Origin of the sequence: Nonomuraea sp. NPDC050310, assembly GCF_040655795.1 — a bacterium.
Taxonomy (GTDB): Bacteria; Actinomycetota; Actinomycetes; order Streptosporangiales; family Streptosporangiaceae; genus Nonomuraea.
Map to the genome: position 1 here is coordinate 169,409 of NZ_JBFAKP010000006.1, position 57,671 is coordinate 227,079.

The 57,671-nt window shown below is 72.5% G+C and carries 47 protein-coding genes (2 of these 47 running past the window's edge); 32 read left to right on the forward strand and 15 right to left on the reverse strand.

Annotated elements, in window-relative coordinates:
• The 13 genes from murF to AB0I67_RS18010 form a co-directional block, all read left to right on the forward strand.
• A protein-coding gene (gene murF, locus AB0I67_RS17950; protein ID WP_357924377.1) for a UDP-N-acetylmuramoyl-tripeptide--D-alanyl-D-alanine ligase crosses the window boundary here: on the forward strand, positions 1-1,221 show its 3' portion. The gene continues 324 nt to the left of window position 1, outside the view; 1,221 of the gene's 1,545 nt are visible here — the last part of the coding sequence; the start codon falls outside the window, past its left edge; it ends in the stop codon at positions 1,219-1,221.
• Positions 1,218-2,273, forward strand: a complete 1,056-nt coding sequence (gene mraY, locus AB0I67_RS17955; RefSeq protein WP_357924379.1) for a phospho-N-acetylmuramoyl-pentapeptide-transferase — start codon at positions 1,218-1,220, stop codon at positions 2,271-2,273. Before murF ends, mraY begins: the two co-directional genes overlap by 4 nt.
• On the forward strand, positions 2,270-3,715 hold the full coding sequence (gene murD, locus AB0I67_RS17960) for a UDP-N-acetylmuramoyl-L-alanine--D-glutamate ligase (RefSeq protein ID WP_357924381.1): 1,446 nt from the start codon (positions 2,270-2,272) through the stop codon (positions 3,713-3,715). Before mraY ends, murD begins: the two co-directional genes overlap by 4 nt.
• A 107-nt stretch (positions 3,716-3,822) precedes the next feature.
• Positions 3,823-5,016: a putative lipid II flippase FtsW gene (gene ftsW / locus AB0I67_RS17965; protein WP_357924859.1), complete on the forward strand. Its 1,194-nt coding sequence runs from the start codon at positions 3,823-3,825 to the stop codon at positions 5,014-5,016.
• Between the two features lie 2 nt (positions 5,017-5,018).
• Positions 5,019-6,089 carry an undecaprenyldiphospho-muramoylpentapeptide beta-N-acetylglucosaminyltransferase gene (murG, locus tag AB0I67_RS17970; protein ID WP_357924383.1) on the forward strand — a complete coding sequence of 357 codons (1,071 nt, stop codon included), beginning with the start codon at positions 5,019-5,021 and terminating at the stop codon, positions 6,087-6,089.
• Positions 6,086-7,498 carry a UDP-N-acetylmuramate--L-alanine ligase gene (murC, locus tag AB0I67_RS17975; RefSeq protein ID WP_357924385.1) on the forward strand — a complete coding sequence of 471 codons (1,413 nt, stop codon included), beginning with the start codon at positions 6,086-6,088 and terminating at the stop codon, positions 7,496-7,498. Before murG ends, murC begins: the two co-directional genes overlap by 4 nt.
• A 46-nt stretch (positions 7,499-7,544) precedes the next feature.
• Entirely contained in the window at positions 7,545-8,225 is a 681-nt protein-coding gene (locus AB0I67_RS17980) for an FtsQ-type POTRA domain-containing protein (RefSeq protein WP_357924387.1), read from the forward strand.
• Between the two features lie 185 nt (positions 8,226-8,410).
• Complete coding sequence (gene ftsZ, locus AB0I67_RS17985) at positions 8,411-9,916, forward strand: cell division protein FtsZ (protein WP_357924389.1); 1,506 nt, start codon at positions 8,411-8,413, stop codon at positions 9,914-9,916.
• A complete protein-coding gene (locus AB0I67_RS17990) occupies positions 9,891-10,652 on the forward strand; it encodes a YggS family pyridoxal phosphate-dependent enzyme (RefSeq protein WP_357924391.1) in 762 nt (253 codons plus the stop codon). The genes ftsZ and AB0I67_RS17990 overlap by 26 nt, the downstream gene beginning before the upstream one ends.
• Positions 10,653-10,766: 114 nt before the next feature.
• Positions 10,767-11,261: a cell division protein SepF gene (gene sepF, locus AB0I67_RS17995; protein WP_357924393.1), complete on the forward strand. Its 495-nt coding sequence runs from the start codon at positions 10,767-10,769 to the stop codon at positions 11,259-11,261.
• 50 nt (positions 11,262-11,311) lie between these two features.
• A complete protein-coding gene (locus AB0I67_RS18000) occupies positions 11,312-11,608 on the forward strand; it encodes a YggT family protein (protein WP_357924395.1) in 297 nt (98 codons plus the stop codon).
• A gap of 97 nt (positions 11,609-11,705) precedes the next feature.
• Positions 11,706-12,611: a DivIVA domain-containing protein gene (locus tag AB0I67_RS18005; protein ID WP_357924397.1), complete on the forward strand. Its 906-nt coding sequence runs from the start codon at positions 11,706-11,708 to the stop codon at positions 12,609-12,611.
• 21 nt (positions 12,612-12,632) lie between these two features.
• Entirely contained in the window at positions 12,633-14,360 is a 1,728-nt protein-coding gene (locus AB0I67_RS18010; RefSeq protein ID WP_357924399.1) for a hypothetical protein, read from the forward strand.
• 211 nt (positions 14,361-14,571) lie between these two features.
• Here the strand turns inward: AB0I67_RS18010 and ileS are convergent, their stop codons facing one another.
• Positions 14,572-17,718, reverse strand: coding sequence for an isoleucine--tRNA ligase (gene ileS, locus AB0I67_RS18015; RefSeq protein WP_357924401.1), 3,147 nt, complete (start codon positions 17,716-17,718; stop codon positions 14,572-14,574).
• A 432-nt stretch (positions 17,719-18,150) separates the two neighbouring features.
• Between ileS and AB0I67_RS18020 the strand changes: the two genes are divergently transcribed.
• Genes AB0I67_RS18020 through AB0I67_RS18030 form a run of 3 tightly spaced genes read left to right on the forward strand, consistent with a single transcriptional unit; the run spans position 18,151 to position 20,113 of the window.
• On the forward strand, positions 18,151-18,555 hold the full coding sequence (locus AB0I67_RS18020; protein WP_357924862.1) for a TraR/DksA C4-type zinc finger protein: 405 nt from the start codon (positions 18,151-18,153) through the stop codon (positions 18,553-18,555).
• Entirely contained in the window at positions 18,519-19,187 is a 669-nt protein-coding gene (gene lspA, locus AB0I67_RS18025; protein WP_357924403.1) for a signal peptidase II, read from the forward strand. Before AB0I67_RS18020 ends, lspA begins: the two co-directional genes overlap by 37 nt.
• Positions 19,184-20,113, forward strand: a complete 930-nt coding sequence (locus tag AB0I67_RS18030; protein ID WP_357924405.1) for an RluA family pseudouridine synthase — start codon at positions 19,184-19,186, stop codon at positions 20,111-20,113. Before lspA ends, AB0I67_RS18030 begins: the two co-directional genes overlap by 4 nt.
• 1 nt (position 20,114) lies before the next feature.
• On the opposite strand, the gene AB0I67_RS18035 is transcribed toward AB0I67_RS18030, so the two are convergent.
• The 5 genes from AB0I67_RS18035 to AB0I67_RS18055 all read right to left on the reverse strand — a co-directional run bounded on the left by AB0I67_RS18035 (position 20,115) and on the right by AB0I67_RS18055 (position 27,192).
• Positions 20,115-21,398, reverse strand: coding sequence for a protein kinase (locus AB0I67_RS18035; protein ID WP_357924407.1), 1,284 nt, complete (start codon positions 21,396-21,398; stop codon positions 20,115-20,117).
• A gap of 43 nt (positions 21,399-21,441) precedes the next feature.
• Positions 21,442-22,935 (reverse strand): serine/threonine-protein kinase, encoded by a 1,494-nt coding sequence (locus AB0I67_RS18040; protein ID WP_357924409.1) that lies wholly within the window; start codon positions 22,933-22,935, stop codon positions 21,442-21,444.
• Between the two features lie 14 nt (positions 22,936-22,949).
• Complete coding sequence (locus AB0I67_RS18045) at positions 22,950-24,698, reverse strand: serine/threonine-protein kinase (RefSeq protein WP_357924410.1); 1,749 nt, start codon at positions 24,696-24,698, stop codon at positions 22,950-22,952.
• Positions 24,699-24,760: 62 nt separating this feature from the next.
• Positions 24,761-25,789, reverse strand: a complete 1,029-nt coding sequence (locus tag AB0I67_RS18050; RefSeq protein WP_357924413.1) for an SGNH/GDSL hydrolase family protein — start codon at positions 25,787-25,789, stop codon at positions 24,761-24,763.
• Positions 25,790-25,842: 53 nt separating this feature from the next.
• Positions 25,843-27,192, reverse strand: a complete 1,350-nt coding sequence (locus tag AB0I67_RS18055; RefSeq protein WP_357924416.1) for an amino acid permease — start codon at positions 27,190-27,192, stop codon at positions 25,843-25,845.
• Positions 27,193-27,422: 230 nt separating this feature from the next.
• Here AB0I67_RS18055 and dnaE point away from each other — a divergent pair, with 230 nt between their 5' ends.
• Positions 27,423-30,950, forward strand: a complete 3,528-nt coding sequence (dnaE, locus tag AB0I67_RS18060) for a DNA polymerase III subunit alpha (RefSeq protein ID WP_357924419.1) — start codon at positions 27,423-27,425, stop codon at positions 30,948-30,950.
• Positions 30,951-30,992: 42 nt separating this feature from the next.
• On the opposite strand, the gene AB0I67_RS18065 is transcribed toward dnaE, so the two are convergent.
• A complete protein-coding gene (locus tag AB0I67_RS18065; protein WP_357924421.1) occupies positions 30,993-31,736 on the reverse strand; it encodes a DUF4097 family beta strand repeat-containing protein in 744 nt (247 codons plus the stop codon).
• A gap of 102 nt (positions 31,737-31,838) precedes the next feature.
• Here AB0I67_RS18065 and AB0I67_RS18070 point away from each other — a divergent pair, with 102 nt between their 5' ends.
• Entirely contained in the window at positions 31,839-32,504 is a 666-nt protein-coding gene (locus AB0I67_RS18070; RefSeq protein WP_357924424.1) for a nucleotidyltransferase domain-containing protein, read from the forward strand.
• 22 nt (positions 32,505-32,526) lie between these two features.
• Here AB0I67_RS18070 and AB0I67_RS18075 read toward each other — a convergent pair whose 3' ends face one another.
• On the reverse strand, positions 32,527-33,111 hold the full coding sequence (locus AB0I67_RS18075; RefSeq protein WP_357924426.1) for a TetR/AcrR family transcriptional regulator: 585 nt from the start codon (positions 33,109-33,111) through the stop codon (positions 32,527-32,529).
• Positions 33,112-33,229: 118 nt separating this feature from the next.
• On the opposite strand from AB0I67_RS18075, the gene AB0I67_RS18080 reads away from it, so the two are divergent.
• Together AB0I67_RS18080 and AB0I67_RS18085 are read left to right on the forward strand one after the other, a co-directional pair.
• Positions 33,230-34,099, forward strand: coding sequence for an alpha/beta hydrolase (locus tag AB0I67_RS18080; RefSeq protein WP_357924429.1), 870 nt, complete (start codon positions 33,230-33,232; stop codon positions 34,097-34,099).
• A 247-nt stretch (positions 34,100-34,346) separates the two neighbouring features.
• Positions 34,347-37,742, forward strand: a complete 3,396-nt coding sequence (locus AB0I67_RS18085; protein ID WP_357924431.1) for a M28 family peptidase — start codon at positions 34,347-34,349, stop codon at positions 37,740-37,742.
• A gap of 5 nt (positions 37,743-37,747) precedes the next feature.
• Here AB0I67_RS18085 and AB0I67_RS18090 read toward each other — a convergent pair whose 3' ends face one another.
• The 4 genes from AB0I67_RS18090 to AB0I67_RS18105 form a co-directional block, all read right to left on the reverse strand.
• Positions 37,748-40,504: an AAA family ATPase gene (locus tag AB0I67_RS18090; protein ID WP_357924435.1), complete on the reverse strand. Its 2,757-nt coding sequence runs from the start codon at positions 40,502-40,504 to the stop codon at positions 37,748-37,750.
• Between the two features lie 104 nt (positions 40,505-40,608).
• Positions 40,609-42,819: a transglycosylase domain-containing protein gene (locus tag AB0I67_RS18095; RefSeq protein WP_357924438.1), complete on the reverse strand. Its 2,211-nt coding sequence runs from the start codon at positions 42,817-42,819 to the stop codon at positions 40,609-40,611.
• A 30-nt stretch (positions 42,820-42,849) separates the two neighbouring features.
• Positions 42,850-44,184 carry a UDP-N-acetylglucosamine 1-carboxyvinyltransferase gene (gene murA, locus AB0I67_RS18100; protein ID WP_357924441.1) on the reverse strand — a complete coding sequence of 445 codons (1,335 nt, stop codon included), beginning with the start codon at positions 44,182-44,184 and terminating at the stop codon, positions 42,850-42,852.
• Entirely contained in the window at positions 44,177-45,301 is a 1,125-nt protein-coding gene (locus AB0I67_RS18105; RefSeq protein WP_357924443.1) for an FAD-dependent monooxygenase, read from the reverse strand. The genes murA and AB0I67_RS18105 overlap by 8 nt, the downstream gene beginning before the upstream one ends.
• A 101-nt stretch (positions 45,302-45,402) precedes the next feature.
• On the opposite strand from AB0I67_RS18105, the gene AB0I67_RS18110 reads away from it, so the two are divergent.
• Both AB0I67_RS18110 and AB0I67_RS18115 read left to right on the forward strand, forming a co-directional pair.
• The gene (locus AB0I67_RS18110; RefSeq protein WP_357924446.1) at positions 45,403-46,332 is read left to right on the forward strand and encodes a TetR/AcrR family transcriptional regulator C-terminal domain-containing protein; all 930 of its coding nucleotides are present in this window, start codon (positions 45,403-45,405) and stop codon (positions 46,330-46,332) included.
• A 10-nt stretch (positions 46,333-46,342) separates the two neighbouring features.
• Positions 46,343-46,885 (forward strand): hypothetical protein, encoded by a 543-nt coding sequence (locus tag AB0I67_RS18115; RefSeq protein WP_357924449.1) that lies wholly within the window; start codon positions 46,343-46,345, stop codon positions 46,883-46,885.
• Here AB0I67_RS18115 and AB0I67_RS18120 read toward each other — a convergent pair.
• The gene (locus AB0I67_RS18120) at positions 46,851-48,221 is read right to left on the reverse strand and encodes an amidase family protein (RefSeq protein WP_357924451.1); all 1,371 of its coding nucleotides are present in this window, start codon (positions 48,219-48,221) and stop codon (positions 46,851-46,853) included. The genes AB0I67_RS18115 and AB0I67_RS18120 overlap by 35 nt on opposite strands.
• Positions 48,222-48,372: 151 nt before the next feature.
• Here AB0I67_RS18120 and AB0I67_RS18125 point away from each other — a divergent pair, with 151 nt between their 5' ends.
• The 5 genes from AB0I67_RS18125 to AB0I67_RS18145 all read left to right on the forward strand — a co-directional run bounded on the left by AB0I67_RS18125 (position 48,373) and on the right by AB0I67_RS18145 (position 52,018).
• Entirely contained in the window at positions 48,373-48,618 is a 246-nt protein-coding gene (locus tag AB0I67_RS18125; RefSeq protein ID WP_357924454.1) for a hypothetical protein, read from the forward strand.
• A gap of 18 nt (positions 48,619-48,636) precedes the next feature.
• Entirely contained in the window at positions 48,637-49,986 is a 1,350-nt protein-coding gene (locus tag AB0I67_RS18130) for a HAMP domain-containing sensor histidine kinase (protein ID WP_357924457.1), read from the forward strand.
• On the forward strand, positions 49,983-50,645 hold the full coding sequence (locus AB0I67_RS18135; RefSeq protein ID WP_357924460.1) for a response regulator transcription factor: 663 nt from the start codon (positions 49,983-49,985) through the stop codon (positions 50,643-50,645). Before AB0I67_RS18130 ends, AB0I67_RS18135 begins: the two co-directional genes overlap by 4 nt.
• Before the next feature lie 95 nt (positions 50,646-50,740).
• The gene (locus AB0I67_RS18140; RefSeq protein WP_357924463.1) at positions 50,741-51,421 is read left to right on the forward strand and encodes a hypothetical protein; all 681 of its coding nucleotides are present in this window, start codon (positions 50,741-50,743) and stop codon (positions 51,419-51,421) included.
• 3 nt (positions 51,422-51,424) lie between these two features.
• The gene (locus tag AB0I67_RS18145; protein ID WP_357924466.1) at positions 51,425-52,018 is read left to right on the forward strand and encodes a class F sortase; all 594 of its coding nucleotides are present in this window, start codon (positions 51,425-51,427) and stop codon (positions 52,016-52,018) included.
• Between the two features lie 47 nt (positions 52,019-52,065).
• Here AB0I67_RS18145 and AB0I67_RS18150 read toward each other — a convergent pair whose 3' ends face one another.
• On the reverse strand, positions 52,066-52,827 hold the full coding sequence (locus AB0I67_RS18150; protein WP_357924468.1) for a helix-turn-helix transcriptional regulator: 762 nt from the start codon (positions 52,825-52,827) through the stop codon (positions 52,066-52,068).
• Positions 52,828-52,881: 54 nt separating this feature from the next.
• On the opposite strand from AB0I67_RS18150, the gene AB0I67_RS18155 reads away from it, so the two are divergent.
• Positions 52,882-53,994 carry an MFS transporter gene (locus AB0I67_RS18155; protein WP_357924471.1) on the forward strand — a complete coding sequence of 371 codons (1,113 nt, stop codon included), beginning with the start codon at positions 52,882-52,884 and terminating at the stop codon, positions 53,992-53,994.
• Positions 53,995-54,011: 17 nt separating this feature from the next.
• Here the strand turns inward: AB0I67_RS18155 and ybaK are convergent, their stop codons facing one another.
• The gene (gene ybaK / locus AB0I67_RS18160; protein WP_357924474.1) at positions 54,012-54,509 is read right to left on the reverse strand and encodes a Cys-tRNA(Pro) deacylase; all 498 of its coding nucleotides are present in this window, start codon (positions 54,507-54,509) and stop codon (positions 54,012-54,014) included.
• Between the two features lie 100 nt (positions 54,510-54,609).
• Here ybaK and hisD point away from each other — a divergent pair, with 100 nt between their 5' ends.
• The 4 genes in view from hisD to AB0I67_RS18180 are tightly spaced (at most 11 nt apart) and all read left to right on the forward strand, a layout consistent with a single transcriptional unit that may run on beyond the window.
• The gene (gene hisD, locus AB0I67_RS18165) at positions 54,610-55,992 is read left to right on the forward strand and encodes a histidinol dehydrogenase (RefSeq protein WP_357924477.1); all 1,383 of its coding nucleotides are present in this window, start codon (positions 54,610-54,612) and stop codon (positions 55,990-55,992) included.
• An 11-nt stretch (positions 55,993-56,003) separates the two neighbouring features.
• Entirely contained in the window at positions 56,004-57,074 is a 1,071-nt protein-coding gene (locus AB0I67_RS18170; RefSeq protein ID WP_357924480.1) for a histidinol-phosphate transaminase, read from the forward strand.
• Positions 57,071-57,664, forward strand: a complete 594-nt coding sequence (gene hisB, locus AB0I67_RS18175; protein ID WP_357924483.1) for an imidazoleglycerol-phosphate dehydratase HisB — start codon at positions 57,071-57,073, stop codon at positions 57,662-57,664. Before AB0I67_RS18170 ends, hisB begins: the two co-directional genes overlap by 4 nt.
• On the forward strand, positions 57,661-57,671 hold the 5' portion of the coding sequence (locus AB0I67_RS18180) for a hypothetical protein (protein WP_357924485.1). It continues 151 nt past the right edge of the window; 11 of the gene's 162 nt are visible here — the first part of the coding sequence; the start codon lies at positions 57,661-57,663; its stop codon lies beyond the right edge, outside the window. The genes hisB and AB0I67_RS18180 overlap by 4 nt, the downstream gene beginning before the upstream one ends.

The following is a 57,671-nucleotide window of genomic DNA, read 5'->3' on the forward strand; positions in this document are numbered from 1 at the left end:
ACCGGCTCGGCCGGCAAGACCACCACCAAGGACCTGATCGCGCGGCTGACCGAGCTGATCGGGCCGACCGTCGCGCCCGTCGGCAGCTACAACAACGAGATCGGCCACCCGCTGACCGTGCTGCGCGCCGACGTCGACACCCGCTACCTGGTGCTGGAGCTGAGCGCCCGCAACACCGGCCACATCGCCTACCTGGCCCGCATCGCGCCGCCCTCGATCGGCGTCGTGCTCAACGTCGGCACCGCCCACCTGGGCGTCTTCGGCGGCAAGGAGGCCATCGCCAAGGCCAAGGGCGAGCTGGTCGAGGCGCTGCCCGGCTCCGGCGTCGCGGTGCTCAACGCCGACGACCCGCTGGTGCGCGAGATGGCCGAGCGGACCGCCGCCCGGGTCACCTTCTTCGGCCGGTCGGAGGACGCCGTCGTGCGCGCCGCCGACGTGGTGCTCGACGCGCGGGGCCGCGCCTCCTTCACGCTGGAGACGCCTTCCGGCTCGGCGCCGGTCTCCCTCAGCCTGTACGGCGAGCACGCCGTGTCCAACGTGCTGGCCGCCGCCGCGGTCGCCTGGGAGCTGGGCCTGCCGGTCTCCACGATCGCCCGGGAGCTGTCGGCCGCCGAGCCGCGCAGCCGCTGGCGCATGGAGGTCTCCGAGCGGCCCGACGGCGTCACCGTGATCAACGACGCCTACAACGCCAACCCCGACTCGATGCGCGCGGCCTTCGAGGCCTTCGCCGCGCTGGGCCGTGGCCGGCGGCGTTTCGCGGTCATCGCCGCCCTGCGCGAGCTGGGCGAGGACGGCCCTGAGCTCAACGAGGAGCTGGGCCGGCTGGCCGGCGGCGCCGGGCTGGCCGGGCTGGTCGTGGCCGGTCCCGACGCCGAGCCGGTGCTGCGCGGCGCGATGGAGGCCGCCCAGCAGGCGGCGGCGCCCAGCGCGCTGCCCGACTACGCCGGCGCGGGCCGGCAGCCGAGCGCGCTGCCCGACTACACCCGACCTGCCCCGGGCCACCCGGCCGGGCCGGAGTACCCCGGCGGCGGGCCGATCGCGGGCGGTCACGCCGGCGTGGCGCCGCTCACCCAGATCGTGCACGTGCCCGACGCCGCGGCCGCCGCGGCGCAGCTCCACGCCTGGCTGCGGCCGGGCGACGCCGTGCTGGTCAAGGGTCCGCGGGCGATGAGCCTGGAGCGCACGGCGGAGCTGGTGCTCGCCGGGGGTGCCGTCCAGTGACCAACATCATCATCGCGGGCGCGGTGGGGCTGATCCTGTCCATGCTGGGCACCCCGCTGGCCATCCGGCTGTTCAGCCGGCGCGGTATCGGCCAGGAGGTCCGCGAGGACGGCGTGCAGGCGCACCTGGGCAAGAAGGGCACGCCCACCATGGGCGGCATCGTCTTCGTCCTGGCCTCGCTGCTCGCCTACTGCGCCTCCCACCTGGCCATGCTGGAGGAGCCCACCGCCTCGGGCATGCAGGTGCTCTTCCTGATGACCGGTCTGGGCGCGGTCGGCTTCCTCGACGACTTCATCAAGATCTACAAGCAGCGCAGCCTCGGCCTGCGCAGCGGCGCGAAGGCGCTGGGCCAGCTCGTCGTGGGCGCGGTCTTCGCGGTCATGGTCACCAACTTCCCCAACGCCTACGACATCACCCCGGCCGAGCCGCGGCTGTCGTTCCTGCGCGACTTCGGGCCCTCCATCGGCATCATCGGCTTCACCATCTGGGTGCTGGTGATGATCGTCGGCTTCTCCAACGCGGTGAACCTGACCGACGGCCTCGACGGCCTGGCCTCCGGCGCCACCGGCGTGGTGCTGGCCGCCTACGTGCTGATCGGCAACTGGCAGCTCCGCAACAACTGCATCGACCAGCTCGGCCCCAACTGCTACCTGGTGCGAGATCCACTCGACCTGGCGGTGGTCGCCGCCGCCGTGCTCGGCTCGCTCATCGGCTTCCTGTGGTGGAACGCCCCGCCGGCCCGGATCTTCATGGGCGACACCGGCTCGCTGGCCCTGGGCGGCGTGCTGGCCGGCCTGGCCATCTGCACCCGCACCCAGCTCCTGCTGATCATCCTGGCCGGGCTGTGCGTGGTCATCACGATGTCGGTGATCCTCCAGGTCGGCTCGTTCAAGCTGACCGGGAAACGGATCTTCCGTATGGCGCCGCTGCAGCACCACTTCGAGCTCAAGGGCTGGGCGGAGACCACCATCGTGGTGCGGTTCTGGCTGATCGCCATGCTCTGCGCGGCGCTGGGCCTCGGACTGTTCTACGTGGAGTGGATGCCCAAGTGAGTTATGTCTGCGTCGCCGGGCTGGGCGTCTCCGGCGCCGCCGCCGCCCGGGTGCTGGCCGAGCGCGGCGAGCGCGTCGTGGTGGTCGAGGCGGTCGAGGGGGAGGCCCAGCGCGTGGCCGCCGACTCGCTGCGCCGCCTCGGGGTCGAGGTGCGCTTCGGCCCGGTCGAGCTGCCCGAGGGCGTGCAGCGGCTGGTCACCACCGGCTGGGCGCCGCACCACCCGCTGATGGTGGCCGCCGCCGAGGCGGGCGTCGAGGTGATCGGCGAGGTCGAGGTGGCCTGGCGGCTGCGCGAGGAGCAGGGCGCGGCGCCCTGGCTGGCGCTGACCGGCACCAACGGCAAGACCACGGTGGTGCGGATGCTCACCGCCATGCTGCTGGCCGCCGGGCACAAGGCGGTGGCGGTGGGCAACGTCGGCGTGCCGGTCGTGGAGGCGGTCGGCGGGCCGTACGACGTGCTGGCGGTGGAGCTGTCCAGCTTCCAGCTGCACTGGTCGCCGAGCGTGGCCCCGCACGCCGGGGCGATACTCAACCTGGCGCCCGACCACCTCGACTGGCACGGCTCGATGGCGGAGTACGCCGCGGCCAAGGCCCGCATCTTCGAGGGCGCGCGGCACGTGGTCTTCAACGCGGACGACCCCGAGGTCGCCCGGCTGGCGGAGCCGTACGGCGAGCGGGCGGTGGGCTTCACCCTGGGCGTGCCCCGGCCCGGCGAGCTGGGCCTGGTCGAGGACCTGCTGGTGGACCGAGCGTTCGTCGACGACCCGGTCGGCCAGGCCGAGGAGCTGGCGACGCTGGCCGACGTCAAGCCGTTCGCGCCGCACAACGTGGCCAACGCGCTGGCCGCTGCGGCGCTGGCCCGCACCCTGGGCGTGCCGGCGGCAGCCGTACGGCAGGGCCTGCTCGACTTCAAGCCCGACCCGCACCGGATGGCCTTCGTGGAGCGGGTCGCCGAGGTGGACTACGTCGACGACTCCAAGGCCACCAACCCGCACGCGGCCGCGGCGGCGCTGGCCGCCTACGAGTCGATCGTGTGGGTGGCCGGCGGCCTGCTCAAGGGCGCCGACGTGGAGGACCTGGTCCGGCGGGCGGCGCCGCGGCTGCGCGGGGCCGTGCTGCTCGGCACCGACCGCGCGGTGATCGCCGAGGCGCTGGCGCGACACGCGCCGGATGTCCCGGTCGTGGACATCGACGGGCGCGACACTGGCGTGATGGACCGTGTCGTCGCCGAAGCCGCCAGGCTCGCCTCCCCGGGGGACACCGTGCTGCTGGCCCCCGCGGCCGCCTCCCTGGACATGTTCGCCAACTACCCGGCCCGCGGGCAGGCCTTCGCCCGCGCCGTCCACGCGCTGGCCGTACCGGCCACCGAAAGCCCGGCAGGCCACGACCCGACGGGCGGCTCGGCAAGCGACTCGGCGGACGGCACGGCGGGCGCCCGGTGACGGCCGGCGCCGCGGGCGGGCGCCCGGCGAAGGCGGTCGACCCGGCCGCCCGGGCCCGCCGGTCCGAGGAAGGGCCGACCGCCTGGTTCCGCGAGCAGTTCGGCGCGCTGCGCGAGCTGCTGGCCCGGCCGCTGGCCAGCTACTACCTGATCATCGGCTGCAGCGTGCTGCTGCTGTCGCTCGGGCTGATGATGGTGCTCAGCGCCTCCAGCATCGAGGCGCTGCAGAAGACCGGCAGCCCGTTCTCCTGGTTCGGCAAGCAGTCCTTCTCCGCGGCGCTGGGCCTGATGCTGATGTGGCTGTGCTCGCGGCTGCCGCACCGCTTCTTCAAGTGGGCCGGCTACCCGCTGATGGCGATCGCCATCCTGTCGCTGGTGCTGGTGCTGTTCATCGGCTCGGCCGAGCTGGGCGCGCAGCGGTGGATCTACATCGGTGGCCTCACCATCCAGCCGTCGGAGCCGGCCAAGCTGGCGCTGGCGCTGTGGGGCGCCGACCTGCTGTCGCGGCGGGCGCGGATGGGCCGCATCGAGTGGCGGCAGATGCTGCTGCCGCTGATGCCCGGCGTGGCCATCCTGGCCGTGCTGGTCATGCTCGGCCGCGACCTGGGCACCACGCTGGTGCTGTTCATGATCTTCCTGGCGCTGCTGTGGGTGGTCGGCGCGCCGATCAAGCTCTTCGGCGGCATCCTGGCGCTGGCGGTCTTCGCCGCGCTGGTGATGATCTGGGTCGAGCCCTACCGCATGGCCCGCATCGCCTCCTTCCTCGATCCGTGGGCCGACCCGCAGGACGGCGGCTACCAGGCGGTGCAGGGCCAGATCGCGATGGGCTCGGGCGGCTGGTTCGGCCTGGGCCTGGGCGCCAGCCGGCAGAAGTGGAACTGGCTGCCGCACGGCGAGAGCGACTTCATCTTCTCCATCGTCGGCGAGGAGCTCGGCCTGGTCGGCACCCTGTCGGTGGTCACCATCGTCGGGCTGCTGGGCTACGCCGGGCTGCGGGTGGCCTGGCGGGCCGCCGACCCCTTCATCCGGCTGGCCTCGGCCGCCGTCGTCGCCTGGATCGCCGGGCAGGCCATCGTCAACATCGGGGCCGTGATCGGCGTCCTGCCGATCACCGGAATCCCGTTGCCGCTGGTCTCCTACGGCGGCTCGGCCCTGCTGCCCACCCTGGCCGCGCTCGGCATGCTGCTGTCGTTCGCCAAACAGGAACCGGGTGCGCGTGAAGCTCTCGCCGCACGTGGCCCCGGACCGGCCGCACGGGCTCTAAGCTGGCTTGGCCTGGGAGGCAGACGAGGAGGGTCGTGATCATGAGGGTGGTGCTCGCCGGGGGTGGTACGGCCGGCCACATCGAGCCCGCGCTCGCCCTTGCCGAGGCCCTGCGCCGGCTCGATCGCTCGAGCTCGGTCACCTGCCTGGGCACCGAGCGCGGCCTGGAGACCAGGCTGGTGCCGGCCAGGGGTTACGACCTGCAGCTCATTCCCGCGGTGCCGCTGCCGCGCACGCTCTCCCCGGCGCTGCTGACCATGCCGGGCCGGCTGTCCGGCGCGGTCGGCGAAGCCTCGACGATCATGGAGAAGGTGGGCGCGGAGGCGCTGGTCGGCTTCGGCGGCTACGTCGCCGCCCCGGCCTACCTGGCGGCCAAGCGCCGCGGCATCCCGATCGTCGTGCACGAGGCCAACCCCAAGCCGGGGCTGGCCAACCGGCTCGGCGCGCGCTACGCCACCCACGTCTTCACCGGGCACCCCGAGTGCACGCTGGCCAAGTCGGTCTACATCGGCACGCCGCTGCGCCGGCAGATCGCCACCCTCGACCGCTTCTCGCTGGGCGACAAGGCCCGCTCGTGGTTCGGGCTGCAGACCGACCGGCCCACGCTGCTGGTCTTCGGCGGCTCCCAGGGGGCCCGCTCGCTCAACCACGCCGCGCTGGCCGCCGCGCCCGCGCTGCGTGCGGCCGGGGTGCAGGTGCTGCACATGCTCGGCCCCAAGAACACCCTCGACCGCGAGCCGCCGCCCGGCGACCCGCAGTACGTGGTGCTGCCCTACGTCGACCGCATGGAGCTGGCCTACGCCGCCGCCGACCTGGCGCTCTGCCGGGCCGGGGCGCTGACCTGCGCCGAGCTGACCGCGGTCGGCCTGCCCGCCGCCTACGTCCCGCTGCCCATCGGCAACGGCGAACAGCGGATCAACGCCGCGACCATCGCGGCGGGCGGCGGCGGCCTCATGATCGACGATTCCGAACTGTCACCCGATTGGATCATCCAGAACGTGCTGCCCATCCTCCGCGACCCGAACCGGGTCGCCGCCATGTCGGAGGCCGCCGCGGCCCTGGGGCGCAAGGACGCCGACGTCGTGCTCGCCAAGCAGGTGCTGTCGCTATGAGCCTGGTGAAACTGGTCGACCCCGTGGCCGCCGAGGACCTCGGGCGGGTGCACTTCATCGGCATCGGCGGATCGGGCATGTCGGGCATCGCGCGCATCCTGCTCAAGCGCGGCGTGCGCGTCACCGGCAGTGACGCGCGCAGCTCCGACATGGTCAACGAGCTGCGCGAGCTGGGCGCGACGGTCTTCATCGGCCACGCCGCCTCGCACGTCAAGGACGCCGACACCGTCGTGGTCTCCACCGCCATCCGCGACTCCAACCCCGAGCTGGGCGAGGCGCTGAAGAAGGGGCTGCGGGTCATCCCGCGCGCCGCCGCGCTCGCCTCGGTCATGGCCGGGCGCACCGGCGTGGCCATCGCGGGCACCCACGGCAAGACCACCACGACCTCGATGCTCACCGTGGCGCTGCAGAAGTGCGGGGCCGACCCGTCCTACTGCGTCGGCGGGCAGCTCGTCACCACCGGCCTGGGCGCCGACGAGGGCGCCGGCGGCGCCTTCGTGGCCGAGGCCGACGAGAGCGACGGCTCCTTCCTGATGCTGGCCCCCGACATCGCGGTGGTCACCAACGTGGAGGCCGACCACCTCGACAACTACGGCGACCCGCATGCCGTCCACGCCAGCTTCGCGCGTTTCGCCGAGCGGGTGGGCTCGCTGCTGATCCTGTGCGCCGACGACCCGGGCGCCACGGCGCTGGCCGAGCGGGCCCGCTGCCGCGTGCTGACCTACGGCACGGCCGAGGGCGCCGACTACCGGGTGCTGGACGTGCGTCCCGACGGGTTCGGCACGGTCTTCGAGATCGAGGGCCGTGGCCAGGTACGGCTGGCCGTACCCGGAGCCCACAACGCGCTCAACGCCACCGCGGTGGTGGCGGTGGTGGAGGCGCTGGGCCGCTCCTTCGACGACGCCAGGGCCGGCCTGGCGGCCTTCGGCGGCGCCAAGCGGCGCTTCGAGGCCAAGGGCGAGGCGGGCGGCGTGGCCGTCTTCGACAGCTACGCCCACCACCCGACCGAGCTCGCCGCCGACCTGCGCGCCGCGCGGGACGTGGTGGCCTCCTACTCCGGCGAGGGCCGGGTGATCGCGGTCTTCCAGCCGCACCTCTACTCCCGCACCCGCTTCTTCGCCGAGGAGTTCGGCGCGGCGCTGGGGCTGGCCGACGAGGCGATCGTGCTCGACGTGTACGGCGCGCGGGAGGATCCCGAGCCGGGCGTCTCCGGGGCGCTGGTGGCCTCGCGGGTGCCGCACGAGCGGGTGGTGTACGTGCCGGACAAGGCCGAGGTGCCCGACGCGGTGGCCGGCCGGGCGCGGCCCGGCGACATCGTGCTGACCATGGGCGCGGGCGACGTGACCGAGCTGGGCCCGCTGATCGTGCGGCGCCTGGGCGACGGCGACGCGGCCGGGGCCGCCCCGTGAGGGGCGCGACGGGCGCGCGGCCGGGCGACGGGGCCGGGGCCACGCGGTGAGGGGCCTGCGCGGCGGGGGCGCGCGCCGGGCCTTCATCGTCCTGCTGACCGCCGGAGTGGTCGGCACCGCGGCGTGGCTCGTCTTCGTCTCACCGGTCCTTGGGGTACGAACCGTACAAATCGTGGGAAATCTCACAGTTCCTACCGAAGAGATCAAAAAACAGGCGGCCGTGCCCGAGCTCCAGCCTCTGGCGACGGTCGATCTGGCCACCGTCGAGGGCCGGGTGCTGGGGATCCGCAAGATCGCCACCGCCCGGGCCGCCCGCTCCTGGCCGGGCACGCTGACCATCGAGGTCGTCGAGCGCGAGCCGGTGGCGGTGGTGCCGGTCAACGGCAAGGCGGCGCTGATCGACCGGGAGGGCGTGGTGACCGAGATCAAGGATGTCGGGCCGCCGCGGCTGCCGGTCCTGAAGCTCGACCGGCCGGGTCCCGGCGATCCGGCCACCAAGGCGGCCCTCGAGGTCGTCAACGCGCTGCCGCCCGCGCTGGCGCAACGCGTCGACGAGATCCGGGCGACTTCGGCGGACGGGATCTCCTTGCTCCTGTCCGACGGGCGCGAGGTGATCTGGGGCGGTCCCGACCGGGCCGTCGACAAGGCCCGAGTGCTGGCCGAGCTGCTGAGCCGCAAGGCGCGCGTCTACGACGTGAGCTCGCCGGAAGTGGTAACGCTGAAATAGGACAGCCGCGACACGCCGGACGGGTTGCGGCGGGGTTAGTTGACCCGCCCGGAGTGGGGCTTCTACTGTCCGTATCGACCCTCAGGTTGACATAAATCTGAATCTCAACTTGAGGTTGAGGGTTTGAAACGCGGAAATCAGTCCGCACCGAAATGGCAAGTCAACGAGCGGAAAGGCCCCTCGTCGTGGCAGCACCGCAGAACTACCTCGCGGTCATCAAGGTCGTCGGCATTGGCGGCGGCGGAGTGAACGCCGTTAACCGGATGATCGAGGAGGGACTCAAGGGCGTCGAGTTCATCGCCATCAATACCGACGCCCAGGCGCTGCTGATGAGTGACGCCGATGTCAAGTTGGACGTTGGCCGCGAACTGACGCGTGGCCTGGGCGCCGGGGCCAACCCGGAAGTGGGCCGCAAGGCGGCCGAAGATCATCGTGAGGAGATCGAGGAGGTCCTCAAGGGGGCCGACATGGTCTTCGTCACAGCGGGCGAGGGCGGCGGCACCGGCACGGGCGGCGCGCCCGTGGTCGCCAACATCGCGCGCTCGCTGGGCGCCCTCACCATCGGTGTGGTCACCCGGCCCTTCAGCTTCGAGGGCCGGCGCCGGGCGATGCAGGCCGAGGCCGGCATCGAGACCCTGCGCGACGAGGTCGACACGCTGATCGTGATCCCGAACGACCGGCTGCTGTCGATCTCCGACCGGCAGGTCAGCGTGCTGGACGCCTTCAAGGCGGCCGACCAGGTGCTGCTGTCCGGTGTCCAGGGCATCACCGACCTGATCACCACGCCCGGCCTGATCAACCTGGACTTCGCGGACGTCAAGTCCGTCATGTCCGGCGCGGGCTCGGCCCTCATGGGCATAGGGCATGCGCGTGGTGACGACCGGTCGGTCGCCGCCGCCGAGATGGCCGTCTCCAGCCCCCTGCTGGAGGCCTCGATCGACGGTGCGCACGGCGTGCTGCTGTCCATCGCGGGCGGCTCCGACCTCGGGCTCTTCGAGATCAACGAGGCGGCCCAGCTCGTCTCCAACGCCGCCGCGCCGGACGCGAACATCATCTTCGGCACGGTCATCGACGACGCCCTCGGCGACGAGGTGCGCGTCACCGTCATCGCCGCCGGCTTCGACGACGTCAAGCCGCCGGCCAAGGAGGTGCCCAAGCCGCAGGCCCGTCCCGCGGCGGCGCCCACGCACCGGCCGACCGTGAAGGCCGAGACCCCGCGTCCGGAGCCGGGCCGTCCCGAGCCGGTGCGCGGCGACTGGCGGGCCGAGCCGGCCCGCGGCGACTACCGGTCGGAGCCGCCGCGGGGCGACTACCGGTCCGAGCCTCCGCGCGGCGACTACCGCGCCGAGCCCAGCCGGCCCGAGCCGGTCCGCTCCGAGCCGCCGCGGCCGGAGTACCGTTCCGAGCCGATGCGGTCCGAGGCGCCCGCGCGCCCCGAGCCGGTCCGCCCGGAGCCCGTCCGTCCCGAGCCGGTCCGCCCGGTGGAGAGCGCCCCGGCGCCCGTCGCCGCGCCCGAGCCGGTCCAGGCCGAGGCCGAGCCGCCCGCGCCGGTGTCGATCCCCAAGCCGGCCCCCGAGCCCGCCAACCCGCCCACCCCCATCACCTCGCGGATGGGTGAGCCGGGCAAGCGGCGGCCGGTGGTCTTCGAGGAGCAGGAAGAAGAGCTTGACGTCCCCGACTTCCTCAAGTGATCTGAGCCGCCGGGAGCAGATCGCCCACGGCCTGGCCGAGGTGGAGGCGCAGATCGCCGACGCCTGCCGGGCCGCGGGGCGGGACCGGTCCGAGGTCGCGCTCATCGCGGTGACCAAGACCTACCCGGCCTCCGACGTGCGGATCCTGGCCTCGCTCGGGGTCCGCGACGTGGGGGAGAACCGCGACCAGGAGGCGGCCGGCAAGGCGCGCGAATGCGCCGGGCTGCCGCTGACCTGGCACTTCGTCGGGCAGTTGCAGACCAACAAGGTGCGCTCGGTGGCGTCCTACGCCGACTACGTGCACTCCGTGGACCGCTCCCGCCTGGTCACCGCGCTCAGCCGCGAGGCTGAGCGGGCCCAGCGCGTGATCGGCTGCCTCCTGCAGATCGACCTCGACGAGAACCCCGGCTCCGCGCCGCGGCCGGGCGCCGCCCGGGACGAGCAGGCCCGGGGCGGGGTACGGCCGGCCGATGCGCTGGATCTGGCCGCGCTCGTGGCCGGGGCCGAGGGTCTGCGCCTGGCGGGCGTGATGGCCGTGGCGCCACTGGGGGCCGAACCGGGCAAGGCGTTCGCCCGGCTGGCCGAGGTGGCGCGGGCCGTACGGGCCGAACATCCGGGGGCGACCATGGTCTCCGCCGGGATGAGCGGGGATTTGTCCGAAGCCGTAGCACATGGGGCGACACACGTGCGAGTCGGTACGGCGTTGCTCGGCCGCCGCAAGCCCTTCGTCAGGTAATGTCCCTTCACGCGGGTGTTCACACCTGCGCAGCGGTGGGCTCCAAGGGGGGTACGGCAGCGGCTCCGGCCGCGAACACCGCCTCGGAACCAGGAGCAGGAGGACGACGGAGCGATGGCCGGCGCGATGCGCAAGATGGCAATCTACCTCGGTCTCGTGGAGGACGACCGCTACGAGAGGTATGAGACCTACGAGTACGGCTACGAGGACGAGACGCCTCGAACCGGCGAGGATCGGGCGGTAGCCGTCCAGGAGCCCGAGGAGGACACCGGGCCTGGAGTCCCCGCCCCGCGGCCCGCCACGACCGTCCTGGAGCGCCGCACGACCGATCTGGCGCGCATCACCACCCTGCACCCCCGGACCTACAACGAGGCCCGCACCATCGGCGAGCACTTCCGCGAGGGTACCCCGGTGATCATGAACCTGACCGAAATGGTGGACTCTGACGCCAAACGTCTGGTGGATTTCGCGGCAGGTCTGGTCTTTGGCCTACATGGCACGATTGAACGTGTTACCAACAAGGTGTTCCTGTTGTCCCCTGCCAATGTCGAGGTGACCGCCGAGGACAAGGCCCGAATCGCGGAACGCGGATTCTTCAACCAGAGTTAGAGTCTCTGTATGTCATCGACCCACACCAGGAGCGGGGGAGCGGGTAAGCCGTGAAGATCTTCCTTGAGATCGTGGCGCTCGTCCTGATGCTCTACCTGGTCCTGCTGATCGGCAGAATGATCTTCGAGACGGTGCAGGCCTTCGCCCGTTCGTGGCGGCCTTCGGGGGTCGTCCTGGTCCTCGCTGAAGCCACATACACCGCAACAGACCCACCTCTCAAGTTCCTTCGCCGTTTCATTCCTCCCCTGAGGTTGGGTACGGTGGCCTTTGACCTAAGCTTCACAGTGCTGTTCATCGTCGTCCTGATCCTGATCCAACTGACGAACGGCCTGAGCAACACCCTGTGAGGTCACGGTCAAGATCCGACTCGTGTCCGCGCTGAAGTGATTCGGGGGCCTGCCTCCTGGACGGACAGACCCTCAAGCGCGCCAAGGAGACCAAAAGATGCCGCTGACGCCCGCTGATGTGCGGAACAAGCAGTTCAGTACCACCCGGCTGCGGCCGGGCTACGACGAGGAAGAGGTGGACGCCTTCCTCGACGAGGTCGAGGCTGAGCTTGACCGCCTCATCCAGGAGAACGAGGAGTTGCGCGCCAAGCTGGCCGAGTGCCTGCGTGGCAAGGTGCCAGGGGGCATGCAGCAGATGCCCATGGCCTCGGCGCCCATCCAGCAGATGCCCGGCCAGCAGCAGATGCCGGAGCAGCAGCCCATGATGGCCCCGCCGATGCAGCAGCCGGAGCCGGTGCAGCAGCAGCAGCCGATCCAGCCGCAGCAGCAGCAGCCGGTCGGCATGGGCATGCCGCCCGCCGAGGACAACATGGACACCGCGGCCCGCGTGCTCGCGCTGGCGCAGCAGACCGCCGACCAGGCGATCGCCGACGCCCGCCGGGAGGCCGACGAGACCGTCACCCGCGCCCGCCGCGAGGCCGACGACATCCTCACCAAGGCCCGCCGCCAGGCCGAGCAGGTCATCGGCGACGCCCGTGCCCGCGCCGAGACGCTCGAGCGCGACGCCCAGGAGCGCCACCGCCAGGCCATGGGCTCCCTCGTCACCACCCGTGACGAGCTTGAGCGCAAGGTCGAAGAGCTGCGCAGCTTCGAGCGCGAGTACCGCTCCCGCCTCAAGCTCTACCTGGAGAACCAGCTCTCCGAGCTCAACGCCGCGGGCCACGAGGCCGGCACCGGCGGGTTCTCGGTCATGCCCGGCGGCTCGCCGGCCATGTCGCACTCGCTCCCGCAGAGCGGAGCCCAGGCCCTGCCCGGCGGCGCGCCCACTCCCTTCGGCGAGCAGGCCCCGCAGCACCAGGGTGCCTTCCCCGGTGGCGACGGCCCGCACAACGACCGCAGGTAACAGCTCCAGAGAGCCCCCCTAGTGATCCTCATCAGTGCTGGACTGGTGCTCACGGCGATCGTTCTCCTGATCGCGGGCTTCGTCCTGACCAAACCGTTCCTGATCATGTGGTCGATCGTGGTCTGCGTGCTCTCCGCGCTCTTCCTCGTGATCGGGGCCTTCCTTCGGCGACACGAGCTGTTCCCCGGCAATGGGCGTGCCGGGGCCACAGCGCCGCCGGTCAAGGACGCCCTCACCGGCGAGAGCCAGACCGTCACCACGGGTCACCCCGTCACCCCCGGCGTCGCCGGGCGCCCCGTCACCCCGGGACGGCCCGTCCCGCAGGGGTCGCCCGTCACCCAGACGCTGCCCAGCACCCACGGCCAGCCCGTCCCTCAGGGCCGGCCCGCCCACCCGGGACAGCACGGCGCCCCGGTCCAGGCCTCCCCCATGGGAGTGCCGGTCCCGCCGGGTGCTTTCCCGTCGCCGGCGTCCATGCCCAGCGCCGCACCGGTCGGCCCGCCGTACGCCCGTCCGGCCGCCGCCGCAGCCGTCACCGCCGCCCAGCCACCCGGCCGTACGCCGGGCCGCCCCCAGGCCGGTGGCGTCTCCCCTGACGCCCTCGTCATCGTGATCCCCGGACGCAAGCGCTACCACGTCGCCGGTTGCCGGCTGCTCGTGGGGCGGGACACCGAGGAGCTCACCTACGAGGAGGCGCGGGAGGAGGGCTTCTCGCCCTGCACCACCTGCCTGCCCGACGCCGCCCTCGGCGGCCGTCAACTTCCCCCTGTCGCCGAGCCCGACTCGGCGCCTTCCACTTCCCCGGCCTCCCCGGCCTCCGCCGCGGGGTCGTCCGCTGCTTCGCCGTCCACCACGGCGGCTTCTGCCGCTGAGGGTCTTGCGCCCGGGTATGCCTCCGGGCCCACTCGTGAGCTTCGCGCCCCGCAGCCGTCCGGTTCGGGTGGGGGGTGGTTCGCCCGCCAGGACGGTCCGTCCGGTACGGCGGAGCAGCCTGCCGAGCCCGAGCAGTCCGCCAAGCCGGGCAGCCGGCCGCGCAAGGACCCGTATGCCGCCGAGCGCTCCACCGACGAGCCTGTGGCCGGCGAGGAGAGCCGGGACCGGGCCGACGAGCCCGCTGACCCGCCTGCCAAGTCGGACCGCGTAGCCGCTTCGAGCCCGCCTGCAGGTTCCGGCCCTGCCACCTCTGCGCCCGAGTCTCGGGCCGAGGAGGAGGAGCCTGGGGCTGGGGCCACGTCCGTGTTCCGGGTCGCCGGGACGGGCGGTGCCGCCAAGGTCGGCGACGAGCGGGAGAAGGTGGCCGAGGAGGCTGCTCAGGCCGCCGAGCCGACTCCGGCACGGCCCGACGACACCTCTGCTGCGGCTCCCAAGCGCCCGCAGGACGCTCCCGAGGCGGCCCCGGTGCGGGCCGAGGGTGCGGCTGAGGCTCGGGCTGACCGCGCCGGTGAGGGTCTCGGCGACTCCGCTGCGCCGAGCGCGCCCCAGCCTGGGGAGCCGGCGAGGGAGCCCGACGACACCGACCCCGGGCTCACCCTGAGGGCCATCCCGAGCGAGGACCTCGCCGCCGTGCGCGGGGAGGAGGCCGCTCTCCCCGAGGGTGTGGTCAAGGTCATCGTGGGGACGCGGCGGTACCACACCGGCTCCTGCCCCCTGGTGAAGGGTGCGGGGGACGCGGGTGTGGAGACCATGCGACGTGAGGCGGCCGACGCGGCGGGCCTGACGGCCTGCTCGGTGTGCCAGAGCGGCGCCTGACCCGTACATCCGCGACCACAAAACCCGGCAGGTCGGACTGGACCCCAGCGGTCCGGCGCACCTGCCGGGTCGCACCCCAGGCCCGGGATGAGCCCAGCTGGGCCCCCGGCCTGCCTGGAGGCGAGCCCGGTGCGGCCTGCCGTACGACCTGAAGCCCGACATGACACCGGCCCCCGTGCGACAGAGCACGGGGGCCGGTGGCGTGTTCGGGTCAGGCGCGGCGGAGCTGGAAGGTGAGGCCGAGGTCGGCGTCGGTGTGGGCGGGCAGGTCGGGGCTGGTGCCCTCGGTGACGGAGGCGGCCAGCACCTCCTCGCCCACGAAGGAGCCACCGGAGCGCAGGGCGGCGGCCAGGTCGGGAGCGGTGTCGGCGGCGGTCCAGAAGAGGTCGATGCGGTCGGTGATCGACAGCCCGGTGGACTTGCGGGCGTCCTGGACCAGGCGAACGACCTCGCGCAGGAGCCCCGCCCGGCGCAGCTCGTCGGTGAGGGTGAGGTCGAGCGCGACGGTCTCGCCGGTGCCCGTGCCGACGGCGCCGGTCTCGACCGACCAGCCGGACTTGGGCTGCTCGGTGACGATGACGTCCTCGGCCCCCAGGGTGACCTCGCCCAGCGAGGCGGCGGTCACCGTGACCGGCGCGCCCGAGCGGAGCCCGGCGGCCAGGGCGGCCGGGTCGGCGGCGGTGATCGCGGCGGCGACGAGCTTGGTCTCGGAGCCGAAGCGCTTGCCGAGCGCACGGAAGTTGGGCTTCACCGAGAAGTTGACCAGGTCGGCGCTGAACCCGGACAGGTCGTCCAGCTCGGCCACGTTGAGCTCGTCGGCGATGAGCGAGCGCAGTTCGGGCGAGAGGGCGGCCCAGCCGGGCGCGCTGACCAGGGCACGGCCGAGCGGCTGGCGGGTCTTGACGCCGGAGGAGGCCCGGGCCGAGCGGCCCAGCTCGACCAGGCGGCGGACCAGCGCCATCTGCTCCGACAGGGCCGGGTCGAGCAGGGCCTCGTTCACCGCCGGCCAGGTGGCCAGGTGCACGGAGGGGGCCTGGTCGACGCCGCGCAGCACGTCCCACAGGTAGTCGGTGAGGAACGGCGTGATCGGCGCCAGCAGCCGGGTGACGGTCTCCAGGCACTCGTAGAGCGTGGCGAAGGCGTCGGCGGAGCCGGACCAGAAGCGGCGGCGCGAGCGCCGGACGTACCAGTTGGACAGGTCGTCCAGGAACTCCGCCAGCCGCCGCCCGGCGCGCACGGTGTCGTAGCCGTCGAAGGCGGCGGTGACCTCGGCGACGGTCCGGTGCAGCTCGGCCAGGGCCCAGCGGTCGAGCAGCGGCCGCTCGGCGGCGGGCGCGGCGTCGGCCAGCATGGACGGCGACCAGGACTCGGCGTTGGCGTACAGGGTGAAGAAGGAGGTGGTGTTCCAGTAGGTCAGCAGGACCTTGCGGACGATCTCCTCCAGCACCGAGTGGCCGATGCGGCGCTGCGCCCACGGCGAGCCGGAGCAGGCCATGAACCAGCGCAGCGCGTCGGCGCCGTGCCGGTCCATGATCGCCATGGGGTCGAGCACGTTGCCGATGTGCTTGCTCATCTTGCGGCCGTCCTCGCCGACGAGCAGGCCCATGCAGAGCACGTTCTCGTAGGAGCTCTGGTCGAAGACGAGGGTGCCGACGGCCATGAGCGAGTAGAACCAGCCGCGGGTCTGGTCGATGCCCTCGCAGATGAACTGCGCGGGGTAGACGCCTTCGGGCTTGCCGCGCGCGCCCCACTGGGCGAAGGGCATGGAGCCGGAGTCGTACCAGGCGTCGATGACGTCGCTGACCCGCCGGGCCTCCTCGCCGCAGTGCGGGCAGGCGAAGGTGACGTCGTCGACGTAGGGGCGGTGCGGGTCGAGCGCGGAGAGGTCCTGGCCGGCCAGGGCGCCCAGTTCGGCGAGCGAGCCGACGCAGGTGACGTGCGACTCGTCGGCGGTGCAGACCCACAAAGGCAGGGGGGTGCCCCAGTAGCGCGAGCGCGACAGCGACCAGTCGACGTTGTTGCGCAGCCACTCGCCGTAGCGGCCCCACTTGATGGTGTCGGGGTGCCAGTTGGTCTGCTCGTTCTCGCGCAGCAGGGCGTCCTTGACCGCGGTGGTGCGGATGTACCAGGCGGGCAGCGCGTAGTACAGCAGCGCGGTGTGGCAGCGCCAGCAGTGCGGGTAGGCGTGCTCGAAGTGGCCGCCGCGGAACAGCAGGCCGCGGGCGCGCAGGTCCTCGGTCAGGCCCTCGTCGGCGTCCTTGAAGAACTGGCCGCCGACCATGGGCACGTCGGCCAGGAAGCGGCCGTCGGGGCCGATCGGGTTGACGATCGGCATGCCGTACGACTTGCAGACGGTGAGGTCGTCGGCGCCGAAGGCGGGCGCCTGGTGGACCAGGCCGGTGCCGTCCTCGACGGTGACGTAGTCGCCGAGCACGACGTAGTGCGCGCCGGGGATGTCGACCAGGTCGAAGGGGCGCGAGTAGGGGGTGCGCTCCAGCTCGCGGCCGGTGTAGCGGCCGACCTCGGTGTACTCGGCCTCGCCGAGCACCTTGGCCAGCAGCGGCTCGGCGATGACGAGGGTCTCGTCGCCGGTGCGGACGGCCACGTAGGTGACGTCCGGGTGGACGGCGACGGCGGTGTTGGACACCAGCGTCCAGGGCGTGGTCGTCCAGATGAGCAGGGAGGCGCCCTCCAGCGGCCCGGAGGTCACCGGCATGCGGACGAAGACCGAGGGGCTGGTGACGTCCTCGTAGCCGCCGGGCTGGCCGAGCTCGTGGTCGGACAGGCCGGTGCCGCAGCGCGGGCAGTAGGGCGTGATGCGGAAGTCGCGGAAGAGCAGGCCCTTGTCCCAGATCGTCTTCAGCGACCACCAGACCGACTCGACGTAGGCCGGGTCCATGGTGCGGTAGGCGTTCTCGAGGTCGGCCCAGTAGCCCATCCGGCCCGACAGGGCCTCCCAGGCGTCGACGTGCCGCATGACCGACTCGCGGCACTTGTCGTTGAAGGCGGCGATGCCGTACGTCTCGATGTCCTTCTTGCCGGACAGGCCGAGTTCCTTCTCGACGCTGACCTCGACCGGCAGGCCGTGGCAGTCCCAGCCGGCCCGGCGCGGGACGCTGTAGCCGCGCATGGTCTTGTAGCGCGGGAACAGGTCCTTGAAGGTGCGGGCCTCGGTGTGGTGCACGCCGGGCATGCCGTTGGCGGTGGGCGGACCTTCGTAGAACACCCAGCTCGGGTTGCCGTCGTTCTGCTCGACCGAGCGCTCGAAGATCTTGCCGTCCCGCCAGCGGTCCAGGACCTCACGCTCGAGCGCGGGCAGGTCGACCTGCGCAGGAAGGGAGCGGAAATAGTGGGACATCTCTGGCGGGTCCTCCTTCAACGGAAATGAACACGTTGAAGGGACGAAGCCGGATGGACGGCTCCGCGGTACCACCCTTCTTGATCTCCCCGGAGGGAAACCCTCTTCATTTGACCGCTGCCGGTTCTACTGGGCGAGTGCCGTTCTTCCGGCGGCTCCGGGGTGATACCCCTGTGAGCTTGCTCACAGGGCCCCATCACAGCCTTGCGGGTCTCCACCATAACGCAGAGCGGCGCGGGAGGCTTCCCGATTGTGGGACGCCTGGGGGAGCCGAGTCACAAGTCACGACAAAAAGCTGGGAATGGATGGGCCGGGAGGGGAGTTGAAGCGGCCGGGCGGGATAGTACGGGTGAGGTAATCCGACCGGCGGGTCGTTTGCCGAGCTGTTATCGGCGGCCTAAGCTTCCCGCACCATTGAGGACCTTGATCAGCATGGAGGACGCAATGACGGCAGTCACGCAGACCGCCACCACCCCCTCGACGTGGTCAGAGGACGAACTGGCCGAGGTCCGGGCCGCTCTGGCCCTGGAGGTCGCCGAGCTCAACGCCGACATCGCGCGGCACGAATCGGAGATCGCCTCGGGCGACGTCACCAAGGGCGCCGGCGACGACCAGGCCGACGCCGGGGCCAAGACCTATGAGCGCGAACGCGAGATCGCCCTTACCCTGAATGCACGCGACCTGGTCGCGCAGAACGAACGTGCGATCGCCAGGATCGACGCAGGGACCTATGGAGTGTGCGAATCGTGCCACAAGCCGATCGGCAAGGAACGCCTTCAGGCGTTCCCGCGGGCGACGCTGTGCGTGACCTGCAAGCAGCGGGAGGAACGCCGCTAGAAGGCGGCGCGCAGGAGCCGGCGACCCAGGGGGAGGCCGCCGGCTCCGCTCCGGAGTCCGCCGGGACGCCCGTCACGCCCGTCAAGCCGGACGCGGCGGCGCCGCAAGCCCCGGCGCGTGACCGTCGCAAGCTCCTCATCCTGCTGAGCTCCCTCGCCTTCGTGCTCTACGCCGCCGATCTGATCACCAAGACGATCGTGCTGCGGACCCTGGAGGGCGAGCCGCCGTACGTGGTCATCCCCGGCGTGCTGCAGTTCCGGGTGATCTTCAACTCGGGCGCCGCGTTCAGCATCGGCACCGGGATGACCTTCGTCTTCACCATCATCGCCGCCTGCGTGGTCTTCGCCATCATCCGCACCGCGCGCAAGCTGCGCAGCCTGCCGTGGGCGATCTGCCTGGGCATGCTGCTCGGCGGGGCGCTGGGCAACCTCACCGACCGCCTCTTCCGCGCCCCCGGCGGCCTGCAGGGACACGTGGTCGACTTCATCGAGGTCCTGCCGGACAACTTCCCGATCATCGGCAACTTCCCGATCTGGAACATCGCCGACGCCTCCATCGTCTGCGGCGGCATCCTCGCCGTCGTCCTGGCCTGGCGCGGCTACCAGATCGACGGTGGCAGGGAGGCCAAGTGAGCGAGGTCCGCACGCTGCCCGTGCCCGACGGCCTGGAGGGCGAGCGTCTCGACGCCGCCCTGTCGCGCCTGTTCGGCTTCTCCCGCACCCGCGCCGCCGAGCTGATCGCCGAGGGCGACGTCCTGGTCAACGGCTCCCCGGCGGCCAAGTCCGACCGGGTCCACGCCGGCGCCTGGCTGGAAGTGGTCATCCCGCCGCCGGTCGCCACGCCGATGCCGGTGGCCGAGCCGATCCCCGGCATGGCCATCGTCTACGAGGACGACGACCTGATCGTGGTCAACAAGCCGATCGGCGTCGCCGCCCACCCCACCGTCGGCTGGACCGGCCCCACCGTGATCGGCGGCCTGCTCGGCGCCGGGCACACCATCGCCACCAGCGGCGCGGCCGAGCGCCAGGGCATCGTGCACCGCCTCGACGCCAACACCACCGGCGCGATGGTGGTCGCCAAGAGCGAGTACGCCTACTCGATGCTCAAGCGCGCCTTCAAGGAACGCACCGTGGACAAGCGCTACCACGCGCTGGTCCAGGGCCACCCCGACCCCTTCCGCGGCACCGTGGACGCGCCCATCGACCGGCACCCCAGCGGCGACGGCCGCTTCGCCGTGGTCGCCGGCGGCAAGCCCAGCGTCACGCACTACGACACCGTCGAGGCCTTCCGGGCCGCCTCCCTGCTGGACATCAAGCTGGAGACCGGGCGCACCCACCAGATCCGGGTGCACATGTCGGCGCTGCGGCACCCGTGCGCGGGCGACCTGCTCTACGGCGCCGACCCGACGCTCGCCGCGCGGCTGGGGCTGAAGCGGCAGTGGCTGCACGCGGTCAGCCTCGGTTTCGAGCACCCGTCCACGGGCGAGTGGATGACCTTCACCACCGAGTACCCCGACGACCTGCGGCACGCGCTCGACGTCGTCGGGGCGGAGTCCTGATCTAGCCCTCGCCCTCCTCGGCGGGGCCGCCCTCGGCGTCGGTGGGCTCGATCTCGCCGGGCTCGCCCGAGGCGCTCTCCTCGGCCTCCTCCTGCGGCGTCTTCTTCGGCTTCGGCTTGGGCTTGGTGGGGGTGGCGGAGGGGCGGGGCTCGGGCTCCGGGCTGCGCTCGGCCGACGGAAGGGCTTCGGACGGCGTGACCGACGGGGCGACCGGCGGGGCCTGCCGTACCGGGCTCTTCTCGGGCTCGCTGCGCCGCGGCTCCGACGCGGCCGAGACCGTGCTCTTCACCGAAGGTACGGCAGGCGGCCCGCCCGTGGTCTCGCGGCCGGTCAGCCAGGCGGTCGCCCCGGCCACCAGCGCCACGGCGACGGTCGCGGCCGACACCAGCACGGCCGCCCGCGTCTGGCGGCGGGTCAGCCGCCCGGACCTCGGCGCCCCGGCCAGGGCCGCCGCCGCCGGGCTGGTCGGCTCGGCGGGCAGCCCCGCGGCGACGGCCCGCAGCCGGGCGTCGGCCTCCTCCAGCGGCATCCGGTCCTCGGGATGCTTGCGCAGCAGGCCGGTGATGATCGGCGCGAGGGGTCCGGCGCGGCTCATCGGCGCCGCCTCGGCGTGGATCACCGCGGCGAGCGTGGACAGCGGATTGTCGCGCTGGAAGGGCGAGCGGCCCTCCGCCGCGACGTAGAGCGTGACGCCCAGCGACCACAGGTCGGAGGCGGGTGTGGCGTCGGCGCCGAGCGCCCGCTCCGGCGCGATGAAGGCCGGCGTCCCGACCAGCACGCCGGTCCTGGTGACGGTCACGTCGTCGTCGGTGGTGGCGATGCCGAAGTCGGTGAGCACGGCCCGGCCGTCCTCGCTCAGCAGCACGTTGTCCGGTTTGACGTCCCGGTGCAGCACGCCCGCCGCGTGCGCCGCGCGCAGCGCCTCCAGCAGTTGCACGCCGATCTCCGCCACCCGCCTGGGCGGCAGCGGCGTCTGCGAGCCGAGGGTGTCGGACGGGATGAGCTGCATCACGATCCAGGGGTGGCCGGCCTCCTCCAGCACGTCGTAGACCATCGCCACGCCCGGATGCGCGACCCGGCCGGCCGCCCTGGCCTCGCGGAAGGTCCGGGCGAGGAACAGGGCGCGGTCGGCCTCCTCCAGATCGGGCGGCGGGATGACCTCCTTGATCGCCACGTCGCGGTCGAGCACCTCGTCGTGAGCCTGCCAGACCTTGCCCATGCCACCGCGCCCGATCGGGTGCAACAGCCGGTAACGCCCACCGATGATCCCCGCAGAATCGGACATGAGCCGCGAGCTACCCAGGATCGGGTGATCTATTGGTCCCGGATCAAGACGGGCGGAAGGACTGCCGGAAGGTGCGCAGATAACGCAGCTCGGCGTTCCAGGTGCTCTGCGGCGCCTCCCAGTACAGGGCGAAGGGCCGGCCGTCGCGGGTGCGGAAGCCGCGGTTGACGACGTGGAGCTGGCGGCCCTGGACCGAGCGGATGAACTCCCAGTCGGCGGCCGGGCGGCCGAGGTAGGTGAGCGGGCGGATCCCGATCCGGCGGTAGCCGGTGAACTGGTTCTTGGCCAGGATCTGCCGTTCGACGTCGGTCCAGTGCTCGACCTCGTCGGCGTAGTCGGCCTCCGGCTCGGTCCACTCGACGATCAGCACGCCCTGGGCGCCGGGGCCGCTGAGGGTGACGCTGGCGCGGGTGGCGTGCGGCTTGATCGTCCAGCCGGCGGGCAGGGCGATGGAGAAGCCGCCCGCGGCGTTCTTGACGGTGCGCCAGCCGGCCGGCAGCGACGGGGTGGGCTTCGCCGTACGGGTGGGGGTGGCCGGGGCGGAGGTCGGCGGCGCGGGCGTGGGCGAGGCCGTCACCGGCGCGCCGGCGGCGGACTGGGAGGAGACCCACCAGTAGCCGCCGCCCGCGCCGGCGGCCAGCAGCAGGACGAGCGGCACGGCCCACAGCGCGGCCGGGCGGCGACGCGGGGCGGGCAGGTCGACGGTGGCCTCGCCGAGGCGCTGCGGCGCGGTGCCGGAGCGCAGGGCGGTGAGCCGGGCCTGCACCTCGTCGGCGCCCATCCGGGTGGCCGGGTCGCCCTTGAGCAGGCCCATGATGACCGGCGCCAGCGGCCCGGCCAGGCGCGGCGGCTCGGGGGCGTCGCGCAGCACGGCGGCGACGGTGGCGGCCCAGGAGTCGCGGCGGAAAGGCGGAACGCCCTCGGCGGCGGCGTACAGCGTCGCGCCGAGCGACCACAGGTCGGAGGCGGGGGTGGCGGGCAGGCCGTTCAGCCGCTCGGGCGGCATGTAGGCGGGGGTGCCGACGAGGTTGCCGGTGGCGGTGAGCCCGGCGTCGGCCTCCAGCGTGGCGATGCCGAAGTCGGTCAGCACGACCCGGCCGTCGTCGGCCAGCAGCACGTTCTCCGGCTTGACGTCGCGGTGCAGGACGCCGGTGGCGTGGGCGGCGCGCAGCGCGCCGAGCACCTGCAGCCCGATGTGGGCCACGTGCCCGACCGGCAGCGGGCCGTCGCTCCTGACCACCTCGGCCAGCGAGCGGGAGGGCACGAGCTGCATGACGATCCAGGGCCGGCCGTCCTCCTCCACGACGTCGTGGACGACCACGACGCCGGGATGGTCGAGCCGCCCCGCGGCGCGCGCCTCGCGGATGGTGCGCGCGTTCAGCTCGGCCCGCTTGGCCTCGCCGACGCCGGTGTAGCGCACCTCCTTGACCGCCACCGGGCGGTCGAGGAGCTCGTCGTGGGCGCGCCAGACGATGCCCATCCCGCCTTCGCCGAGGGGCTCGATCAGTCGATAGCGCCTGCCGACCTGCCTGTCCATCCGCGACAGCCTACCTACTTGCGTGGTTTGAACGTCGCGGCGAAGGTGTCGAAGAAGTGCAGGTCCTTCTTCCAGCGGCTGTCCAGGTTGTGCCAGTAGATGGAGTAGCCCATGCCGCCTTCGGTGACGAAGCCGCGGTTGCGCACCCGGGTCTTGCCGGAGTTGGTGATCCAGGTGAACTCCCAGTCGGCGGCGGCGACCATGTAGTCCACCTTCTTGATGTGGACCAGCTTGTAGCCGCCGAACCGGCTGGAGGCGCCGCGCTCCTGGACCTCCCAGTCGCGCTTGGGGTCGTCGCCGGCCTTGTCGATCTGGTCGATGGCGAGGAAGGCGTTGGAGGCCGCGCCCGGGCCGCGGAAGAAGACCTGAGAGCCCTCCCGCTTGTACTCCTCCCAGCCCTTGGGCAGGCCGACCTGGAAGCCGGTCTTGTCCTTGTACATCTTCCAGCCCTCGGGCAGCGCGTCCTTCGGCTTCTCCGCCGACGGCGTGGCCTCCGGGGTGCTCTCGGGCGTCGCCGAGGGCTCGGCGGAGGAGGGCCCCGCGGTGGAGGGCGCGGCCGAGGGGGGCGTGGTCGCCGTGGAGGTGGCGGCGGCCGCCGACGGCTTGGGGGAGGCCTGCGGGTCGTCGGCCGAGCGCAGCCCGAGCCAGACGCCGACGCCGGCCACCAGCGCCACGGCCGCGCCGACGGCGATCACCGGCGTGACGCGGCGCGAGCCGGACCGGGAGGTGACGGTCGGATCCTCCAGCTCCCGCGGCGGCGTGCTCTCCTTGCGGGTGACCGCCGGGCGGGGCTCCACCTGCTCCAGGTGCGATCCGGTCTCCGGCGCGGAGGGCGCCGGCGTGGGCGTCCGGCGCGCCGCCTGCTTGGGCGGAAGCGCCGGTACGGCCCGCAGCGTCGGGTCGGTGGGCATGTCGTCCTCCTCCGGCGGGGGCGCCGCCGGAGGCTGGGAACGGCGGACGATGTCGCGCAGCATCCGCGCGGCGTCGCCGTAGGTGAGCCGCTCGTCCGGCTCCTTGACCAGCAGGCCGGTGATCACCGGCGCCAGCGGGCCGCCCTTGGAGGCGGGGTCGGCCTCGTCGTTGAGCACCGCGTGCATGGTCGCCATCACCATGCCGCGCTCGTGCGGGGCGCGGCCCTCGACGGCGGCGTACAGCGTGGCGCCGAGCGACCACAGGTCGGACTCGCGCCGCGCGGGCAGCCCCTTGAGGCGTTCCGGCGCGATGAAGGCGGGGGTCCCGGCCAGCCCGGTCATGGTGAGCTGGGTCTCGGTCTCCAGGGTGGCGATGCCGAAGTCGGTCAGCACCACCCGGCCGTCGTCGGCCAGCAGCACGTTCTCCGGCTTGACGTCGCGGTGCAGGACGCCGGCCTCGTGCGCGCTGTGCAGGGCCTCCAGCACCGCCAGGCCGATCTCGGCGACCTTCTTCCACGGCAGCGGGCCGTCCTGCTTGATCACCGTGCCCAGCGAGCGGGAGGGCACGAGCTGCATGACGATCCAGGGCTGGTCGTCCTCCTCGATCACGTCGTAGACGACGATCACGTTGGGGTGCTCGAACCGCGCCGCCGCCCTGGCCTCGCGCATGGTGCGCCGGTTGAGGAGCTGGACCTCCTCGCCCAGGTCGGTCGAGTACCTGACCTCCTTCACCGCGACCGTGCGGTCCAGGAGCTCGTCATGGGCACGCCAGACGATGCCCATGCCGCCACGTCCGATGGGCTCCTGCAGGTGGTACCGGCCGGCGATCCGGCGGCCAGGGTTCTGTCTCAACGGCCACAAACCCCCTTCTAAACCCCGAAATACTCCCATAGGGAAGGGAGATCGGCGACTCGCTAGGGGAGCAGGAGATTGTTCAGTGGCCGTCCGGGTCCGGCGGAGATCTGCGCCGCGACGAGCTCTCCCAGCCTGCGATACCCCCCGGCGGTGGGATGGTAGCTGCGGCTGTACACCTTGAGCTGCTCGACATCGACGTCGAGCGCGTTCATGTACGGCGAGCCGCGCCCGATCTCGTGGCCGTCGAAGGCGTCGTAGGCGTCCACGAACTCGGCGCTGCCCGGCCCGCCGAAGGTGGCGATGGCCCGATCCACCTCGGCCACCACCTCGCGCGAGGCGTCGTTGAGAAAGCGGGCCATCCGGTTGACCCAGCGCTGGTCGTCCGGCGTCAGGTTGTCCACCCGGTCGGCCGGCGCGGCCGGGAAGGGCCGGGGGTAGCCCAGCACGATGATCCGGGCCTCCGGCGCCCGCCGGCGGATCTCCAGCAGCACCTGGCGCAGGTTGGGCGTCATCCCGGCCACCCGGCGGCGGACCGCCGCCTCCTGCTCGGTGCAGCCGTCCGACCACGGCAGCCGCAGGATGCACTCCTTGAGCACGTCGGTGAAGCCCGCGTCGTTGCCGCCGATGCTCACCGTGACCAGGCTGGCCGCCGGGCCCACCCGGGAGATCTGCGGCTTGTGCCCGTGCTGGCCCTTCAGCAGGTGCACCGTCGTCGCCCCGGCGCACGCCCAGAACGAGGCGCCGCCGGCGAACCGCAGGGAGCCGGCGATCTGCGGCACGTACGACCCCCGCGAGCGGTGGCACAGCCCCGCGCCCGCGTCGATCGGCCGCTCGGTCTCGTCGTAGACGCCCTCGCCGGAGGAGAACGAGTCGCCCAGCGCGATGTAGGCGCCGCTCAGCGCCGCCTCCTGCGGGCTCAGCCGGCGCGGCTGCGGTAACCGCCGCGCCGCCGGGCCCTCCTCGGCGCAGGCCACCGCCAGCGTCGCGCACGAGACCCGGTCGAGCGTCCCCGTCGCCAGGACGGTCAAGGCCAGGGCCACCCCCAGCGCCCCCGCCGCCACCATCTCGGCGGTCCGCCTGCGCGCCACCCGCGCCCCCTCCCCGATAGGCGTCCTAGGGAGGATAACCCGGCTCGCCGCGCTCACCCAGCGGCGTCGCGCCGGGCCTTGACGACCCGCCAGCCGATCCAGATCGCCGCGGCCACCAGCGGGATGGCGAAGAACGCGATGCGCTGGTCCTCGTCGGCGACCGCCATCAGCAGGACGACCAGCAGCAGGAAGGCCATCGTCGCCCAGTTGGTGTACGGCGAGCCGGGCATGGCGAACTCCGAGCGGTGCCCGGAGCGGCGCAGCCGTACCTGGCAGTAGAGCAGCGTCGCCCAGGTCGTGATCACGCCGAGGGAGGCGATCGCGGTCGCGATGTTGAAGGCGCGTTCCGGGACGTAGTAGTAGAGGGCCACGCCGAGCAGGAAGACCGAGGCGGTGAGCAGGATGCCGCCGAACGGCACGTGCCGCGAGCTGAGCCGCCGGGTGAAGGACGGCGCCTCGCCCTTGAAGCCCATCGAGCGCAGGATGCGGCCGGTGGAGTACAGGCCGGAGTTGCACGAGGACAGCGCGGCGGTGATCACGATGAGGTTCATGGCGTCGGCCGCCCACGGCAGCCCGATGCTGCCGAAGACGGTGACGAACGGCGAGGTGCCCGCCTCGTAGGAGGTCCAGGGCAGCACCATGCCGAGCAGCAGGACCGAGCCGACGTAGAAGACCGCGATCCGCCACACGACGCCGTTGATCGCCCGCGGCATCACCTTGCGCGGCTCGGCGGTCTCCCCGGCGGTGATGCCGACCAGCTCGATCGAGGCGTAGGCGAAGACGACCGCCTGCAGGCTGAGCAGCACGACCGGGAAGCCGTTGGGGAAGAAGCCGCCGTGCGCGGTGAGGTTGGCCGGGCTCGCCCCGTCCACCGCGAAGATCACCAGGAAGAGGCCGACGATGAGGAAGGCGCAGATCGCCAGCACCTTCAGCAGCGCGAACCAGAACTCCAGCTCGCCGAAGAGCTTGACCGACAGCAGGTTGACCACCAGCACCACGGCCAGCGCGAGCCCGGCGGTGACGTACTCGGGGAAGCCCGGCGCCCAGTACTTGACGTAGGTGGCGATCGCGGTCAGCTCGGCGATGCCGGTGAAGGCCCAGTTGAGCCAGTACATCCAGCCGCTGGCGAAGGCCGCCCACGGGCCGATGAACTCCCCGGCGTACTCCACGAACGAGCCGCTGGTCGGCCGGTAGAGGACCAGCTCGCCCAGGGCCCGCATGACGAAGAAGGCGGCCACGCCGGCCGCGAAGTAGGACAGCACCAGGGCCGGCCCGGCCGCGGCCATGCGGCCGCCGGAGCCGAGGAACAGGCCGACGCCGATCGCGCCGCCGATGGCGATCATCTGGACCTGACGGTTGCCCAGGGCGTGCGTGTAGCCCTCGTCGGTGCGTGACTGGCTCATCACGCAGACGATATCCGCGCAGGTGGTGACGGGTCGGGTGGCGCGCCGAGCGTCGTTCTCCGGTACGGCGGAGCCGCCCGGCGAGGGGCTCGAGGCTGACACATCAGCCGGGGGAGCGCGGGCCCGCCGTACAGGTCGTCAGGGAAACGCGCGGCTGCTCCGGACTGTCGGCCGGGACGGCTAGAGTCGAGCCTGCGCATCCCAGCTCGATCCGAGGAGGTCTCCGCTCCATGTCGTCCGGCGACTCGTTTGTCCACCTGCACGTGCACACCGAGTATTCGATGCTGGACGGGGCGGCGCGCCTCAAGCAGATGTTCAAACAGGTCGGCGACCTGAACATGCCCGCCATCGCGATCACCGACCACGGCAACATGCACGGCGCCAACGACTTCTACAAGCAGGCGACCGCGGCGGGCATCAAGCCGATCATCGGCATCGAGGCCTACGTCGCGCCCGAGCTGCGGCAGAACAAGAAGCCGGTGCTGTGGGGCGAGCCGCACCAGAAGAGCGACGACGTCTCCGCGGGCGGCTACTACACCCACATGACGATCTGGGCGCGCAACAAGGCGGGCCTGCACAACCTGATGAAGCTCTCCTCGCGCGCCTACACCGAGGGCTTCGTGCGCAAGTGGGCGCGGATGGACGCCGAGATCCTCGCCGAGCACGCCGACGGCCTGATGGCGACCACCGGCTGCCCCTCCGGCGAGGTGCAGACCCGGCTGCGGCTCGGGCAGTACGACGAGGCCGTGAAGGCGGCGGCGAAGTACCAGGAGATCTTCGGCAAGGACAACTACTTCCTGGAGATCATGGACCACGGGCTCGAGATCGAGCGCCGCGTCCGCGACGGCCTGGTCCGCATCTCCCGCGAGCTGGGCATCCCGCCGGTGGTCACCAACGACTCGCACTACACCTACGAGTCCGACTCCGCCTCCCACGACGCGCTCCTGTGCATCCAGACCGGCAAGCAGCTCTCCGACCCCGACCGCTTCCGCTTCGACGGCTCCGGCTACTACATCAAGACCGCCGACGAGATGCGCGCGGTGGACAGCTCCGACATCTGGGCCGAGGGCTGCCGCAACACCCTGCTGGTGGCCGAGAAGGTCGACCCGACCGGGTTCTTCGAGTTCAAGAACCTGATGCCGACCTACCCGGTGCCCGAGGGCATGACCCAGGAGGAGTACTTCCGCCAGCAGACCTGGGAGGGTCTGAAGCGGCGCTTCCCCGAGGGCATCGACGAGGAGCACCGCGCCTGGGCGGAGAACGAGCTCGGTGTCATCATCCAGATGGGCTTCCCGAGCTACTTCCTCGTGGTCGCCGACTTCATCATGTGGGCCAAGAACAACGGCATCCGGGTGGGCCCGGGCCGAGGCTCCGCGGCCGGCTCGCTGGTCGCCTACGCGCTGGGCATCACCGACCTCGACCCGATCCCGCACGGCCTGATCTTCGAGCGCTTCCTCAACCCCGAACGTGTCTCCATGCCCGACGTCGACATCGACTTCGACGAGCGCCGGCGCGCCGACGTGATCAGGTACGTGACGGAGAAGTGGGGCGCCGACAAGGTCGCCATGATCGCCACCTTCGGCACCATCAAGGCCAAGGCCGCCGTCAAGGACGCCGGCCGCGTCCTCGGCTACCCCTACGCCCTGGGCGACCGCATCTCCAAGGCCTTCCCGCCCGCGGTGATGGGCAAGGACATCCCGCTCGCGGGCATCTTCGACAAGGACCACCCGCGCTTCAACGAGGCCGGCGAGCTGCGCAAGCTGTACGAGGAGGACGTCGACGTCAAGGCGACGATCGACCTCGGGCGCGGCCTGGAGGGCCTGATCCGGCAGACCGGCGTGCACGCCGCCGGCGTCATCATGTCGTCGGAGCCGCTGACCGACTACATCCCGATCATGCGCCGCGACGCCGACGGCGCGATCATCACGCAGTTCGACTACCCGACCTGTGAGTCGCTCGGCCTGCTGAAGATGGACTTCCTGGGCCTGCGCAACCTGACGATCATCGACGACTGCATCAAGATGATCGAGTCCGGCCGGGGCGAGACGATCGACCTGCTGGCGCTGCCGCTGGACAACCTCAAGGCCTACGAGCTGCTGGCCCGCGGCGACACCCTGGGCATCTTCCAGCTCGACGGCGGCGGCATGCGCACGCTGCTGCGGCTGATGAAGCCGGACAACTTCGAGGACATCTCCGCGGCGCTCGCGCTCTACCGGCCGGGCCCGATGGGCGCCAACTCGCACACCAACTACGCGCTGCGCAAGAACGGCCAGCAGGAGATCACCCCGATCCACCCCGAGCTGGAGGAGCCGCTCAGCGAGATCCTCAGCACGACGCACGGCCTGATCGTCTACCAGGAGCAGGTCATGGCCATCGCGCAGAAGGTGGCCGGGTACTCGCTCGGCGGCGCCGACCTGCTGCGCCGCGCGATGGGCAAGAAGAAGAAGTCCGAGCTGGACAAGCAGTTCGAGTTCTTCGAGAAGGGCATGCAGGACAACGGCTTCTCGGCCGCGGCCATCAAGGCCCTGTGGGACATCCTGCTGCCCTTCTCCGACTACGCCTTCAACAAGGCGCACACCGCCGGGTACGGCCTGGTCTCCTACTGGACCGCCTACCTCAAGGCCAACTACCCGGCCGAGTACATGGCGGCCCTGCTCACCTCGGTCAAGGACGACAAGGACAAGTCGGCCCTCTACCTCAACGAGTGCCGCCGCATGGGCATCAAGGTGCTCCCGCCGGACGTCAACGACTCCGACTTCGACTTCACCCCGCGCGGCACCGACATCCGCTTCGGCCTGTCGGCCATCCGCAACGTCGGCGGCAACGTCGTCGACGGCATCATCGGCGCGCGCAAGGAGAAGGGCCGCTTCGCCGACTTCAAGGACTTCCTGCGCAAGGTCCCGGCGATCGTCTGCAACAAGCGGGTCATCGAGTCGCTGATCAAGGCGGGCGCCTTCGACTCCCTCGGACACGTCCGCAAGGGCCTGGTCATGGTGCACGAGCAGGCCGTCGACGCGATCATCGACATCAAGAAGAACGAGGCCATCGGCCAGGACTCCCTCTTCGGCGCCGTCGAGGGCGGCGAGGACCAGACCTTCGACGTGCAGATCCCGCTGGGGGAGTGGGAGAAGTCCACGCTGCTGCAGTTCGAGCGGGAGATGCTCGGGCTCTACGTCTCCGACCACCCGCTGCTCGGCGTGGAGCACATCCTCAGCGCCGGGGCCGACTGCTCCATCGCCGCCCTCCAGGACGAGTCGCGCGCCGACGGGCAGGTCGTCACCGTCGGCGGCATCCTGTCGGGCGTGCAGCGCAAGGTCACCAAGAAGGGCGACACCTGGGTGCTCACCCAGCTGGAGGACCTCGAAGGCGCCATCGAGGTGATGATCTTCCCGTCGGCCTACCAGCTCTGCTCGACCATCCTGGCCGAGGACGCGATCGTCTTCGTCAAGGGGCGGATCGACAAGCGGGAGGACGTGGCGAAGATCATCGCCATGGAGGTGACCGCGCCGGACCTCACCGTCGAGTCGGGCGGGCCGCTGCTGGTGAGCATGACGCTGCAGAAGTGCATCCCGCCGGTGGTGGGGCGGCTCAAGGAGATCCTCACCACCCACCCGGGCACCTCCGAGGTGCACCTCCAGGTGCACAACGGGCCCCGGACCACGGTCCTGCGGGTCGAGGACCGCTACCGGGTCACGCCTTCACCGGCGCTCATGGGAGACCTCAAGCAGTTGCTCGGGGCCAACTGCCTCGGCGGCTGACGCCTCGGCCCCTGCCCGGGCAGGGGTTCGTGACCGCGCCGGCTAGCGGGAAGCGACGGTGACGTCGCCGGAGTCGGCGCGGGCGATGATCTTGCGCGGGGCCTTGGGGTCGTCCACCACGGACACGTTGACGTCCCCCGAGTCGGCGGCCGCCTCCACCGAGTACGGCCCGGCGGGGAGGGTGAGCTTGGCGTTGCCCGAGCCGGCCACGAGGGTGACCTTGTCCGGGGCGCCGGCGTACTCCAGGGAGATGTCCCCCGAGTCGACCTCGCCGTTGAGCTCCTTGCCGGTGAGGCCGGTGGCGGTGAGGTCACCGGAGTCCACCCTGGCCTGGAACGGGCCGCTGAGCCCGGTGGCGGTGAGATCGCCGGAGTCGAGCTTGGCGTCGACCGGGCCGCTGAGGTCGAGCAGCTTGACGTCGCCGGAGTCGGCCTGCACTTCCACCTTGAGGCCCTTGGGGATCTCGACCTTGTAGTCGACCGAGCAGTTGTCCATCACCGCCGGGCAGTTGTAGCTCATGCTCAGCGCATCGCCGTCCACCTTGTGGTCGGTGGTCGGGCGCTCGGACGACCAGCGGAGGGTCTCGACGACCTTCACCGACGAGCCGCTCGTCTCGCTGATCACGACCTCGCCCGAGTCGCTGACCAGGGCGAGCCTCGCCACCTTCTCGGTGACCTCGTACTTGTTCGTCGCCTGGTGGGCCGGCTGCGCGATGCTCTGCAGTCCGCAACCGGTCAGTAGCAGCGCGGCGAGTGCCAGGCCGCCCGCCATCCCCGTAACCTTCATGGCACCCGATCCTGCCGTATGCCGGCAGGTGCGGCAGTCAGGTATACCCCCCTATGTGCCCTGAGGGAGCCCTGACCGCCCCAGGGGGTTAGGGTCGTTCCGGTGGAGCGTGAGTGGCGGGAGCGGCATCCAGGGACGGATCTGGTGCTGTCGGTGGTGACCGGTTCGCGGGCGTACGGCCTGCAGACCGAGGGGTCCGACATCGACCGGCGCGGGGTGTTCGTGGCGCCCACAGCCGCGTTCTGGCGGCTGGACAAACCGCCCACGCACCTCGACGGGCCGCTGGAGGAGCAGTTCTCGTGGGAGGTCGAGCGGTTCTGCGTGCTGGCGCTGCAGGCCAACCCGACCCTGCTGGAGTGCCTGTGGTCGCCGATCGTGGAGCACGTCACGCCGGTGGGGGAGCGGTTGCTGGGGTTGCGGACGGCATTCCTGTCGGGGCGGGCGCGGCAGTCCTTCCTGGGGTACGCCCAGGACCAGTTCCGGCGGCTCGACCCGGCCGCGCCGAAGTGGAAGCAGGCCATGCACATGATCCGGCTGCTGCTGTCCGGGCGGCACCTGGTGGAGTACGGCGAGCCGCTGGTGCGGGTGGGTGAAGACCGGGAGCGGCTGCTGGCGATCCGGCGCGGGGAGCTGACCTGGGCCGAGGTGGACGCCTGGCGGGCCGAGCTGACCACCGGCCTGAGCCGGGCCGCCGGCCACCTGCCCGCCGAGCCGGACCGCGCGGCGGTGGAGGCGTTCCTGATCGAGGTCCGCAGGGCCGCCCTGTGAATCTGGGGCGGCCCTGGGGCTTTCAGCTCCGGTAGGAGTCGATGAGCCGGGCCAGGTGCTCGCCCGCGACCAGGAGCGGCGTCTCGCTCCTGAACACCTGCGCGGTCAGCTCGGCGCCCTCAAGGGTGTTGATGACGGTGATGGCCAGGTCGTGCGCGACGCCCTCCGCGAATCCGGCCTCGCGAAGCGTGCCGGCCACCAGGTCACGCCAGTGCTGAAAGGCCGCAGCGACGGCCTGTTCGATCTCGGGGGCCCGTCCGGTGGTCTCCAGGGCGGTCGCGCTGATCGGGCACCCGTCCATCCATCCGGAGTCGCGCAGGTGGTCGGCGAGCGCGCGGGCGCAGACGGCGACGGCCTTCGCCGGGTCGGCCTCGCCGGACAGCGACGCCGACAGCATGGCGGCGAACTCCTGGTCGGCGTGCTTGACCGCGGCCACGCCCAGCGCCTGCTTGCCGCCGGGGAAGAAGTGGTAGACCGAGCCGAGCGTCGCCTTGGCCTCCTGGGCGACCTGCTTGATGCCGGTGCCCTCATAGCCCTGCCGCTGCATCAGCAGAGAGGCCGCGCTGACGATGCGCTCCCGGGTGCCGGGCTGTGGTGTGTTCGCCATACGGCAGAGCTTACTGGATAGAGCGTTCGTTCTGGTTTGCGGACCGCGTCGTGAGCGTGCTAGCTTCCGACTAGTTAGAACGTTCGTTTTAGAGATGTGCACAACAAGGAGTCTTGAGATGGAACACAAGCGGATCACCGTCAACGGCCTGGACCTCGCCTACGTCGAAGCGGGAGAGGGGCCGCTCGCCCTGATGCTGCACGGGTTCGACACGCCCAGGCTGTACCGGTACCTCATGCCGGCGCTGGCCGAGGCGGGCTACCACGCCGTGGTCCCCACCATGCGCGGGTTCGCCCCCTCCCAGGTGCCGCCGGACGGGAGCGTGCGCCTTCCCGACCTGATCGCCGACGTCAACGGACTGCACGAGGCCCTCGGCGGCGGTTCCGACGCGGTGCTGATCGGCCATGACTGGGGCGGCTTCACCACCTGGGGCGCCGCCGCGGCCGCACCCGAGCGCTGGTCCAAGGTCGTCGTCAACGACGTCCCGCCGCTGGAGTTCTACGACCGCAACGCCGCCGACCCCGACCGGATCGAGAAGTACGTCCACTTCTACTTCTTCCAGATGGCCGTCGCCGACCACCTCGTGGCGGCCAACGACCTCGCCTACCTCGACTGGCTCTGGGACCACTGGACGGGCAACGTCCCCGGCTACGACTCCACGGAGGACCGCAAGGCGATGAAGGAGGGACTCGACACGCCGGAAAGGCTGCACCTCGGCCTGGAGCTCTACCGGCAGAACTTCCCCGCCGCCACGTTCGGCACCCCCGGCTGGGAGATGGCCCAGGTGCTGGGCAAGCTGCCCACCCAGCCCACCCTCTACCTCCACGGGACCGAGGATCCCGTGGTCGACGAGGCGACGCTCGCCGACATCGTCGCCGCGCTGCCGCCGGGGTCGGACGGCGCGATGATCCCGGGCGCCGGACACTTCCTGCTCTCCGAGAACCCGGAGGAGGCCAACCGGCGCATCCTCGCCTTCCTGGCCCGCTGACCGCCCCCTCGCGGCCCGGCTTCCCACCTCCGACTCCAGTCGCTGGTCAGGCGGGGGTGAGGTGTACGTACACACCACCAGGCACGGCAATTCCGTACGACATACCGATCCCCCTACGGATGGTCGGCCGGTCGGTCCGGATTTAGCGTCAAGCCGCCTGGTGAGCACAGCTCACCTCACCCCCACCGCATCCGCGCCTGCCCCCACCGGGGCGGGCGCGGGCGCATCCCCTGAAAGGAGCTGGCGAGTGAGAAGCAGATCACTCCTCGCGGCTGTCGCCGGATTGGCCACCACGGCCGCCCTGGTCGCTGCCCCGGCCGCGTACGCCACCCCACCGAAAGACCCGCCCCCCAGCCTGACCTCGGCCGATCCCGAGGCCAGGGCGGCCGCGGCGGCCGACCGGGCCGTCGCCGGCGGCTTCGACCGGTTACGCAAGAGCGGCGACGAGACCTTCTGGCGCAAGTCGGTGACGCCCGGCGTCGGCGGCATGCACTTCGTGTCCTACGAGAAGACCTTCAAGGGCCTGCCCGTGGTCGGCGGCGACGCGGTCGTCGTCACCGACGAGCAGGGCGACGTGCGCGACACGCAGGCCGCGGCCGCGCCGGTCCCCGACACGCTGTCGATCACCCCGAAGGTGAACGCCCGCCGCGCCGAGCGCACCGCGCACCGCCAGCTCGACAAGGTGGACAGCGCCGAGGCCCCCCGGCTGGTCGTGCTGGCCTGGGGCGACTCTCCCAAGCTGGCCTGGGAGAGCGTGCTGACCGGCACCAAGTCCGGCAAGCCCAGCAAGCTGCACGTCTTCGTGGACGCCGCCACCGGCGCGGTGGCCGACTCCTACGACGAGGTGCGCTACGGCACCGGCCAGGGCTACTACAACGGCAACGTCACCATCGACACCAGCCAGTCCAGCGGCACCTACCGGATGGTCGACACCAGCCGCCCCGGCATCCAGTGCGGCGGCCAGAACGGCTCGGCCTACACCGGCCCGGACGACTCCTGGGGCAACGGCCAGGGCACCAACCTGGAGACCGCCTGCGTCGACGCGATGTACGCGGTGCAGCAGGAGTGGAAGATGCTCAGCGCCTGGCTCGGGCGCAACGGCATCAACGGCAACGGCGGCGGCTTCCCGGCGCGCGTCGGCCTCAACGACGTCAACGCCTTCTGGAACGGCAGCTACACCAACTACGGCCACTCGCAGGACAACCAGCGTCAGGTCACCCCGATCGACGTGGTCGCCCACGAGTACGGCCACGCCATCTTCCAGACCACGCCGGGCGGCGCGGGCAGCGGCAACGAGAACGGCGGGCTCAACGAGGCCACCGGCGACATCTTCGGCGCCCTGACCGAGCACTACGCCAACAACCCCAACGACCCGCCGGACTACGAGGTCGGCGAGGAGGTCAACCTGGTCGGCGACGGCCCGATCCGGTACATGTACAACCCGAGCCGGGTGGGCGACCCGAACTGCTACTCCAGCAGCATCCCCAGCACCGAGGTGCACGCCGCGGCCGGCCCGCTGAACCACTGGTTCTACCTGCTGGCCGAGGGCAGCGCGCCCGGCGGCGGCAAGCCGACCAGCCCGATCTGCTCCGGCGGCCCCAGCTCGGTGACCGGCATCGGCATCGAGAAGGCCGGCAAGATCTTCATGGGTGCGCTCAACCGGAAGACCTCGAGCTGGCGCTACGTGAACGTCCGGACCGCCTCCCTCGCCTCCGTGGTCGAGCTCTACGGCGCCAGCAGCGTCGAGTGCAACACCGTCAAGGCGGCCTGGAACGCGGTGTCGGTGCCGGCGCAGAGCGGTGAGGCGCAGTGCTCCACCGTGACGCAGGACTTCTCCATCAGCACCAACCCCACCTCGGCGACGGTCCAGCCCGGCCAGTCGGCGACGACCACCGTCGCCACCCAGACCACCGTGGGCAACCCGCAGACGGTGAACCTGACCGCCTCCGGCCTGCCCGCGGGCGTCACCGCCAGCTTCAACCCGGCCAGCGTCACCAGCGGCAACTCCAGCACGCTGACCCTGGCCACCAGCGCCAGCACCCCGGGCGGCACCTACCAGGTGACCGTCACCGGCACCGGCACGGTGACCCACACGGCGACCTTCAGCCTGACCGTCAGCGGTGGGGGCAACCCCTCCGACCCGCCGGACATCAGCCTGGCCAACGTCAAGGCGCATCTAGCGCAGTTCCAGACCATCGCCACCAACAACGGCGGCAACCGCCGCTCGACCGGCCCCGGCTACACCGCCTCGCTCAGCTACGTCGAGCAGAAGCTCCAGGCGGCCGGCTACACCACCACCCGGGTGGCCTGCGGCGCGACCTGCACCCCCGGCTCGGGCGCGAACCTGATCGCGGACTGGCCCGGCGGTGACACCAACCAGGTGATCATGGCGGGCGCGCACCTCGACGGCGTCTCGGCCGGCCCCGGCATCAACGACAACGCCTCCGGCTCCTCGGCCCTGCTGGAGGTCGCGCTGACCCTGGCCTCCCAGAACCCGACCCTCACCAAGCACGTGCGGTTCGGCTGGTGGAGTGACGAGGAGCAGGGGCTCAACGGCTCCGAGGGCTACATCGCCTCGCTCAGCTCCGCCGACCGGGCGAAGATCCAGGTCTACCACAACTACGACATGGTGGGCTCGCGCAACGGCGGCTACTTCATCAACAACATCACCACCACCGCCGCGCAGCACCTGAAGGCCTACTACGACAGCCTGGGCCTGCAGCCGGAGGAGAACGTCGAGGGCGCCAACCGCTCCGACGACGCCTCCTTCCGCAACGCCGGCATCGCCACCTCCGGCGTGGCCGCGGGCGCCAGCGCCACCAAGACCAGCGCACAGGCCGCCAAGTGGGGCGGCACGGCCGGAGCGGCCTACGACGCCTGCTACCACGCCGCGTGCGACACCTCGACCAACATCAACGACACCGTCCTGAACCGGGCGGCGGACGCCGCGGCCTACGCCATCTGGAAGCTCGCGGTCGGCACCTCCAACCCGACCCAGGACTTCTCCATCTCGGCCGCCCCGGCCTCCGGGACGGTCCAGGCCGGTTCGCCCATCACCACGACGATCGCCACCCAGACCACCGCGGGCAACCCCCAGACGGTGAACCTGAGCGCCTCCGGGCTGCCCTCCGGCGCCACGGCCGCCTTCAACCCGGCCAGCGTCACCAGCGGCAACTCCAGCACGCTGACGATCACCACCACGGCCGCGACCCCCGCGGGCACCTACCAGGTGACGGTCACCGGAGCCGGCACGACCGGCAGCAAGACGACCGTCTACACGCTGACCGTGCAGTCGACCACCCCCGGCCGCACCTTCCGCAACGACACCAACTACACGATCTACGACTACAGCTACATCCAGTCGTCGGTCACCTCCACCGCGACCGGCACCGCGACCTCGCCGGTCAAGGTCGCGGCGACCAGCAACCACACCTGCATCGAGGACCTGGACATCTGGCTGCGCGGCCCGAACGGCACGTGGTACCAGATCAGGACCGCGGGCGGCACCTCCTGCACGGCCTTCGGCAGCCGCACCTGGCAGGTGCCGGTCAGCCAGCAGGCCGGCGGCACCTGGGTGCTGTACATCGAGGACGTCTACGCCGGTGACCAGGGTGTCCTGGACTGGTGGAGCGTCACCGTCTGATCCCGCTAGTCGGCTGGGGGTGTGATCTCCGTCCTGGAGCGCACCCCCAGCTTCCTGAGGAGGGTGGCCACATGGGTCTCGACGGTCCGGCGGGACAGGAAGAGCACCTCGGCTATCTCCTTGTTGGTACGGCCCAGCGCGACCAGCCGGGCCACCTCGCGCTCGCGTTGCGACAGGACTCCACCCCGTCGCAGCGCGGGCGCGCTCACTCCGTGCTCGCGCAGCAGCCGCCGGCACCGGGCCGCGTCGCGGGTGGCCCCCAGCGCGGCGAAGCGCTCGGCCACCTCGGCCAGGACCGTGGCCGCCGCGGTGCTCTTGCCCAGCGCCAGCAGCGCCCCGGCCTCCGACTCCCCGGCCCGAGCCGCCGCGTACGGCTGCGGGATGGCGTCGTAGGTCTCCCGAGCCCGGGCGAAGTGCTCGTAGGCCTCCTCCGGCACGGTCAGCAGCCCCCGGGTCACGTGCAGGCCGGCCCGCGCCGAGGGTGCGTCGAGGCCCGCCAGTCCGGCCTCGAAGTCACCCATCAGCGTGGCGGCCTCCGCCCGCAGCCCGGCCGTCACCAGCGCGGTGACGGCGGCGGGCACGACCTGGTCGCCCCAGGCCCACACGCCCTTGCGGCGCAGCCTGGCCGCCGCCCGCCTGGCCTCCTCCACCGCCCTGGCCACCTGCTCGCGGGCCAGGTGCAGCTCGACCAGCCCGGCCCAGGAGGCCAGCACGAAGGGCAGGTAGAGCGAGTCGGGCGAGTCGCGCCCGGCGGCGTGCAGGTGCGACTCGGCCTCGGTCCACTCCCCGGCGGCCAGGGCGAGCTGGCCCAGCACCAGGCGGGCCTCGACGCCGGCGAAGGGCGAGTCGCGGGTCGTCTCGACCATCGCCTCCGCCCGCGCGGCCAGGCCCTCCCAGCGGCCGATCATCCAGTCGATCCGGAGCGAGACGCCCTGGACCAGGTAGATGGGGAACAGCGCGCCGGTCTCCTCGGCGAGGGCGGTGCCGCGCCTGCCGTACTCCTCGGCCTCCGACAGCCGGCCGAGCGTCACGGCCAGGTCGTAGAGGTTGCAGAGGGTGCGGGCGACCTGGCGGCGCACCGCGGCCGAGGGGTCGCCGGCCGGCAGCCGGGCGGCCAGCGCGCCGGCCTCGGGCCGGCCCACCGACATGGCCAGCGCGGCGCGGTTGCCCGCCACGGCGGCCTGCAGTTCGGGGTCGTCGCCGGCCGCGGCCAGGTGCTCGGCCCGGCGCATCCACTGCTCCTGCACCTCCAGCGGTTCCGGGCCCCAGCCGGGCATCGCCAGGCAGGCCAGCCCGCGCGCGGCCAGGGCCGGGCGCTCGGCCTCCAGGTCGGCGACCGCCGCCATGATCGCCGGCCGGGCGGCGAGCACGTCGCCGAGCTGGCCGTGCAGCATGAGGCCGAGGGAGAGCCGGGCCTCGCCGCGCAGCTCGCGGGAGAGTCGCTCGTCGGCCAGCAAGGGCCGCAGCAGCAGGATCGCCCGCGGGTTGGCCGGTCCTGCCATGGCCAGCCGGCCCAGCGTCAGCACCAGGGGCGGGCGCTCGGCCTCGGGCAGTTCGGGGTCGGCCAGCAGCTCCTCCAGCACCTCGACGGCCACCGGCAGGTCGCCCACCGCCGCCGCACGGGCCGCGGCGGCCTTGCCGTACTCCAGCCAGGCCGCCAGGTCGCCGGCGCGGCGGGCGTGGAAGGTGAGCTGGACCAGCGGCGGCGGGTCGGCCTCGGCCAGGGCGGCGACGGCGCGGGCGTGGATGAGGCGGCGGCCGGGGCCGGGGATGGTGTCGTAGGCGGCCTCCTGCGCCAGCGGGTGGCGGAAGCCGTACCGGCCGCCGGGATGCTCGTGCAGGACGCCCAGACGCAGCGCCTCCAGCAGGCCCGCGGCGCCGCCGGCGACGGCGGCCAGCTCGTCCTCGCGCACCGGCACCCGTAACACCGCGGCGGCCCGCACGGTCGCCAGCACCTCGGGCGGCAGCCGGTCGAGCTGCTCGGTCATCGCCTCGCGCAGCAGCAGCGGCACCCGGCCCAGCTCAAGGTCGGCGCCGACCGAGCGCAGCAGCTCCTCCACCAGGAAGGGGATCCCGGAGGTACGGCGGTGCAGCCGGTCGGCGAAGCCGGGCGGCAGCTCCCGGCGCTGGAGCAGCCCGGAGGCCAGCCGTCCGACCTGGGCGGCGTCGAGCGGGGTCAGGGAGATGACGGCGCTGGCGGAGCCGAGCGGCAGGCCGGTGACCGGGCGGCGGTAGGTGAGCACCAGCGCCAGGCCTTCCGGCGGCCGGCTGGTGAGGAAGCGCAGCAGTTCGCGGGTGCCGTCGTCGGCCCAGTGCAGGTCCTCGATGACCAGCACCGCGGGCCCGGCGGCGGCCAGCAGCTCGCGCACCGCGCGAAAGAGCCGGTGCCGCTCGGCCGCGGGATCGGCCAGCGGCGGCGGCGCGGGCGGCAGCAGCTCGCCCAGCTCGGGGAGATGGCCGCGCAGCGCGCCGGTGACCGGGTTGAGTCCGGCCAGGGGGCCGGTGACCGGGTTGTGCCCGGCCAGGCGGCCGGGTACCTCGCGCAGGGCCTCGAAGACCGGTCCGTAGGGAAACGGCTCGCGCAACTGGTGGCAGTGGCCCAGCAGCAGGGTGCGGCCGCTCACGCCGCCTTCCGCCGCCGCTCTGACCAGCCGCGTCTTGCCGATGCCCGGTTCCCCCTCGACCAACGCCACCGAGGGGGGATGCGTCATCGCCTCCCTGAGGACCCGTAATTCGCCCTCACGGCCCACAAGCTCGCTCATGAACGACTCCGTCTGTGTGGCATGCCTTGCCGAAGTTATGCACTTCTTGACACATCCGGTCAATCCCGTCACATCACCGAGTTATTGCGACTTGGTGTCGGTCGTTACCGCCGGCGGTCACGGTGGTGGTGGGTGCGGTGTGCCCGCCACCACCGGCGGGCCCGGTCCTTGGTTCGGCGCTCCCAGCGCACCCGCTCGCCGCGGACGGCCCGCCGGGCGTCGGTGGCGCGCTTCTCCGCCTCCAGGGCCTCCTTCAGGCCCGGCGTGAAGCCGCCGCCGAAGCGGGAGTGGTCCGGCGCGACGAAACGGGTCCCCGGAGTATCGCGCAGCGCCCCCAGCATCGAGGAGACCCAGATCGGGCCGGGCAGCGAGGCGCCCTGCACCGAGCCGTACCCCTGGCCGCCGATGACCACCCCGCGCAGCGGGTGGCGGTAGGAGCCGCGGATGTCGCCGACGCTCACCGCCGCCGCCAGGTCGGGGGTGTAGCCGGCGAACCAGGCCGAGGTGTAGCCGTTGTTGGTGCCGGTCTTGCCGGCCGCGTGCCGGCCGATGCTCTTGCCCTTCATCGTGCCCTGGGTGAACACGCCCTGCAGCACGTGGTTGACGGCGTCGGCCACCTGGCGGTCGATGGCCTGCTCACAGGCGGGCGCCACGACCGTGCGCTTGCCCTCCCGGTCGACGATCTCCACGATCGCCTGCGGGCGGCAGTAGCGGCCCCGGGCGCCGAAGGCGGCGAAGGAGGCGGCGACCGTCACCGGGTCCATCTCGTTGACGCCCAGCGTGAAGGTCGGCACCTCGCGCAGCGGGCCGCCGTCGGCCCGGGAGATCCCCAGCGCGCGGGCGGTCTTGACCACGTTGCACAGGCCGACCTTGCGCTCCAGCATCATGTAGAAGATGTTCACCGACTTCCAGGTGCCGGTGGAGATACTGTGCGGGCCGCCCTTGCCCTCGCCGCTGGCGTTGTAGACGCGCGCCCCGGGCGCGTTGACCGGCCGGCCGGCGCAGTCGCGGTAGCCCTGGGCGGGCACGAAGTGGCCGGGGGTGCCGAAGCCCTGGTTGAAGCGCCAGCCCTGGGCCAGCGCGGTGGCCAGCGTGTACACCTTGAACGTCGAGCCGGCCTGGAAGCCGAGCCCGCCGCCGTGGGCGACGTCGGCGGCCAGGTTGTAGGTGGTGCGCGGGCCGTTGTTCTTGTTGCCGGGATTGCGGCCGTACTTCTTGCTGACCGCCATCGCCCGGATCCGCCCGGTGCCCGGCTCCACCATCGCCTCGGCCGCGACCTCGGTGTCGGCGGCGTGCACCCGCGCCGAGATCGCCCGGTCGGCGGCCCGCTGCGCCCGCGGGTCGAGCGTGGTGCGCAACACCAGCCCGCCGCGCGCCAGCCGCCGCTGCCGTTCGGCCGCGGTGTTGCCGAACACCGGGCTGGTCAGCAGCTCCCGCTGGACGTACAGGCAGAAGAACGGGTACTCGCTCTCTCCGCAACCGCCCGGCGCGGCGCTCATCCGCAGCCCCAGCGGCGCCTTCTTCGCCCGCGCCGCCGCCGCGGCGGTGATCGTCCCGGACTCGGCCATCCGGTCCAGCACCGTGTCGCGCCGCTGCAGCAGCCGCTCGCGCGCCTGGGCGCCCAGCGAGGGATCGGTGGCGTACGGCGAGCGGACCGTCCCCGCCAGGGTGGCCGCCTGGTTCAGGGTGAGCCGGGCCGCGGTGGTGGAGAAGAAGCGCTGGGCCGCCGCCTCGACGCCGTGCGCGCCGGCGCCGAAGTAGGCGATGTTGAGATAGCGCTCCAGGATCTCGTCCTTGGTGTACTTCTCCTCCAGGGCGAGGGCGTAGCGCAGCTCGCTGACCTTCCGGCCCAGGCTCGGGGCGGTGGCCTGCGCGCGCTCGGCGTCGGTCTCGGCCGACTCCAGCAGGATGTTCTTCACGAGCTGCTGGGTCAGCGAGGAGCCGCCCTGCCGTACGCCGCCCGCCTGGGTGTTGGTCAGCGCGGCGCGCAGCGTGCCGCGGACGTCCAGGCCGCCGTGCTCGTAGAAGCGCGAGTCCTCGACCGCCACGATCGCCCGGCGCATCAGCGGGGCGACCTCGGCCAGCGGCACGGTGGTGCGGTTGGCGGTGTAGAACTGCGCGAACTGCCGGCCGTTCTTGTCCAGGAGCCTGGTCACCTGCGGCAGCGGTTCCTCGCGCGGGGCGGGCGGGAGGTCGACGAAGGTGTCGGCCACGTTCCTGGCCGCCAGCCCGGCCCCGCCCACGGCGGGCAGGGCCAGCGCCGCGGCCAGGACCCCGCCGACGGCTCCGGCCACCCCGAGTTTGAGCACAGTCACGCAAGGTGATCTACGACGGTCGCGTCGTGATCAAACCCCCGCTGCGGATCCTTTACTGATGTTCAGCCCAAGGGAGACGAACTGCTCGAAGGGGTGGTGATAGCCGCGTTCGATGTGGTGCACGCCGCGCAGCGTGGAGGTCCCGTCGGCCACCGCGGCGGCCAGCACCGCGGAGAAGCCCGCCCGGATGTCGGGCAGCGTGACGTCCGCGCCGTGCAACTGCGAGACGCCGCGCACGACCGCCGAGTGCTTGGCGTTGGTGTCGTGGTAGCGGCAGGCCGGACCGCCCAGGCACTGGTCGAAGACCTCGATCTCGCAGCCCATCTTCTTCAGCGCGGGCACGTAGACCAGGCGGTTCTCGAAGACCGTCTCGTGCAGCACCGACATGCCCTTGCTCTGGGTGAACAGGACCATCAGCGGCGTCTGCCAGTCGGTCATGAAGCCGGGGTGGGTGTCGGTCTGCACGGCCGCCGAGCGCAGGCCCTCCGGCGGCTTGGTGGCGCAGAGGTACTCGTCGTTGATCTCGAATTGGGCGCCCATCCGGGCCAGCGTGGTGATCGCGGTGACCAGCCGGTCCTGGTGGCAGCCGTGCACCCGCACCTCGCCCCCGGTGACCAGGCCGGCGGCCAGGTAGGAGAAGGCCTCGATGCGGTCGCCGGCCAGCCACGTGGAGGCGCCGTGCAGCCGCTCGACGCCCTCGATCACGATGCGCCGGTCGGGCGACAGCTCGATCAGCGCGCCCATGCGCTGCAGGAACAGCGCGAGCTCGACCACCTCGGGCTCGGTGGCCGCGTTCTTCAGCACCGTCTTGCCCTCGGCCAGCACCGCCGACATCAGGATCGTCTCGGTCGCCCCGACGCTCGGGTAGGGCAGCTCGATCCGGGTGCCCTGCAGGCGCTTGGCCTTGGCGTAGACGCCCGCCTCGTTGACCTCGACCTCGGCGCCCATCTGCCGCAGCGCGTCGACGTGGAAGTCGATCGGCCGCCGGCCGATGGGGTCGCCGCCGACCAGCGGGACGAACGCCTCACCGGCCAGGTGCAGCAGGGGGCCGAGCATCAGGATGGGGATGCGGTTGAGCCCGGTGTACTCCTCGGGCACCTTCGGGTTGATCTGCGCGCCGCGCTCGATGCGGATCTCGGAGCCGTCGAGCTCGACGTTGATGCCGAGGGCCCGGAGCATGGCCGCGGTGATGCCGACCTCGCCCACCTCGGGCGCATTGTGGATGGTGCTCTGCCCGCCGCCCAGCATGGCGGCGACCATGTGTTTGGAGACGCCGTTCTTCGACCCCCGGACCACCACGTCCCCGCGCAGCGGGCCGGAGGGCTCGATCAGCCAGACCTCTTCGTCGTTCACGGGTTCATTCACGGGCCCAACCGTAGTCCTTGAGGTCCACGGCGGCCGACACCTCCTCGATCGACGGGGGCTCGCCCTGGGGGTCGCGCTGCCAGGCGTCCACCCGCAACGCGTACTCCTGGTTGGCCTCGGCGAAGGGGCGCATCACCGCCTCGTAGGCGGCCAGCGCCTGCGGCAGCGGGGCCCGGCCCAGCTCACCGGCCAGCACGTACGCGCCGACCATGGCCAGCGTGGTGCCCTGCCCGGACAGCGGCGAGGCGCAGTAGCCGGCGTCGCCGACCAGGGTGACGCGGCCCCGGCTCCAGGACGGCAGGTGGATCTGCGCCATGGAGTCGAAGTGGAAGTCGGGCGCCAGGCGCATCTCCTTCAACATCCTCGGCACCTCCCAGCCGTCGGCGCCGAAGCGCTCCTCCAAGGCGCGGTAGTGGCCCTCGCGGTCGCGGTGGTCGAAATCGGAGCCGTCGGCGTAGAAGCCGAGCAGCGCCCGGGCCTCGGCGTTGTCACGCGCGCTGTACAGGCCCGCCATGCGGTCGGCCTCGCGGTAGAAGGTCTGCCAGCGGTCCAGGCCGGTGAAGTTCGCGGTGGTGAAGACGGCCAGCATCGTGCCCAGGTGCCGGATGTGCTCCCGCTCCGGGCCGAAGGCCAGGCGGCGGGTGGTGGAGTGCAGCCCGTCCGCGCCGACGATCAGGTCGAACCGCTCGCCGGGGGCGCGCTCGAAGCCGACCTCGCCGCTCTCGGGGTCGAGGGCGGTCAGGCTGTCGTCGAAGCGGTAGGCGGCCCGCTCGCGGGTGGCCTCGTACAGGACGCGGGCCAGGTCGTCGCGGAGCAGTTCGACGTCGGGGCTGCCGACCCTGCCGCCGGTCAGCGTCTCCTCGGTGGTGGAGTGCAGCACCGTGCCGTCGCCGTCGACGAAGGACATGCCGCGCATGCCGGTCGCGTGCTCGCGGATCGCCTCCAGCAGGCCCATCCGCTCGGCCACCGTCAGCGCAGCGCCGCGCACGTCGATCGCCTGGCCGCCGGGGCGGATCGAGGGCGCCCGCTCGACCACCGTGACGTCGTGACCGCCGCGGGAGAGCCAGAAAGCCAGGGCGGGACCGGCGATGCTCGCGCCGGAGATCAGAATCTTCATGTCGTTGAATGTACGGCGTACGCAACCCGTCCCACAAGCCGATTTGTCACTTTCTGTACTAGGATAGACGGGCTGCCGTGTACTAGGACAGAGGAGTTCGCGTGACCGCCCCCTACCTCAGGATCGCCGACGAGCTGCGCCGCCGCCTGGCGCGGCTGCGCCCCGGCGACCGGGTGCCCTCCACCCGCCAGCTCGTCCGCGACCAGGGCGTCGCCCTGGCCACCGCCGCCAAGGCGCTCGACGTGCTGCGGCAGGAGGGGCTGATCGAGGCGGTGCCCAGGGTCGGCTACGTCGTCGCGGCACCCGCCCAGCCGCGGCCCCGCCGCCGGCCCGCCGCCGACGCGCTCGACGTCGGGCGGATCGTCGCCGCCGCGCTCGACCTGGCCGACGAGGAGGGCCTCGACGCGGTCTCCATGCGCGGCCTGGCCGGGCGGCTGGGCGTGCCCGCGATGTCGCTCTACCGGCACGTGCCGGACAAGGACGCGCTGATCGTGCTCCTGGGCGACGCCGGATTCGCCGACTTCGCCGAGCCCGAGCAGGTCACCGGCTGGCGGGACCGGCTGGCGGCCTCCGCCCGCGCGCAGTGGGCGCTCTACCGGCGCCGGCCCTGGCTGGCCCAGCTCAACCCGCTCGGCCGGCCCATCCCCTCGCCCAACCTGGCACGCCACGCCGACTTCATGATGGCCTCGCTCGAAGGACTCGGGCTCAGCGCCGACACGCAGATGACGCTGCACATCACCCTGTTCAGCTACGTGCGCGGCATCGCCGCCAACCTGGAGGCCGAGGCCCGCGCCCAGGCCGAGAGCGGCGTCGACGAGGACGACTGGATGGACCGGCAGGGCCGGGAGTTCGAGGCGCTGGCCGCCACGGGGAGCTATCCGGCCTTCGCGCGGGTGCTGGGCGGGCTCGCGGCCGGGTATGACTTCAACCTGGACACGCTGTTCGAGTTCGGGCTCAACGCGCTGCTAGAGGGATTTGCCGGGATAATCCGCGAGGCGGGTTACGATCGAGCGGATCCGGAGCTTTTCTGAGGAGTGTGACGTGGGGCGGCAGTTGCGGGTGTTCGCGGTGACCGTTGCCGCTCTCCTGGCCCTCGGGGTGCTCGCCGGGCTGGCCTGGTCGTGGGTCTCGCCCCGGCCGCCGTACATCGAGACGCAACGCGGGCCGCTGCTGGCCGACCCCACCACCCAGGCGCTCATCGCCGCCGACGGCTGGTTCGCGGTGATCACCGGCGTGCTCGCCCTGGCCAGCGGGCTCATCGCCTGGCGTTACACCCGCCGCGACGGCCTGGGCGCCGTCCTCGGCCTCTTCCTCGGCGGCAGCGCCGCCTCGCTGGTCACCTACTGGGTCGGCACCCGCTTCACCCTCGGCGCGGCGACCATCGCCGCCGCCGCGCCCGGGCTCGACATCGTCGCCGGGCCGCTCGACCTCACCGCCCGCGGGGTGCTGGTCACCTGGCCCTTCCTCGCCCTCGGCGTCTACGCCGCCATCGAGGGCGTGCTCGCCTACCGGCGCTCGCCCATGCGCAAGCCGTACGGCGAGCCGGGGATCACAGGTCTGGACGGCGGGAGCCGTACCCTGTGACCAGCTCGAACGCGCGGGCGAAGCGCAGCACCCGGGCGTCGTCGAAGGGCCGCCCGATCAGCTGCACCCCGACCGGCAGCCCCCCGGGCGTGAAGCCGGCCGGCACGCTGGCGGCCGGCGCGTGCAGCACCGAGATCCAGTACGCCGAGCGCATCCAGGCCAGGTAGTCGGGCAGCGGCTCGCCGTTGATCTCGCTCACGTACGGCTGCTCCACCGGGAACGGCGGCACCTGGCTGACCGGCGCCAGCAGCAGGTCGTAGTCGTCGAAGAAGCCGGCCATCCGCGCGTACAGCGAGGTGCGCGCCCGCTCGGCCCGGGCCAGGTCGTCGCCGCTCACCCGCCGCCCCTGCTCGACGTTCCAGGCCACGTTCGGCCCGACGCCCTCCAGGTCGCCGAAGGCCAGCGCGTAGTACCAGGCCCGGTAGACGCGGAAGGCCTCCTCGGCCTCCGACAGGTCGAGATCGACCTGCTCCACGTGCGCGCCCAGCGCCTCGAACACGCCCGGCGCGGTGGCGGTCACCGCCGCGGTCCCGGCGTCCACCGGCAGCCCGCCCAGGTCGGGGGAGTAGGCCACGCGCAGCCCCCGCACCGACAGCTCGGGATCGGGGACGAACTCCTCCTTGATCGCGTACGGCGAGCGCGGGTCGAACCCGGCCATCGCCCGCAGGAACAACGTCAGGTCCTCCACGGTCCGCGCCATCGGCCCGGGCGTGGCGAGGGTGAACCACGCCGCGCTCCCGCCCGGGTCCGGCACCCGGCCCGGCGTCGGGCGCAGCCCCACCACGTTGCAGAAGGAGGCCGGGTTGCGCAGCGAGCCGCCCATGTCCGAGCCGTCGGCCAGCGGCACCAGCCCCGCCGCCAGCGCCGCCGCCGCCCCGCCGCTCGACCCGCCCGCGCTGCGGGAGCGGTCGTAGGGGTTGCGGGTGGCCCCGAACACCTCGTTCACCGTGTGCGAGCCGGTCCCGAACTCCGGCGTGTTGGTCTTGCCGAGCGAGATCGCGCCCGCCGCCCGCAGCCGCCGCACGATCAGGTCGTCCTCGGCGGGCACGTGCCCGGCGAACAGCGGCGAGCCGTACGTGGTGCGGACCCCGGCGGTGTCGACCAGGTCCTTGTGCGCGATCGGCAGGCCGTGCAGCAGGCCCTCGGGAGCCCGCCGGTCGGCCTCGGCGGCCTGGCGCAACGCGCTCTCGGCGCTCAGCGTGACGATGGCGTTGAGCTCGGGATTGACCTTGGCGATCCGGTCGAGGTGCGCGCGGGTCAGTTCGACGGCGCTGATCTGCCGGGTGCGCAGCAGCGTGAGCATCTCGCTCGCGCTCAGGTAGTGCAGTTCGCTCACCTCACCGATCCTGCCGCACCGGGCCGCGCCGGGCGATGGCACCCCTTGCGCGGCCTGCCCGGCGAAGCTGGCAAACCTCCACATACCCTGATGAGAGTTCTCTCATCGGCCTCTCATCGGTGGGAGAGGGCTCGTGGCTTAGCGTCGGGTCATGAGCCGCAGGACCCCGCTGGCCTGGGCAGTGGCCGGAGCGATGCTCGCCCTCGTGGTCTTCGCCCTGGTGCGGGTGGCGAGCGCGGGCGAACCCGACCTGGGCGGCCCCGTGGTCATCACGCCGGTGGTCAGCACGCCGCGGGTCACCCCCAGCACCGCCCCGGCGCCCCGGCCGGACGTGACGAAGGAGCAGAGGACGGAGCGGGTGCCCCGCGCCCCGCAGGACGACGATGACGACGACTGAACCCCGCGGACCGGGCCGGTGAGCGCCCGCTTCCGCATCGTGGCCTGGATGCTCGCCGTCGTCGGCCTCGCCCTGGCCGTCGCCATCACCGCCGCCGCCACCGTGCTGCTCGCCCGCGAGGACCAGGTGATCAACGACGAGCTGCGCAACGAGGCCGGCAAGCTGCGCGGCTACGTCGCCCAGCGCCCGGCTCCCGATGTCGAGGCGCTGTTCGCCGACTACCTGCGGGTCAACGTCGCCGACCGCTGGGAGTCCTTCTTCACCCTGGTCGACGGCCGCCTCACCGCCCGCTCCGGAGCCGCGCCGCCGCCCGGTCTGGCCGCCCGCGTCGCCACGCTCGGCACCGACGAGACCGGCTGGTACGACACCCCCGGCGGGCTGCTGCGCTACGGCGCCCTGCCGGTCAGCGCCGTCGGCGACGCGCGGCGCGGGCACTTCGTCATCGTCGTCGACTACGACCGCCACCGTGCCGAGGTCGTCGACGCCCTGCGCGTGCTGGCCCTGTCCGCCCTCGGCGGGCTGGCCATGGCCGGCGCGGCCGGCTGGTTCGTCGCCGGCCGCGTGCTCTCCCCGGTCCGGCTGGTACGGCAGGCGGCCGAACGCATCGGCGACTCCGCCGACCTCACCCGCCGCCTGACCGTCGTCGGCAACGACGACGTCGCCGCGCTCGCCCGGACCTTCAACCACATGCTCCACCGCCTGGAGCGGGCCTTCGCCACCCAGCGGGAGTTCCTCGACGACGCCGGGCACGAGCTGCGCACCCCCATCACCGTCGTCCGCGGCCACCTGGAGCTCATGGGCGACGACCCCGCCGAACGCGCCGAGACCCTCGCCCTGGTCACCGACGAGCTCGACCGGATGAGCCGGATCGTCGAGGACCTGCTCACCCTCGCCAAGGCCGAGCAGCCCGGCTTCGTCGAACCCGACGCGGTCGAACTGGCCGACCTCACGGTGAGCGTGGTCGCCAAGGCCCGGGCGCTGGGGGAGCGGACTTGGCGGATCGACTCGCTGGCCGAGGCGGTCGTGCCGGCCGACCGGCAACGGCTCACCCAGGCGCTCATGCAGCTCGCCGCCAACGCCGTCCGGCACACCGCGCCCGGCGGGGAGATCGCGGTCGGCTCCGCGCTGCGGGACGGGGTGGCCGAGCTCTGGGTGCGCGACGACGGGCCCGGCGTGCCGCCCGAGGACCGCGAGCGCGTCTTCCAGCGTTTCGTGCGCGGGCGGGGCTCCGGTGGCGCCGGGCTCGGCCTGGCCATCGTCCGCTCCATCGCCGAGGCGCACGGCGGACGGGTGCGGGTGGAGGACGGCGCCCGCTTCGTGATCACCATCCCGGCGGCAATCCCGGCGGAAGAGGAGCCAGTGGCATGAACCGGATTCTGATCGCCGAGGACGAGCGGCGGATCGCCAGCTTCGTGGAGAAAGGCCTGCGCGGCCACGGCTTCGTCACCACCGTCGTCGAGGACGGCGAGGCGGCCTACGAGTACGCCCGCAGCGGCCGCTTCGACCTCATGGTCCTCGACATCGGGCTGCCGCTCGCCGACGGCTTCACCGTGCTGCGCCGCCTGCGCGAGGCCCGCGTCTCCCTGCCGGTGATCATCCTCACCGCCCGGGACAGCGTCGCCGACAAGGTGGCCGGGCTGGAGGGCGGGGCCGACGACTACGTGCCCAAGCCCTTCGCCTTCGAGGAACTCCTCGCCCGGGTACGGCTCCGCCTGCGCGGCGCCCCCGCGCCCGAGGCCACCGTGCTCCGGGTGGGGGAGCTGGCCCTCGACCTGCGCAGCCGCCGGGCGCACGTGGCCGGGCGGGTGGTCGAGCTGTCCACCCGGGAGTTCACCCTCGCCGAGGTCTTCTGCCGCCACCCCGACCAGGTCCTCACCCGGGAGCAACTGCTCAGCCAGGTGTGGGGGTTCGACTTCGACCCCGGCTCCAACGTGGTGGACGTGTACGTGCGTTACCTGCGGCGCAAGCTCGGCGCCGACCTCATCGAGACCGTCCGGGGGGCGGGGTACCGGCTGCGGGGCGGATGAGAGGGGTCTCACCCGGGGCTCACCTTGGTTCCATCGCCGGCTTCGAGGCTGGGAGCAGCACACAGAACCGCTCCCTTCATCCTCCGGAGGAACCGATGGAACTCAAGCCCGCCCTGCTCGCCCTGGCCCTCGTCGCCGGCACCGGCACCACCCTGACCACCCTGACCGCCACCCCGTCCCACGCCACCCCGCTCGTCCAGACCACCGCCACCGACGACCGCGACGACCGCGACGACGACCGGGACGACTGGGATGACCAGGACGACCGGGATGACCGGGACGACGAGCCCGGCGACGACGACGGTGGCGACGACGACGGTGGCGACGACGACGGTGGCGACGACGACCGCGACGATCGGGACGACGACCGGGGCGGCGATGACCGCGACGACCGGGATGACGACCAGCCGCGGGGTGGCGTGGACACCGGTAAGGGCGGCGTCTCCCGCGATGCCGACGATGACGACGACGACCAGCCGCAGGGCGGGGTCGACACGGGCCACGGGGGCACCGCCACCAACACCTCCACCTCGGCCACCTCAGCCGGAAAGGCCACCTCGGCTACCTCCGCCGGGTCGGCCGCCTCCGCCAGCTCGGGTGACGCTGCGGTCGGTGGCCCGCTCGGTGGCACCGCCAAGGTCGCCACCGCCTCCGCGACCGTGCCGGACGCCGGCACGGGCGTCGGGGTGCCGCTGGCCCTGACCGGTGCCGCCGGGCTGATGGCGCTGGGCGGCGGGGCGTGGTGGCTGCGGCGCCGCACCACCCAGGCGGGCTGACCGATGCCGATCACCCCAGCCCTGCTCCTCACGCCCGCCCTGGCCCTGAGCCTCACCACGGCGTCCCTCACCTCGGCGTCCCTCACCACGGGCCTCCCGGCCACCGCGACCCTGCCCACCACCGTCACCACCGAAGGCCGGGGCACGACCGCCCACCAGGACGTCGCCCGCCCCGTCCGGTTACGCATCCCGTCCATAGCCGTGGACTCCCGGATCATCCCCCTCCCCCTGGACCGCCACGGCCGCCTGGTCGCCCCGAAGGGCTACCACGTGACAGGCTGGAACGTCGCGGGCCCGGAGCCGGGCGAGCCGGGCGCGGCCGTGATAGCCGGCCACGTCGACTCGAAGACCGGCCCGGCCGTCTTCCACCGCCTCCCCAAGCTCACCAAGGGCGCGAAGATCCACGTGACTCGGGCCGACGGCACCACGGTGACGTTCAAGGTCACCAAGACCGCCCGCTACCCGAAGAACCGCCTGCCGAGCACGAAGGTGTACGGCGGAGCCCGCACCCCCGAGCTCCGCCTGATCACCTGCGGCGGCGCCTTCGACCGGACCAGGGGCAGCTACCGCGACAACATCGTCGTCTTCGCCCGCTGACCCCGCCGAGCCAAACCCGGCGCCTCCGGGGCCGGACCTGTGGTGATCTACACCGTAAAGGCCCGCCCCGGAGTGTGCCCGAACGCCTTCCGGAACACCTCGATGAACGCGCTCGGCGAAGACCACCCGCACCGCACCGCCACCGAGGTCACCGGCACCCCCTCCGCCAGCAGCACCACTGCCCGATGCAGCCGCACCTGCGTCCGCCACTGCCGGAACCCCATCCCGAACTCGCCCCTGAACAGCCGGGCCAGCGTCCGCTCCCCGGCCCCGACGGCCCGGCCCAGCTCGCGCAGCCCGCGCGGATCGGCCGGGTCGTCACGGACCAGCCGGCACACCGCCGCCAGCCGGGGATCGCGCGCGGCGGGCACGTGCACCGGCTGCCCCGGCGCCCGGCGCAGCCGGTCGACCAGCACCCCGCGCAGCCGTTCCCGCTCGCCGCCGGGCAGGTCCGCCTCCCCGCTGTAGGCGAGGATCAGCTCCCGCAACAGTCCGGTGACCGCCACCACCGCCGGCCGTTCCCAGCCGGCCCCCGGCTCGTCGAGCGCGGTCCGCTCCGTCGGGGCCAGCCCCACCAGCCGCAGCTCCGTCGGCCCGTGCGCCCGGTGGGCGTGCACGGTCCCGGCCGGGATCCACAGGGCCCGGCTCGCGGGCGCCACCCACGCCCCGGCCTCGGTGATCACCTCGACCACGCCGCGGCCCGCGTACACGAGCTGGTGCCCGTCGTGCCGGTGCGCATCGATCGACGCCCCGGCGTCCAGGAGCCGCCGTCCGGTGGGCGGGTGGGGAGTATGGCGGGTTTTCGACATCACCTGGCACTCTAACGAAAGCGCGCCACCCGGCCGGAGCCGGAGGATGCTCCCATGGCGAATCACAAGGTCACCCTCCTCGCCACCGGTCACGCCTGCGTGGACTTCTACCAGGGCGCGGTTCCCGCGATGGTCCCGTTCCTGGTCGCCGAGCGCGGCTACGGCTACGTCGCCGCCTCGGGCGTCGTGCTGGCGCTGACGCTGCTGTCGTCGGTGGTCCAGCCGTTGTTCGGCGCCGCCGCGGACCGGCTGCGGATGCCGTGGCTGGTTCCGGTGAGCATGACCACCGCCGGGCTGGGCCTGGCGGCGGGCGGGCTGAGCGACTCCTACGCGCTGACCTGGCTCGCGGTCGCGCTGACCGGTCTCGGCGTGGCCGCCTACCACCCGGAGTCGGCCCGGCTGGCCCGGGCGGCCAGCGGCGGCAGCCATGTGGCGATGAGCTGGTTCTCCCTCGGCGGCACGCTGGGCTTCGCGCTCGCGCCGGTGCTGGTGACGCCGTTGCTGGCGGCCGGGGGGCTGGCGGCTTCGCCGTACCTGGTGGTGCCGGGGTTGCTCGGCGCGGTGCTGACGGTGGCGGCGATGCGGCGCGGCGGCGGCCCGGCGGCGGCGAGCCGCCCGGCGGCGGACGCCGCCGACGACTGGCCGAGTTTCGTGCGGCTGGGGCTGGTGATGGTCTGCCGCTCGATCGCCTACGTCGGGCTGAGCGCCTTCGTGGCGCTGTACGCCGGCGGCGGGACGGCCGGGGCGGTGGCGCTGTTCCTGCTGTTCGCGGGTGGCTCGGCCGGAACCGTGCTCGGCGGGAAGCTGGCCACGCGCTGGGGCCGGGTACGGGTGCTCCGCTGGGCGTACGCGCTGGCCGTGCCCGCGGTGGCCGGGGTGGTCGTCGCCCCGCATGTCGCGGTCTTCCTGGCCGGGGTCGCGCTCTACGTGCCGTTCTCGCTGCACGTGACGCTCGGGCAGGACTACCTGCCCACCCGGGTCGGTACGGCCAGCGGCGTCACCCTGGGTCTCGCGGTCAGCGTCGGCGGCCTGGCCAGCCCGCTCATCGGCGCCGTCGCCGAGGCGAGCACGCTCGGCACGGCGCTGGCGGTGCTGCCCGTCTTCGCCGCCCTGGCCTGGCTCCTCGCCCGCCCCCTGGCCGAGCCCGCCCTCCGCGTCCCGGCCTGAGCCGCCGCGACCGAGGCTCAGCCCAGCTTGGCGATCGGGGCGGTGACCCCCTGGGTCAGGTCGAGCAGGTTCTTCGGCGCCGTCTCGATCTGCAGCCCGCGCCGCCCCGCCGAGAAGTAGATCGTGTCGAACTCCAGCGCCGAGGCGTCGAGCACGGTGGGCAGCCGCTTGCGCTGGCCGAGCGGGCTGATCCCGCCGACCACGTAGCCGGTCACCCGCTCGACCTTGGCCGCCTCGGCCATCGCCGCCCGCTTGCTCTTCAGCGCCGCGGCGAACGCCTTGAGGTCGAGCCTGCCCGCCACCGGCACGACCGCGACCGCCAGGCCGCTCTCCACCTCGGCGACCAGCGTCTTGAAGATCCGCTCGTACGGCACGCCGAGCGCGTCGGCCGCCTCCTCGCCGTAGGCCTGGGCCGAGGCGTCGTGCTCGTAGGGATGCAGGGTGAAGTCGACGCCGGCCCCGGTGAGTGCCACCGTGGCAGGGGTGCCCTGCCCGCCCTTCTTAGCCTTGCTCACGAAGGCGATCGTAGCGTCCGGCCGTCCACGACACGCCCGCCCGATCGTCCGCATGGTGGACAATTCGGGAGTCAGCAAGCGGACTCCGTAGACTGTGCAGGTGATTTCCCGTATCGACCTGCGCGACGGCCTCCCCGAGGACCTGCGCGACGTGCTGCCCCGCGCCGAACTCGACGTGGAAGCCGCCCTGGAGAAGGTGCGGCCCATCTGCGAGGACGTGCATCATCGTGGGGCGGCAGCCGTACGGGAGCTGACCGCCAGGTTCGACGGGGTCGAGATCGAGACCGCCCGGGTCCCGGCCGAGGCGCTTGAGCGCGCCCTGGCCGAGCTCGACCCGCGGGTGCGCGCGGCGCTGGAGGAGTCGATCAGGCGGGCCCGCCTGGTCCACCGCGACCAGCGGCGCACCGACACCACCACCCAGGTCGTGCCCGGTGGCACGGTGACCGAGCGCTGGGTGCCGGTCGACCGCGTGGGGCTGTACGTGCCGGGCGGCCGGGCGGTGTACCCGTCGTCCGTGGTGATGAACGTGGTCCCGGCGCAGGAGGCCGGGGTGGCCTCGCTGGCGGTGACCAGCCCGGCGCAGAAGGAGTTCGGCGGGCTGCCGCACCCGACCATCCTGGCCGCGTGCGCGCTGCTGGGCGTGGACGAGGTCTACTCCGTCGGCGGCGCGCAGGCGGTGGCGATGTTCGCCTACGGCACCGAGGAGTGCCCGCCGGCGACGATGGTCACCGGTCCCGGCAACATCTGGGTGGCCGCGGCCAAGCGGCTGCTCAAGGGCCGCATCGGCATCGACTCCGAGGCCGGGCCGACCGAGGTCGCGGTCCTGGCCGACCGCACCGCCGACCCGGTGTACGTGGCCGCCGACCTGATCAGCCAGGCCGAGCACGACGTGATCGCCGCCGCGGTGCTGATCACCGACAGCGAGGAGCTGGCCGAGGCGGTGGCCGCGGAGCTGCCGGGCCAGGTGGCCGCGACCAAGCACAGCGAGCGCATCACCGAGGCGCTGACCGGCCGCCAGTCCGGCATCGTGCTGGTCAAGGACCTGGAGGACGGCATCCGGGTGGCCGACGCCTACGCGGCCGAGCACCTGGAGATCCACACGGCCGACGCCGCGGCGGTGGCCGCCCGCATCAGGAACGCGGGCGCGATCTTCGTGGGCGGTTACGCCCCGGTCAGCCTGGGCGACTACCTGGCCGGGTCCAACCACGTGCTGCCCACCGGCGGCTGCGCGTGCCACTCCAGCGGCCTGTCGGTGCAGACCTTCCTGCGCGGCATCCACGTGGTCGACTACACCCGCGAGGCGCTGGCCGAGGCGGCCGAGCACGTCAGCGTGCTCGCCGACGCCGAGGACCTGCCCGCCCACGGCGCCGCCGTGCGCGCCCGCTTCGGCTGGCAGATCCCGCGGGCCGCCGGGGAGCAGGGCGGGGTACGGCAGGCGGAGCATACCGGCGAGGGCCCCGCGACCGACCCGACCACCGCCTGAAAGAGAACCCCGTGAACCTCGACGACCTGCCGATCCGCGACGACCTGAGAGGGCTGAAGGCCTACGGCGCGCCGCAGCTCGACGTCGCCGTGCGGCTCAACACCAACGAGAACCCCTACCCGCCGAGCCCCGAGCTGGCCGGCGCGCTGGCCGACCGGGTGCGGGTGAGCGCCGCCGAGCTCAACCGCTACCCCGACCGCGACGCGCTGGAGCTGCGCGCGGGCCTGGCCGCCTACCTGGGCCACGGCCTGGACGCGAGCCGGCTGTGGGCGGCCAACGGCTCCAACGAGGTGCTCCAGCAGATCCTGCAGGCCTTCGGCGGCCCCGGCCGCCGGGCGATGGGCTTCGAGCCGTCGTACGCCATGCACCCGCTGATCACCACCGGCACCAACACCGCGTGGGTGGGCGGCGCCCGTGAGGCCGACTTCTCGCTCGACCCGGTCAAGGCGGTCGCCGCGATCGCCGAGCACGACCCGGACATCGTCTTCCTGACCTCGCCGAACAACCCGACCGGCACCGCGATGCCGCTGGAGGCCATCGCCGCGGTCGCCCGCGCCGCGCGCGGCATGGTCGTGGTGGACGAGGCCTACTTCGAGTTCGCCCGCACCGGCACGCCCAGCGCGCTCACCCTGCTGCCGGAGCATCCGCGGCTGATCGTCACCCGCACGATGTCGAAGGCCTTCGCCATGGCCGGCACCCGGCTGGGCTACCTGGCCGCGCACCCGGCGGTGGTCGAGGCGCTGCTGCTGGTGCGCCTGCCGTACCACCTGTCGGCGCTGACGCAGGCGGCGGCGCTGACCGCCCTGGACTTCCGCGAGGAACTGCTGGGTTCGGTGCAGCGGTTGCGCGAGGAGCGTGACGCGACGGTGAGCTGGCTGCGCGGGCGCGGGCTGGAGGTGGCCGACTCCGACGCCAACTTCGTGCTCTTCGGCCGCTTCGCCGACCGGCGCAAGGTGTGGGAAGGGCTGCTGCAGCAGGGCGTGCTGATCCGCGAGGTGGGGCCGCCGGAGTGGCTGCGGGTGTCGATCGGCACCGAGCAGGAGATGTCGGCATTCCGCGAGGCTTTGGAGAACGTGCTGTGAACAGAACCGGCCGCATCGAGCGCGTCACGAAGGAGACCTCGGTCCTGGTCGAGGTCAACCTCGACGGCACGGGCCTGGTCGACGTCACCACCGGGGTCGGCTTCTACGACCACATGCTCGCCCAGCTCGGCAAGCACGGCCTGTTCGACCTGACCGTGAAGACCGAGGGCGACCTGCACATCGACTCGCACCACACGATCGAGGACACCGCGCTCGCGCTGGGCGCCGCCTTCCGCGAGGCCCTGGGCGACAAGTCCGGCATCCGGCGGTACGGCCACGCGTCCTGCCCGCTCGACGAGGCGCTCGCCGAGGTCACCGTCGACCTGTCCGGCCGGCCCTACCTGGTGCACCACGAGCCCGACGGCATGGCCCCGATGATCGGCCCGACCTACGACACGACGATGACGCGGCACATTCTCGAGTCGTTCGTCGCGCAGGCGGCCATCTGCCTGCACGTGCGCGTGCCGTACGGCAGGAACGCCCATCACATCGTCGAGGCCCAGTTCAAGGCGCTGGCCCGCGCGCTGCGTGCGGCCTCGGAGCCCGACCCGCGTGCCACCGGCATCCCGAGCACCAAGGGCGTCCTATGAGCATGCC

Coding starts and splice junctions, on each gene's coding strand:
- AB0I67_RS18080 (WP_357924429.1), top strand. CDS start 33,230: ATGGAACACAAGCGGATCACCGTCAACGGCCTGGACCTCGCCTACGTC.
- AB0I67_RS18145 (WP_357924466.1), top strand. CDS start 51,425: ATGCCGATCACCCCAGCCCTGCTCCTCACGCCCGCCCTGGCCCTGAGC.
- murG (WP_357924383.1), top strand. CDS start 5,019: ATGAGGGTGGTGCTCGCCGGGGGTGGTACGGCCGGCCACATCGAGCCC.
- AB0I67_RS18040 (WP_357924409.1), bottom strand. CDS start 22,935: ATGGACAGGCAGGTCGGCAGGCGCTATCGACTGATCGAGCCCCTCGGC.
- AB0I67_RS18065 (WP_357924421.1), bottom strand. CDS start 31,736: ATGAAGGTTACGGGGATGGCGGGCGGCCTGGCACTCGCCGCGCTGCTA.
- AB0I67_RS18020 (WP_357924862.1), top strand. CDS start 18,151: ATGGAGGACGCAATGACGGCAGTCACGCAGACCGCCACCACCCCCTCG.
- ileS (WP_357924401.1), bottom strand. CDS start 17,718: ATGTCCCACTATTTCCGCTCCCTTCCTGCGCAGGTCGACCTGCCCGCG.
- dnaE (WP_357924419.1), top strand. CDS start 27,423: ATGTCGTCCGGCGACTCGTTTGTCCACCTGCACGTGCACACCGAGTAT.
- AB0I67_RS18155 (WP_357924471.1), top strand. CDS start 52,882: ATGGCGAATCACAAGGTCACCCTCCTCGCCACCGGTCACGCCTGCGTG.
- AB0I67_RS18135 (WP_357924460.1), top strand. CDS start 49,983: ATGAACCGGATTCTGATCGCCGAGGACGAGCGGCGGATCGCCAGCTTC.
- AB0I67_RS18125 (WP_357924454.1), top strand. CDS start 48,373: ATGAGCCGCAGGACCCCGCTGGCCTGGGCAGTGGCCGGAGCGATGCTC.
- sepF (WP_357924393.1), top strand. CDS start 10,767: ATGGCCGGCGCGATGCGCAAGATGGCAATCTACCTCGGTCTCGTGGAG.
- AB0I67_RS18150 (WP_357924468.1), bottom strand. CDS start 52,827: ATGTCGAAAACCCGCCATACTCCCCACCCGCCCACCGGACGGCGGCTC.
- murC (WP_357924385.1), top strand. CDS start 6,086: ATGAGCCTGGTGAAACTGGTCGACCCCGTGGCCGCCGAGGACCTCGGG.
- AB0I67_RS18075 (WP_357924426.1), bottom strand. CDS start 33,111: ATGGCGAACACACCACAGCCCGGCACCCGGGAGCGCATCGTCAGCGCG.
- AB0I67_RS18090 (WP_357924435.1), bottom strand. CDS start 40,504: ATGAGCGAGCTTGTGGGCCGTGAGGGCGAATTACGGGTCCTCAGGGAG.
- AB0I67_RS18005 (WP_357924397.1), top strand. CDS start 11,706: ATGCCGCTGACGCCCGCTGATGTGCGGAACAAGCAGTTCAGTACCACC.
- AB0I67_RS18140 (WP_357924463.1), top strand. CDS start 50,741: ATGGAACTCAAGCCCGCCCTGCTCGCCCTGGCCCTCGTCGCCGGCACC.
- AB0I67_RS18105 (WP_357924443.1), bottom strand. CDS start 45,301: ATGAAGATTCTGATCTCCGGCGCGAGCATCGCCGGTCCCGCCCTGGCT.
- AB0I67_RS18055 (WP_357924416.1), bottom strand. CDS start 27,192: ATGAGCCAGTCACGCACCGACGAGGGCTACACGCACGCCCTGGGCAAC.
- AB0I67_RS18035 (WP_357924407.1), bottom strand. CDS start 21,398: ATGTCCGATTCTGCGGGGATCATCGGTGGGCGTTACCGGCTGTTGCAC.